Source organism: Curtobacterium sp. MCBD17_019 (assembly GCF_003234555.1).
Lineage (GTDB): Bacteria > Actinomycetota > Actinomycetes > Actinomycetales > Microbacteriaceae > Curtobacterium.
The window spans coordinates 1-57260 of sequence record NZ_QKTT01000017.1 but is presented as its reverse complement, the minus strand read 5'-3'; the positions used below and the strand labels follow the sequence as shown (position 1 = coordinate 57260).

Genomic DNA, 57260 nt, shown 5'->3' with positions numbered 1-57260 from the left:
GACCCCGACCCCGACTCCGACGCCGACCCCCGACCCGCTCGCCGGCCTGACGCTCGAGCAACGCGTCGGGCAGCTGTTCATGGTGGGCACCCCGGCGACCGCGGCGGGTGCCCAGGCGCTCGAGGCGGTGCGGACGCACCACGTCGGCAACGTGTTCCTCTCCGGCCGCTCGACGTCCGGCACGGCCGCGACCGCCGCCGTCGTCCGGCAGGTCACCGGTCTGGTGTCTGACGACACCACCGCGGGACTGCCGATGTTGGTCGCCACGGACCAGGAGGGCGGGCAGGTGCAGGTGCTCCGTGGGCCGGGGTTCTCGGACATCCCGGACGGTCTCGCCCAGGGCGCGATGCCGCCGGCCGCGCTGCACGACGACGCGGTGACGTGGGGGCGGCAGCTCGCGGCTGCGGGGGTGGACCTCGACCTCGGGCCGGTGGTGGACCTCCTGCCCTCGGCGGCGACCGCGGCGGCGAACCCGCCGATCGGGCGGTACCGCCGCGAACTCGGCTTCGACCCGGGCACGATCACGGGCGCGGCCGACGCGTTCCGCGGGGGTCTCCAAGCCGCAGGGGTGCAGAGCGTCGTCAAGCACTTCCCGGGCCTCGGGAACGTGACGGGCAACACGGACTACACGAGTGGTGTCACCGACAGCGTGACGACCGCCGACAGCCCGTCCGTGCAGGTGTTCCGCGCCGAGGTCCATGACGGTGCCCGGTTCGTCATGACCTCGACCGCGTACTACTCACGCATTGATCCCTCGATGCCGGCCGCGTTCTCGCCGACGGTGGTCCAGGGCCTGCTGCGCGGCCAGCTCGGGTTCGACGGCGTCGTGGTCACGGACGACCTCTCGACCGCCGCGCAGGTGCAGCAGTGGACCCCGGCGCAGCGGGCGGTCCTGGCGATCCAGGCGGGGTCGGACATCGTGCTCGCCTCCGCCGACCCGAGCGTGGTCGACCCGATGGTCGACGCGGTCGTCGCGAAGGCCCGGACCGACGCGTCCTTCCGGCAGCAGGTCGACGCGGCCGCGCGGCGCGTCGTCCAGGCCAAGCAGCAGTCGCTCGGCTGACGTCGCGTGCGCTCGCGGCGCGCGATCGTGCGGTCGGCGGGCCAGTCGGGCCTGCGATCTGGTTGCATGAGACGCTTCCTCGACGGCCGGAACCGGAGACCCATGTCCCTCCCTGAACACCACGTGCGACGACCGTGGACCCCGGCGGTGGTCGGCCTGGCCGTCGCCGTCCTCCTGATGGCCGCGGCAGTGTTGATCCCGAGACTGACCGGCTGGCGCGTGCACGTCATCGCGTTCCCTCCCCTGCACGCGCACTGGGACCCGCGGGTCGGGCCGGGGACACTGCCGGCGGTGGCGCTGGCGGTGCTCGGGGTGGTGTTCGCACACCGGGTGGCCGCTCGGGCGCGCTGGGCGGTGCTCGTGCCCGGCGCGTATGCGGTCACGCTGGCGTGGTTCGCGGCGCTCGCACTGGTCGACGGCTCCCACGGCATCGGTCACGTCCTCGACACCCCGTACGAGTACATGGACACGGCGCGGGCCGTGGCTGGGCATCCGTTCGCCCAGACCCTCCACGGGTTCATCCCACGCATCGTGGGCGGCCCGGGCAAGTGGCCGGTCCACATCGCCGGGCACCCGCCCGGGGCGTTGCTCTTCTACGTGGTCCTCGTCCGGCTCGGGTTCACGACCGGCCTGGCGGCGGGCTGGATGACCTTGCTCGTCGCGGCGACGACGCCGGTCGCGGTGCTGCTCACCCTGCGTACCCTCGGCGCCGATTCCGCCGCCCGCCGTGTCGCCCCGTTCCTCGTCCTCGGTCCCGCAGCGGTCTGGTCGGCCGTCTCCGCCGACGCGGTGTTCGCTGCGTGCGGCGCCTGGGCGGCCTGTCTGCTGGCCCGGTCGGCGACGAGCCGGCGCGGCGGGGCCGCCGCCGCGTGGGGTGTCGCAGCGGGACTGCTGTTCGGGTACAGCGTCATGCTCTCCTACGGGCTGCCCTTGCTCGGCGTCCTGGCGGTGGGGGTGCTCGTCGCGGCACGTTCGTGGCGACCACTCGTGTGGGGGCTGCTCGGTGCCGTCGCGGTCGTCGGGGCGTTCGCGCTGTGGGGGTTCGCCTGGTGGGAGGCGTACCCGGTCCTCCGCGAGCGGTACTACAACGGCGTGGCACACAAGCGTCCGTTCGGGTACTGGGTCTGGGGTGACCTGGCCGCGTTCGCCTTCAGCGCGGGACCGGTGATCGGGCCTGCCGTCGCACAGACGCTCGTGCGAGCGCGCGCGGTGCTGCGCGGTCACGGCTGGATCGGTGCGTACCGGCGGCTCCCTCGGGCGGCCGTCGTCCCGGTGGTCCTGGCACTCGCCGGCGCCGCCATGGTGTTCCTCGCCGACGTGTCGGGGATGAGCAAGGCCGAGGTGGAGCGCATCTGGCTGCCCTTCGCGCCGTGGGTGCTCGTCGGGACGGCGTTGCTCTCACCCCGCTGGCGATGGGCTGGCCTGGTCGTCCAGGTCCTGACCGCCCTCCTCGTGCAGCACACGCTCGACACGGGATGGTGAGACGACGCTCCAGACCACGCGATGCGGCCTGCGAGGGGTAGCATCGACCTGTCCGCGGCGTTCCCCCCAACTCCGCGGATCCGCCCCGGCGGGCTTCCCCCGAGTCCGCCGGGGCATTTCCACGTCCCAGCCGGGTCGACCTCCGGCGCCGGTCAGTACTCGACCGCGTGGAACCCGCCGTCGGCGTGGATGATCGACCCGGTCGTGGCCGGCAGCCAGTCGGAGAGCAGCGCGACGACCGTCCTGGCCACGGGGGTCGCGTCGGTGCGGTCCCAGGCGAGCGGCGCACGGTCCTCCCAGAGCCCGTTCACCTGGTCGATGCCCTCGATCGCCCGCATGGTGAACGAGTCGACGGGGCCGGCGGCGACGAGGTTGGTACGGATGCCGCGCGGACCGAGGTGCAGCGCGAGGTACCGGTTCACGGACTCGTACGCCGCCTTGGCGACGCCGGCCCAGCCGTAGACGGGCCAGGCACGGGAGGCGTCGAGCGTGCACCCGACGACGCTCGCGCCCGCGCCGAGCAGCGGGTCCGCGCCGCGGACGAGCGATTGCAGCGAGTACGCGGAGACCCGGAACGAGTGGGCGACGTCGTCCCACTCCGCATCGCTGAACCCGTCGCCGACCACGGACGGCAGGCTCGCCGAGATGCAGTGCACGACGCCGTCGAGTCGGTCGGTGTGCTCGCGGAGCCGGCCGGCCAGGAGGCCCACGTCGGCCGGTTCCTCGGCGTCGAACTCCACGACGGGCGCGGTCGTCGGCAGCCGTCGTGCGACGGCCTCGGTGATGCGACGGCGCCGCCCGAACCCGCTGAGGATCACGGTGGCGCCCTGCTCCTGCGCGATCGCGGCGCTGCGGAACGCGATCGAGGACTCGGTGAACACGCCCGAGACGAGCACGGTCTTGCCGGCGAGGAGGCTCACGAGCGTGCCTCGAACGACAGCAGCAGGTACCGGCTCGCCGCCGCGGTGCGGTCCACCCGCGCCGCACGGACGCGGAACCGGGCGGGGGAGCCGTCGTCGCGGACGAGTCGCACGTCGTGCGTGGCTGCGTCGTGGTCGACGCTCCGACGCGCGGCGGCGACGAACTCCTCGAAGGCGGGACGGTCCTCCGCGAGCGCGAGCGAGGCGATGTCGCCCTCGAACGGCTCGTGGAGCCCGAGCCGCCCCCAGCTCGGCGACGTCATGAACGTCGACGACTGGAGGCAGTCGACGGCGGCGTACGCGACGTCACCCGCGAGCGCGAAGTAGGCGCGGGCGAACTCCGACGCGTCGACGATGTCGAGACCGGTCGTGCGGTACGTGCTCGGCTTCGGGACCTCCCGCGTGAACCCGTAGGCGTAGAGCACGCCCGGCCGCTCGGGCAGGACGGTCGACGTGCCGACGAGAGCCAACTGCTTGCGGCCGGGGTTCGGCGTGTCCGGGCGGGTGACGGCACCGAAGGTGAGGAGCTGGTGCACCCCGTTCGCGGCCGCGAGCCCGGCGTCCACCGTCGTCTTCACGCGAGCACGCTCCTCGTACGGCAGGAGTCGCGTCAACCAGTCGCCGACCGGCCCTCGGCTCGACTGGACCTCGTCCGGCGTGAACTCGTGCAACCGGTACAGGTCGGCGCCCCACTGCGACGACGTCGACCCGACGTTGTTGCCGGACGTGTCCACCGTCCACTGCCACGCACCGATGAGTGGCGGCTCCGGCACCGGTTCGGCGGCCGGGACGAACACGCCGTAGGCGCCCGTCACGTGCGACCGGTCCGGCGTGATCACGGGCCGGGCGTCGACCTGGTACGCATCGCCCCCCAGGTGCACGATGCGTCGCAGGGCCGCGCCCGACCCGATCACCTCGGACAGTGCGGGGAGCAGCACCTCGCGCGCGCGGCGGTCCAGGTTCCGCCGAGGGCTGACCCCGGCGTGCTCCTGGTCACCGACCGCGAGCAGGGTCGTGACGGCACCGAAGTGATCGACGACGACCCACCGGCCGACGGGATCGACCTCGGTGTTCGCCATCCTGTGCCTCCGCGCTCGGGATCCCGGGGCGGGCACGGCAGGGCCGGACCGAGCGCGTCCGCGCCCCAGAACGTCCAGCCTGAGCCGCTGTCCAGCGGCCATGCTCACGAGGCATCCGCCCCGCACGAACAGGACCGTAGCAGATAATCGACCCGTGCAGACCGACGTCGAACCGCTGTCCGTGATCGTGTTCGGGGCATCGCGGGGCATCGGCGCCGCGACGGCCAGGGCGTTCCTCGAGGCCGGCCATCGCGTCGTCGGCACGCACCGTGGTTCGGGCGTCCCGTCCGGTGTCGTCGGGGTCGAGGCCGACATGCGCGACGAGGGATCCGTGGCGGACGCGGTGCGCACGGCGGTGGAGCACGGACGGCTCGACGTCGCGGTGGTCAACGCCGCCGTCGCACCGCAGGAGCTCCTGGTGCGGATGACCGCGGCGTCGATCCGCGAGGTGCTCGAGGTGAACCTGGTCGGGGCGATGCTCGCGACGAAACACGTGGCGAAGGCGATGAACCGGCAGCGGTCGGGCTCGATCGTGCTCGTGTCGTCCGAGAGCGCGCGCGTCGGCATCCCGGGCAGCAGCCACTACACGGCGTCGAAGGCCGCGCTCGAGGGTTTCATGCGGTCGGTCATGTGGGAGTACGGCCCGCGCGGCATCCGGATCAACGCCGTCGCACCGGGTCCGACCGAGACCGACATGCTCGCCCCGATGACGGACGAGCACCGTCGGGCCCTCCTCGAGCGGATCCCGCTGGGGCGGGTGGGGCGTCCCGACGAGATCGCGGACGTCATCCGGTGGGTGGCGCAGAGCACGTTCCTCAACGGAGCGGTCGTGCCCGTGACCGGCGGCGAGGGCTTCGGGGTCTGACCCCGCCCCCGACCACCGGGTGCGTCAGTCCGCCTGCTGGTGGGAAGCGCGATCCGGGTGGTCGTGCGAGGTCTGTCGCCGACCCTGCATCAGCTCCTTCGTCCGGAGCAGCCGGAGTGCCGTGACCAACACCAGGCCGCCGAGCAGGTTGAACAGCAGCGTGTACCCGAACCACCCCAGCCACTGTCCGTAGGTGATGTCGACACCGCTCTGGATCGCGCCGAACACCAGCAGCGAGTCGAGGATCGAGTGGAACAGCTGGAGGCCCGCGAGCAGGAACCCGCCGGCCACGGCGGCGACGAGCTTGGCGGGATCGGAGTCCGTGCCCTGCTGCATCCGGGTCATCAGGGTGATGGTGCTGCCGCCGAGCACGGCCAGCACGACGCTCTGCAGGTCGAACGGGGCGTCGATGTAGTGGTGCGCGGCCTCGCTGAGCGTGGGGTGCCACTGGGGGAACGCCTGGACGACGAGCCACATGAACACCCACCCGCCGACGAGGTTCGCGACGAGGGTGCCGCCCCACAGCTTGAGGAGTTGCAGCAGGCTCCCCTCGCGCGCGACGACGGCCGCGACGGGCATGAGGAAGTTCTCGGTGAACAGCTCGCTGTGCGCGAGGTGCAGGGCGATGAACCCGATGCCGAACGCGAGTCCCGCGAGCAGGTGGCTCCCGGTCTCGGTGAGGACCGCGAGGTAGGCCATCACGCCGAGGCCGACCTCGAGACCACCGAAGAACCCGGTGATGAGCACCGCCCGCACGGTCCGCTGCAGCCGTTCCGCGCCCTCCTCGATCGTCGCCTCGAAGGACTCGAGGAGTTCGTCCTCGACGGGCGCGTCGGTGGAGCCGAGTTCGCGGCGTCGATCGTCGGTCATGCTCCGGAGGGTAGGCGGCCTCCCTGGTCGGACGGGACGGACCCCGGCGGCCACCGTTGAGCGGCCCGCTTGACACCGGATTTTGAGCGCTATAAATTGGCGCGCACGCCGCAATCAAGGGAGATGTCGCGTGTCCCGTCCTGTCTCAGTGAGCCGCCGGTCCTTCCTCGTCGGCTCCACCGCACTCGCTGCGCTCGGTCTCGCCGGCTGTGCCGCGCCCGGTGCCGGCGGCGGCACCACGCACCTCCGGTTCTACGAGCAGAAGCAAGAGGTCATCGCCTACTTCGACACGCTGCTCCGCCAGTTCGAGCGGGAGCGGCCGGGCATCTCGGTGGTGCACGACTCCACCAACGTGATCGCCCCGCAGTTCGTGCGCGGTGCCCCGGCGGACGTCGGCTGTTTCAACGACAACCTCGAGCTCGCCCGGTACATCAAGCGCGGCGTGCTCAGCGACATGTCCGACCTGCCCTCGGCCCGGACCGTCCGCACCGACATCCGCTCCCTGACGGACCAGTACGCGACGTACCCGGGCCGGACGAGCGTGCTACCCTACTCCCTCGCGGCGGCCGGCGTCATCTACAACAAGAAGATCTTCGCCGACCACCACCTGCCGGTGCCCGAGACGTGGTCGCAGTTCGTCGACGTCTGCAAGGAGCTCAAGCAGGCCGGGATCACCCCGATCTACGCGACCGACAAGGACACGTGGACCTTGTGGCAGGGCCTGTTCGACTACTCGGTCGGCAGCCTCGTCGACACGGGGCGGTTCTTCCGGCGGATGAAGGAACTCGGCACGGACGTCGGACCCGACTCCGAGGTCTCGTTCGAGAAGACCCTGGCGGTCCCGATGGAACGCGCCAAGACGATCTCGACGTTCTTCAACCCCGACCACGCCGTCCGCTCGTACGCCGACGGCAACCTGGCGTTCGGCAAGGGCCAGGTGGGGATGTACCTGCAGGGGCCGTGGGCCCTCGGGCAGATCGCGCTCGTCGACAAGCGCCTGTCGGTCGGGACGTTCCCGCTGCCCGTCTCGGAGGACCCGGCGGATCGCAAGGCCCGGGTGAACATCGACCTCGGCCTCTACATCCCGACCGCGACGGCACACCGCGAGGAAGCTCGCGAACTCGTCGAGTTCCTCATGCGTCCGTCGGTCATCGACGCCTACAACCAGGACAACCTGGCGTACTCGACACGGAAGGGCGCGCCCGCGCAGCAGGACGAGCGGGTGGCGGGCCTCCAGCCGTTCGTCGACCGGGCCGCGTTCTACCAGGGCGCGGGGACGTTCATGCCGAACTCGATCCCGCTCGGCAACTACCTGCAGTCCGCCACGCGGAGCGGGAACTTCGACGGCATGCTCCGCCAGCTCGACGCGGACTGGCGGCGCCTCGCCGGACGGGACGCACTCGTATGACCCCCATGACGATGTCCGACCTCGACGAGGAGCGATCGTGACCCTGCAAGCACCCCTGTCGGACCGAACCGCCGATGAACTGCCGCCGAGACCGTCGACCCGGCCCGCTCGGCGGCGGCGCGTCGACCCGATCTACGCCCTGTTCCTGTTCCCGGCGCTCGCGCTGTTCACCGCGTTCGTCGTGGTGCCCGCCGTGATCGGCATCTTCTACAGCTTCACGAACTACGTCGGGTACGGCCGGTGGTCCTTCCTGGGGCTGCGGAACTACACGACGCTGTTCACGGATCCGAACATCATCGCCTCGTACGGCTTCACGCTCGGGTTCGCGGCGGTCACCGTCGTCGTCGCGCAGGTGATCGCCCTGGCGCTGGCCGTGGCGCTGTCGCGGCGGATCCGGTTCGCGGCGCCGCTGCGGAGCGTGTTCGTCATCCCGATGGTGATCTCCGGGATCGTCGTCGCGTACGTGTTCAACTACCTGTTCTCGAACTCGCTGCCGGCCCTCGCCACCGCGGTCGGGTTCCACCCGCTCGAGCAGAGCATCCTCGGCAACCCGGACCTCGCGTGGCTCGCCATCGTGATCGTGTCCGCCTGGCAGACGATCCCCGGAGCCCTGCTCGTGTACACCGCCGGCCTCACGGCGATCTCGGACGACCTGTACGAGGCGAGCGCGCTCGACGGCGCCAGCTCCTGGAAGCAGTTCCGCTCCATCACGCTGCCGCTCATCGCCGGGTTCATCGTCATCAACACGGTGCTCGGCGTGAAGGGCTACCTCGGCGCCTACGACGTCATCGTCGGTCTGACGAACGGTGGCCCGGGCACCGCCACCAGCAGCGTCGCCATGACGATCTTCGGCGGCTTCACGGGCGGCGACTACGCGTACCAGATGGCCAACGCCACGGTGTTCTTCATCGTCACCGTCGTGATCTCCGTCGCCCAGCTCCTCGTCACCCGCGGAAGGACCATCCGACTGTGACCTCTGTCGACCTCCACCACGACCACGTGGCCGGCTCCAGCGCCGGCCGCCCCACCACCACGCGTCGGCGTCGTCGGCTCGGTCGCACGAACTGGCCGCTGACCGTCCTGCTCATCCTGGCGTCGCTGACGGTGCTCGCCCCGCTGTGGGTCACGCTGTCGATGGCGTTCAAGACGAGTGCGCAGTCGGTGGACGGGAACGCGTTCTCGTTCCCGGCGCCGTTCAACCCCGCGAGCTTCGTGCAGGCGTGGCGGCTCACGCACTTCCCGGTGTCGTTCGGCCTGTCGCTCGGCGTCGCCGCGATCACGGTCGTCCTGACGCTGTTCCTCAGCTCGCTCGCCGCGTTCGCGATCGCCCGCAACTGGGACAAGCGGATCTACCGCTGGTCGTTGTACTACCTGCTCGCCGCGCTGTTCCTGCCGTTCCCGGTGGTCGCCCTGCCGCAGATCCAGCTCACGGCACTGACCGGTCTCGACAACCCCGTCGGCGTCGGCATCCTGCACGCGATGTTCCAACTGTCGTTCAGCGTGCTGCTCTACTCGGCGTACCTCCGCTCGCTGCCGATCGAGCTCGAGGAGAGCGCCCGCATCGACGGCGCGACGACGTGGCAGATCTTCTGGCGCATCGTGCTGCCGCTGCTCGGTCCGATGAACGCCACGGTCGGCATCTTCGCGTTCCTGGCGTCGTGGAACGACTTCATGATGCCGTCGCTCATCACCGCGGACCCGAGCCTGCAGACCCTGCCGGTCGTGCAGAACATCTTCCAGAGCCAGTTCGGCACGAACTACAACGTCGCGTTCGCGTCGTACCTCATGGCCATGGCGCCGACGATCGTCGTGTACCTGTTCGCCCAGCGCTGGGTGATCAGCGGCGTGACGCAGGGCGCCGTCAAGCACTGACCGACGGTCGCCGCCCGCGCCGACGACGGGGTCCCGCCCGGGAGGCCCACCCCACCGCACACGGGTACCGTCACGCCCGACCACCCCACCGCACACGGGTACCGTCACGCCCGACTACCCCACCGACCTGGAGGACCATGTCCGACTCCGTCACGCAGCCCACGCCCGACGCCACTCCGACCGCGCTGCCCGTCATCCGGCCGCTGCCCGGTGCCGCGCCGCGGGCGCGCGACGACCAGCAGGTCCACGGCGACGGCTGGCGCATCACGGTGCTCACCGACGGGCTGTTCCGCGTCGAACGGTCGACTGACGGCGGGTTCGAGGACCGGGCCTCCACGTTCGCGATCCGCCGCGACCTGCCGGCGGTGCCGTTCGACGTCGAGCGGTCCGGCCGGGGCGTCGTCCTGACGACGGCCCGGGCACGGCTGCGGTACGACGGCGGCCCGTTCTCGGCGAGCGGGCTGCTCGTCGAGATGATCGGCGCGGACACCGGCCGGTGGCGGTACGGCGAGCCGACGCGGGACCTCGGCGGTACGGCGCGGACGCTCGACGACGTCGACGGCCGGACGGACCTCGAACCGGGCGTCGTCGCTCCCGACGGCATCGCGGTGGTCGACGACGCCGCCTCGTTCCTGTTCGAGGACGACGGCTGGGTCGGCGTGCGTGCCGCCGATCGCGAGGACCTCTACGTGTTCGCGTACGGCCGCGACTACCCGGCCGCCGTCTCGGCGCTGTACGCGGTCTCGGGACCGCCCACGCGCCTCCCGCGATGGGCGCTCGGCAACTGGTGGAGCCGGTACCACCCGTACACGGCCGACAGCTACCTGGCGCTCATGGACCGGTTCGACGACGAGGGCGTCCCGTTCTCCGTCGCCGTGATCGACATGGACTGGCACCGCGTCGACTCCGTGCCGTCGCGGTTCGGGAACGGTTGGACCGGCTACTCGTGGGAGCGCTCGTTGTTCCCCGACCCGGAGGGGTTCCTCACCGCCCTGCACGAGCGCGGCATGCGGACGACCCTCAACCTGCACCCCGCCGACGGCGTGCGGGCGTTCGAGGACGCCTACCCGACGATGGCGCGGGCGCTCGGGGTCGACCCGGAGACGGAGCGCCCGCTACCCTTCGCGCCGACGGACCGCGCGTTCCTCGAGTCGTACTTCCGCGACCTGCACGACCCGCTCGAGGACCAGGGCGTCGACTTCTGGTGGATCGACTGGCAGCAGGGGCGCACCTCCGACCTGCCGGGGGTCGACCCGCTCTGGGTGCTCAACCACTTCCACCACCTCGACGCCGCCCGGAACGGCGGCCCGGGGATGACGTTCTCGCGGTACGCGGGGCCCGGCAGCCACCGGTACGCCGTCGGGTTCTCGGGCGACGCGGTCGTGTCGTGGGCGTCGCTGGCGTTCCAGCCGGAGTTCACGGCGACCGCCGCCAACATCGGGTACGCGTGGTGGAGCCACGACATCGGCGGGCACACCCGGGGCGTGCGCGACGACGAGCTGGCGACGCGCTGGGTGCAGTTCGGGGTGTTCTCGCCGATCATGCGGCTGCACTCCGCCAACAACCCGTTCATCCGCAAGGAGCCGTGGTCGTTCCCGCCGGAGCACCGCGCCGCCATGGACGACGCCCTCCGGTTCCGTCACCGGATGGTGCCCTACCTGCACACGATGAACCACGCGGCGGCGGCCGGCACCCCGCTCGTCCGGCCGATGTACCACCTGGAGCCGCGCCGGAGCGAGGCCTACCGCGTCCCGAACGAGTACGCGTTCGGGTCCGAGCTGCTCGTCGCGCCGATCACCGAGCCGCGCGACCCGGCCTCGCTGCTCGGGAGCGTCCGAGCCTGGCTGCCCGCCGGGACCTGGACCGACGTGTTCACCGGGACGGTCTACCGCGGCGACCGGAGCCTCGCGTTCCACCGGCCGACCGCGTCGATCCCCGTGCTCCTGCGGGCCGGCGGGATCCTGCCGCTCGACGAGGGTCCCGACCTCGACGCGACCCGGAACCCGAGCGAGCTCGAGGTGCTCGTCGCGCCGGCCGCCTCCGGGACGTTCGTGCTGGCGGAGGACGCCGAGGACGACGACGCGGGCGTTGCCGCCGCCGGTCCGGCCGTCCGGACCGAGCTCGCCTGGGACCTCCCGACCCGCACGTTCCGCATCGGACCCGCGGAGGGCCGGGGCGACCTGGTCCCGCCCGTCCGGACGTGGATCCTCACCGTCCTCGCCGCCCTGCCGGACGGACCGGTGACCGTCGACGGCGCCGAGGTCGCGGTCACCGGGGTCGACGGGCGCTGGAGCGTGACCGCGACCGTCCCGTCCGACGTCGGTGCCGTCGTCCGCATCGCGGGGGAGGTCCGGGTCGGCCCCGACCGACGCGCCGCGGCCCGCACCGTGCTCGCCGACGCGCAGATGGGCAACCCCGAGAAGCTCGAGGCGTGGGAGATCGTCGCCGCTGACCGACCCGTCGTGGACCGGCTCGCGGAGCTCGACGCCGTGGCGCTGCCGCAGGCGGTCCGGGCGGCGCTCACCGAGTTGCTCGGGGCGGTGGTCGGGGAGGTGCCGCCGGGCGATGTGTCCTGAGCGAGCTCCGTTGTTCTGGAGGCCAGCCGGCTCGCGGGTCCCGCTGACTTCACTGCGAGAGGTCGCGGAGTCCCTACGTGAGACCGCCTGCGCCCCGGTCGGCGCGGGGAGTCCGGGCCGGCGGGCGGCCCAGCGGGAAGTTCGCTGGACGACCCGCTATCGGCCAGCGGTAGCGGGCCTGAGGCCTCGGGTGGATGACGGTCGCCCGGGCGATGTCGACCGGTAGGTTCAGGTCGTGTCGATCGTGCTTGCGCAGAACCTCTTCGGTATCGCGTTGGCACTCGGAGCAGCCTCGCTGCTGATCGGGCTGATGCACCAATGGCGACGCATCTTGCAGCGTCGGCAGACGGGGGCGACGCAAAAGCTGCGCTCCTCTCCATTCGAAGCGGTGTGTGTCATCGTCGGCGGTGCGCTCGTACTCCTCGCCCTATTCCTCAGCGGGATGGCTTTTCCCTAGGAGCTGCTCGTCGCACCGGCTTCGTAGTCCTCGCCGGCGCCGTCGAATCAGTCACGAGCGTGTGCAGACTGACGAGATCGTCCAGTAGCCGATCGGCTATCGGTCGCCGTGTTCCGTGCTCAAGCGAAGCCCCCCGAGTGTGTCCGGTGAGAGTCGACCCGCAACAGCTCCTCGGCAGACACGGGTTCGAACAAGTCCCATGCCGAACGAAGGTGTTCCGACGTGATCGGCGCGGCCCCGGAGGCACCTTCCTCGTTGCGCTTCTGCAAGCGGGTCCACAGCGTGTCGTAGTCGACGTCGAACACGTGAAGGTCGATGAGTGCGCCGCAGGAGCGGGCGTCGGCGAACTTCTGGGCCCGTTCAGCCTTCATCCACAGGCCGTCTTCGAGGATCACATCGACACCTCGCCGTAGCAGGACGAGGGCGTGTTGGTACAGCGCGGCTTGTAGCCGCTCGTGAAACGCGCTCTCGGAATGCGGGACGCCCAGCCGGTCCTGCCACTCATCCGTAGCGAGGCGCACGCCTTTGCCTTCAGCTTCGAGGCGACGCGCGAGCGTCGTCTTGCCCGAACCTGGCAACCCGGAGAACAAGGTGAGGGTCGCGGCGCGATCCCCGAACCTTCGGCCCTTGCGTTGCATGCCCCGAGCGTGCCACCCCCGGGGATTTACCGCGCAAGGCTCGACCATCAGACATCCGCGTTCACCCAGGCCCTGAGCAGGCTGTCGACCTGCTCCTCCTCGCTCATGTCGGTGACGTCGACGACGAGGTCCACCGCCGGCGGTGAGGCGGCGATCCGATGGAGGAGCTCGAACTCCTCGTCCGTGATGTAGACCGGCCGCGTCGCTGCTCGTGCGCGGGCTGCATCGAGGCTGATCACGAGGTGAACGACGAAGCACCCGGGCAATTCCGCGCGGTACACGGGCAGGGTCTCCTGGGTCACCACGTCGGATGCAGTGACGGCGAAGCCGGCGGCGAGCAGGTTCCTCGCGAGGGCCGCGACGTTGCGGGTGGCGAGAGCGTGCTGGGCACGACCCTCGGAACCGGACCACAGGGTGGCGTCGCCTGCGACGACGAGTTGACGAATGTCGTCACCGTCGATGTATGCGGCGCGCTCGTGGGAGACCGCGAGGGCCCGCCCGCATGTCGTCTTCCCGACTGCCGGGCCGCCCGAGAGGATCAGTGGTCGCATCATCGCGTCCTTCCATCGTGGCCAAAACTACCGAGGTGCAAGCTCGACGTCGGAGCGGGATCTGCTGTAGGACAGGGATGGGGGACGCATCAACCATCCACTACGGCTCCTCGTCATCGATGGGACACTGCTGTCGTGCAGATCGACGAGCTGAGCGACGAGGTCGAGGAGGTCTCGGCCTTCTACGCGGAGCGCCACGGCATCGATCGGTCCGATGACTGGTTCGTGTTGAAGCTCAACGAAGAGGTCGGGGAGCTGACGCAGGCGTACCTCGCCCGTGCTGGGCAGGCACGCGACAAGGGACGCTCCGACGTCGAGCTCGAAGGCGACTTTCGATCAGAGCTGGCGGACGTGCTCGCGCAGGTGCTGTTGATCGCGCGCCGCTTCGACGTCGACTTGGCCGAGGAGGTCGCTCGGAAGTGGCTCGTCTGGAAGCCTTCCCATTAGCCGATCGTTCACCAGAGACCGACGGCGGTCGCGGGCGGGGGACGGAATCGGGAGCACTCCGAGAGCGAGCGACCGGCTCCCGCTTCAAAGCGTTTCGAGGTGCTCTGTCGCGGCGAGAACTCGGTTGCGCCTGTTTGCCTCCACGAGACCCGCAATCGTGACTGCCACGGCTGTAGCGAGTTCGAGAACGAGCAGTGCTGACCCCCACCCACCGACCGTGCGGATCAACGACCCCGCGAAGCCAGCGACACCCAGACCCATGCCGATCAGTGGCGGCAGTGCGGCGCGTGTCGAGCGCCGTTGCGACAGGTGTGTGGCGCGAACGAGCCTCGCAGTCACTGGGGTGACTGTTTCTTTCCCGCGAATCTGCCGTCCGATGGTTCGACGTTGCGCCTTGTCGAGAACCTGGAACGGGCGCTCCGGTGCCTCGATCGTGTAGGGCAGCAGGGTGTGGAGCTGTCGCGCCCGGATCCAGCTGGTGAAAGCGACGCCGGCTCCCGCGACGGTGAGAAGAAACCAGATCAGCGTCGTCGAACGGAACGCGGACGTGACGGTGACGAGAAGCCACAGGCTGCACAGACCTGCCGCGCCCGCCTGCTGCGAGATGCCGACGACGGTGGCTCCGTGCTGGGCAAGGCGCTCGGCGCGCCGACCCGCGATCACGAAGTTGTCGTCCCCGACGAGGTCGTGTGATTCCACAACTGCGAACCAACCACAGATGCCCAGACGGAGACAACCGCCCGATGCCGTGAGAGTGGACTGGTCGGTGTCTCGATGGTCGGGACTTCATCGAACGGGCGCGGCAGGCTGAGCCCGGGTCACGTGGCGGTCACGATTGCAGCGACGTCGTGTTCGGACAGTCCCAGCGGTGTCGTGCCGATGGGCCCGTGCGGTCGTCGGAGGGTGATCGCGCGGGTCAGCGCGGCGTCGCCGGCGCGCTCTCGCGCACGAGGATGCGGTGCCCCACCGTGTGGTGTGCCCCGCCCTGGTGCGCGCCGTCGAGTTCCCGGAGCACGAGGTCGAGCGCGCGCTCCGCGAGCCCGTGCGTGTCGGGCGCGACCGAGGTCAGGCTCGGGTCGGTGCTCGCGCCGAGCTCGATGGCGTCCCACCCGATAACGGCGACGTCGTCGGGGACGGCGATCCCGTGGCGGCGGAGCGAGCGGAGGGCACCGATCGCGGCGAGGTCGTCGCGGCAGAGCAGGGCGTCCATCCGCAGGCCGGCGTCGAGCGCCGCGTCGAGGGCCTCCTCGGCGCCCCGCGCGTCGCCGACCTCGCGGGGGACCAGGAGCGTCGGGTCGTCCGGCAGGCCTGCCCCGGCCAGTGCGCGCCGGTACCCCTCGAGTCGGAGGGTCGAGGTTCGGGACGACTCGCCGACCTCGTGCCCGAGGAACGCGATGCGCCGTCGACCGAGGCCGAGCAGGTGGGCGACGGCGTCCTCGGCGGCGGCGACGTTGTCGATCGCCACCTGGTCCGAGGTGGTGGGTTGCGGGTCCTCGCCGAGGAACACGACCGGCATGCCGCGCCGCATCGCGTCGAGCTCGCCGGCGCTGAGCATCTGGGGGTGCATGACGAGGGCGTCGATCGTGCCGGCCTCACGGTCGGCGAGGACCGCGCGTTCGCCCTCGGCCGTGCCGCCCGTCTCGATGAGCAGCAGCCGGTAGCCGTGCGACTCGGCAACGCGAGCGAACACGTGGGCCAGTTCGGCGAAGTACGGGCGGCGGAGGTCGGGGAACGCGAGACCGAGCATCCGGGATCGTCCGGTGGCCAGGCTCCGGGCGAGTCCGTTCGGTCGGTAGCCGAGTTCGTCGATGGCCGCCTGCACCCGCGCGCGCATCCGCGGACTGACGTGCTGGTACCCGCGCACGACGTTCGAGACCGTCCCGATCGAGATGCCGGCCCGGTCCGCCACGTCCTGCAGGGTGACGCGATCCATGGGGGAAGGGTATCGCCACGCGCATTTGAAGCGGTATAAATTTGACTCGTGCACATCGATGACGCTGTCCCGACGACGCCCGCTTCCTCGTCCCCGGCCGCTCCGCCGGTCGCCGCGCCGACCCTCCCGGTCGCGAGCCGGCAGGACGGCACCCATCCGCGACCGCAGCTCATCCGCGGGCGATGGGCCTCCCTCGACGGCACCTGGTCGTTCCGCCACGACGACGCCGACGCAGGCCTGGTCGCGGGCTGGACCGTGGGCCTCCCGGACGCCGGTGTGATCACCGTGCCGTTCCCGCCGGAGTCGGTCGCGTCGGGTGTGGACGAGCCGGGGTTCCACCCGGTGGTCTGGTACGCGCGGAGCATCTCCGCGGAGGATCTCGAGCGTGCCGGGCGTTCGGCCGATGCGTCGCGGGTGCTGCTGCACTTCGGCGCGGTGGACCACCGCGCGAGCGTCTGGATCGACAGCGCACTCGTCGGGACGCACGAGGGCGGGCACACGCCGTTCACGATCGACGTCACCGCGTCCGTGGACGACGGCCGCACCCACACCCTGGTCGTCCGCGCCGAGGACGACCCCCACGACGTCACGCAGCCCCGCGGCAAGCAGGATTGGCACGAAGAGCCGCACGCGATCTGGTACCGGCGCACCACCGGGATCTGGCAGACCGTCTGGCTCGAGGCCGTACCGCCCGTGTCGGTCGAGGCGCTGCGGTGGGTGCCCGCGGGTCCGACCGCCGTCGCGCTCGGCGTCCGCCTGCGCGGCGCGGCACGGGCGGGCGCACGGGTGCGCGTGGCACTCCGCTGGGAGGACCGTGGCGAGGACCTCGGGACGACCGAGGTCACGGTGCCCACCGCCACCGACACGGTCGACCTCGTCCTGCCGATCGCCCGGCAGGTGAACGGGCAGGCCGAGGACGAGATCCGCTGGAGCCCGGAACACCCCAGGCTCGTCGACGCGACGGTCACCCTGCTCGACCCCGCCGGCGCGGTGCTCGACGCGGTGTCCTCGTACCTCGGGCTCCGGACCGTCGCGGTCGACCGGGGGGCGTTCCTGCTCAACGACCGCCCGTACGACGTCCGGAGCGTCCTCAACCAGGGCTACTGGCCGGACTCGAACCTCACCGCGCCCTCGCCCGAGGCCTTGCGGCGCGAGGTCGAGCTCATCAAGGAGCTCGGGTTCACCGCGACCCGGATCCACCAGAAGATCGAGGACCCCCGGTTCCTGTTCTGGGCGGACCGCCTCGGCCTCCTCGTCTGGGGCGAGGCCCCGGGTGCGTACGCGTTCACCCCGACGGCGGTGCAGCGGCTCATGCGCGAGTGGATGGACGCCGTGGAACGGGATGTGTCGCACCCGTGCATCGTGACGTGGGTGCCGCTCAACGAGAGCTGGGGCATCCAGCACGTGCCGCAGGACCGCGCCCAGCAGGCGTACTCGCGCGCCCTCGCCGACGTGACCCGGGCGCTCGACCCGTCACGGCCGGTCATCTCGAACGACGGCTGGGAGCACACCGCGTCGGACATCCTGACCGTGCACGACTACGAGGGTGACGGTGGCGTCCTCGCCCGCACCTACGCCGACGCGGCCGCCCGGACCGCCGTGCTGTCCGGCATGGGACCCGCCACCCGGCGGATCCTCGTCGACGGCGTGGAGGACCAGGGCCAGCCCGTCATGCTCACCGAGTTCGGCGGCGTGCAGTACCAGCCGGGCGCACGGCGCGAGGACGGCTGGGGCTACACGGCCGCGACCGACGGCGACGACTACCTCGACCGGATCACGGCGCTGTACGACGCCATCCGAGCGAGCACGTTCCTGGCGGGCTCGTGCTACACGCAGCTGACGGACACGCTGCAGGAGACGAACGGGCTGCTCACCGCGGAACGCGAGCCGAAGGTGCCGATCGAGCGGATCCGCCGCGCGGTCACCGGGCGCGGCTGAGCGCCCCCGCCCCCCGGAAACCGCCTGGTTCCGACAGGTCGGCGGTCGGACGACACCGAGGAAGTCGCCCGTTCCCGTTCGGGGGGAGGAGGTCAGAACTCCTCGACGTACTCCTCGGCTGGGCCGAGTTCCGGTCCGTCCCGGAGTTCGAGCACGGTGCCGAGGCGTTCGAGATCGAGCACGGTGACGGTGTTGGCGCCTGGACGGAGGAGCGGGGCGGGGCAGTACAGGGTGACCTGCGGACCGATCTCCCAGTAGCGGCCGAGCAGGAACCCGTTGACCCACACGAAGCCCTTGGTCGAACCAGGCAGGGCGAGGAACGTGTCGGCCGGCTCGTCGACGTCGAGGGTCGCGGTGGCGAAGCCGGAAGCCGGCGCGGTCGTGGCTCGGGTGACGGGAGCGCTCGTCGCGGCGTCGAGCTGGTCCGGGCCGAGGTCCTGGAGTGGTACTGCCACGCTCTCCCAGCCCTGGACCATCCTCCGGTCGACGAGCACCGGCCCGAGCAACCCCTTGCGGCCGCCGAGGAGCGGACCGTAGTTCACCCGTCCCAGGGACTCGACCACGACCTCCAGACGGATCGCGTCACCGGTGCCGGTGACCGTCACGGAACCGCTTGGGCCGTCGACGACGCCGACCGGCGCCCCGTCGACCAGGACCACCGCGCGGTCGCGTACCTCCGTCAGGGTGAGTTCGTGGACGCCTGCGGGGATCCGAGGGAACGCGACGTGGACGACGAGACCCGCGTCGAGTCCGAGGTCCTCGTACGCGGCGGGGAGCGGCCGGAACACCGACCGCTCGCCGACCGCCCGGAGGCCGGGGAGCAGGTCCGCACGGCGCTGCAGCGCGATCGTCCGCGGTGGCAGGTGTGATGGTTGCGCTGCGACGCGGAGCGGCACCGAACCGTCGACACCGAGCTCGGCACGCATGGCGTGGAACTTGGGGGTCAGCGTGCCGTCCTCGGCGATCGGCGCGTCGGAGTCGTAGCTGGTGACGGTGGGCTGCAGGACGCCGTCGAGTTCGTTCGCGCCCGCCCAGAGGCCGAAGTTCGTGCCGCCATGCGCCATGTACACGCTGACGCTGCCGTGGTCGTCGAGGATGCCCGACAGCGTCGACGTGGCGCTCGCGACGGAGCGGACGTGATGTGGCTCGCCCCAGTGGTCGAACCATCCATTCCAGTACTCGGCGACGACGAACGGCTCCTCGGGTCGGCGGTCCGCCTGCAGCCGCCGCGCCGCCGCCGGCCGGGAGCCCATCGTGACGGCGGCGAGGGTCCCCGGGACGCTCCCCCCGTCGAGCATGAGGTCCGTGGGGCCGTCGGCCGTGAAGAGCAACTCGTCGATCCCGCGTGACACGAGGGCCTCGCGGTTCCAGAGCAGGTAGGCATGGTCGTCGCCGTAGCTGCCGAACTCGTTCTCGACCTGGAGTGCGACGACGGGGCCGCCACGGTTCGCCTGCAGGTCCCGCACCCGGGGGACCAGCTCGTCGAACCACGACCCGACCGGGCCCGTGAAACCCGGGTCGGAGCTGCGGAGCGCGACCCCGCGGGCGGTGAGCCAGCTCGGGAGGCCCCCGTTCGACCACTCGGCGCAGATGTACGGTCCGGGGCGGACGACGGCGTCGAGGCCTTCCTCGCCGACGACGGTCAGGAACCGCTCGAGGTCCCGCCAACCGTCGAACCGGGGAGCGCGCTGCTCGTGCGGCTGGTGGAAGTTCCAGGGCACGTACGTGTCCACCGTGTTGAGCCCGAGGTCTGCGAGCCGCCGGACACGGTCCCGCCACAGGTCGGGATGGACACGGAAGTAGTGGAGGGCTCCCGAGAGGATCCGGTGGGGTGCGCCCTCGCGGTACAGGCGGCGGTCCGCCCACGTGAGGGTCGCTCCGGAGTGGATCGTCGTCCCACTGGTCCTCGTCGGATCCGCGTCCGGGATCATCGATCCGGTCGGTTCGAGCAGGGTCGAGCGCACCGGCGCGACGCCGGTTGAGGGCAGATCCGTCACGCCGCGATCGTATGTTATCGATGCCATCTCTGCCAACATCGGCGGGAACGGCTCGCCGAGCAGCGGTCGCGATGGCATCGATGCCGACCGCACTGCCACAGTAGGCACATGACCGAGACCGACATCCACGCCGTCCGCGGTCCGAGCATGACCGATGTCGCGCGGGCCGCCGGGGTGTCCGCGCAGACCGTCTCGCGGACCCTGCGCGACTCCCCGAACGTCAACCCCGAGACGCGTCGACGCGTCCTCCTGGCGGTCGAGCAGCTGGGGTACCGACTGAACAACGCGGCCCGGATGCTGTCGTCCGGCCGGTCCCGCACGCTCGGACTCGTGCTGCTGCAGTCCGGCGGGTACTACTCGCGCTCGGCGGTGACGGCGGGTGTCGAGTCGGCGGCCGAGGCCGCCGGACTCGCCGTGAGCATCGCGACCATCGCGTCCCTCGACACGGGCCAGATGGAGCGGTCCTTGTCGAAGCTCGCCGACCAGGGGGTCGAGGGCATCGTCATCGCGGTCCCGCTCATCTCGGTCACCCGCAAGATGGAGGAGATCACCCGCGAGATCCCGACCGTCACCGTCGACGGTTCCCGCACGGCCGGCGCGGCCGTGGTCGGGATCGACCAGCGCGCCGCCGGGCGGCTCGCGACGGAGCACCTGCTGACACTCGGGCACGGTCAGGTGTGGCACGTGGGCGGACCGGACGAGTGGATCGAGGCCCGACAGCGTCGGCAGGGCTGGGAGGACGCCCTGGTGGCCGTGGGGATCGAACCGCCGCCGCCGCTCGAAGGGGACTGGTCGCCTGCCTCGGGTCACCGGCAGGGGCAGATCCTCGCCATGATCCCCGACGTGTCCGCGGTGTTCGTCGCGAGTGACGAGATGGCCTTCGGGGTCATCCGCGCCCTGCGCGAGCACGGGCGGCGGGTGCCCGACGACGTCTCGATCGTGAGCGTCGACGACATCGCGCTCGCGGCCTACTGCTCGCCGCCGCTCACCACGGTCCGGCAGGACTTCCACCGTGTCGGTGCGGCCGCCGTCGACCTGTTGCTCGCGCCCGGTGCCGGCCGCCCGCTGACCGACGACGGGGCCCCGGAGCTCGTCGTCCGGGCCACGACCGCCGCTCCCGCCGTTCGCTGAGTCGAGGGAGCGGCCGACCGGGCGAGCGCCGTGCCGTTTGTTTCCGGCTCATGAACCTGCTTGCGCGTCCGTGTTATCGATGCCACAGTGTTGACATCCGCGAACCAGGATCACCCCGACCGGCACGCGGACGACGACGACGCCGATCCGTGCCCGGGCTGGCGGACCGGAACCACCACCCCCACTTCGACCCGTCCGGGCAACGCGCCCGCGGAAGGACCCACAACGATGAAGAGACCGCTCGTCATGATCGGGGCCGCCGTCGCGGCGCTCGGACTGCTCGCCGGCTGCTCGACGACGAACTCCGGCTCGTCGTCGAGCAGCTCCACCACGCTGGACTTCGCCGCGCTCCAAGGCGGCTACGGCACCGCGATGTACCACAAGGTCATCGACGCGTACGAGAAGCTCCACCCCAACGTCCACATCAAGCTCACGCTGTCGAAGGACATCGAGGACGAGATCACCCCGCAGATGAAGGCCGGGAACTACCCGGACCTCGTCGAGCTCGGCGAGGGACGCGCGGCCGGCCTCACCGAGACGATGGTCAAGGACAAGGCGCTCGAGGACCTCACCCCGGTGCTCAAGGAGAAGATCCCGGGTCAGGGCGGCACGGTCTCATCACAGTTGACCGGGGGCATCGTCGGCAACCTGGCGACCAACCCGTACGGCACCGACAAGACCTACCTGATGCCCGTCTACTACGCGCCGACCGGCCTGGTGTACGACAAGCACCTGTTCGCCGAGAAGGGCTGGGCGGTCCCGACGACCTGGAAGCAGATGTTCCAGCTCGGCGACGAGGCCAAGGCGCAGGGCATGTCGCTGTTCACCTACCCGACGACCGGCTACCTCGACTCGTTCTTCTACGCGCTCACGGCTGACGTCGGTGGCAAGGCGTTCTACGACGACGTCATGAACTACAAGCCCGGGATCTGGGAGACCGCGAAGGGCAAGAAGGTCCTCGACATCGCGACGAAGCTGCTGAGCTACGCCGCCCCGACCACCGTCGGCTACGCGAACGAGCAGGACTACCTGAAGAACCAGCAGAGCGTCATGGACGACAAGGCACTCTTCATGCCGAACGGGACGTGGGTCTCGACGGAGATGGCGAGCGCACCGCGGGCCTCCGGGTTCGAGTGGGGACTTATGCCGCTGCCGGCCGTCTCCGCCGGTGACGAACGGTACATCGCGACGCAGACCGAGGCCGTGTGGGTGCCGAGCGCGGCGAAGCACAAGGACGCGGCGAAGGACTTCATCGCGTTCATGTACTCGAAGAAGGCCGCCAAGCTGTTCGCCGCCTCCGGGGCGATCCAGCCCATCAAGGGCGTGTCCTCGCTCCTGACCGGCGACAACAAGTCGTTCTACAAGGTCTACGACGAGTCGGGCGTCAAGCCGATCGTCGGCGGCTTCGCCAGTACCGGGACGGTCCAGGGCGTCAGCATCCAGGACACCCTCTTCGGCACCGCAAACAGCATCATCACCGGCGACAAGACCGAGGCCCAGTGGCGGAGCGCCCTGAACGCCGCGAGCAACAAGCTCCACGCGGCGAAGGACTGACCGGAAGCATCGGACACCCGCCCCGGCGGTCCCGCTGATCCCGGGACCGCCGGGCCCCACGAGGGACCACACGAGGAACCAAGCGAAGGACGTCAATCGTGACCTCAACCTCCACACCGCCGGCACCGACCACGGTCGCCGGTACCCCGGCACCGGTCGCGCCCTCCCGTGAGCGCCGGATCCGGCGGATCCAGCCGGGCGTCGCACGCCAAGGGAGCGGTGGCCGTCGCGGCGGTCGGGGCTTCGTCATCGCCTGCCTCGCCCCGGCGCTCGTCCTGTTCGCCGTGTTCATGGTCTGGCCGACGATCAGCGTGTTCCGCATGTCGTTGTTCACCTGGAGCGGTTTCTCGCCGACCGCGCAGTTCGTCGGGCTCCAGAACTTCGAGGCGCTGTTCCAGGACCAGCAGTTCATCCGGGCGTTCGAGAACACGGTCGCGCTGCTCGTCGTCGTCACCGTCGTCACCATGGGGATGGCACTGTTCCTGGCGGCGATCATGACCCGGCAGTCGCTCCGCGCGAAGAACCTCTACCGGTTCATCCTCTACATCCCGAACATCCTGTCGGTCGTCGTGATCGCAGCGATCTTCTCCGCGATCTACGACCAGGACAACGGGCTCATCAACGGCTCGCTCCACCTGCTGTCGCTCGACGGGCTCCGTCAGGTCTGGCTCGGCGACCAGCACATCGTCGTCTACTCCGTCGGCATCGCCATGGTCTGGCAGTCGCTCGGCTACTACATGGTCATGTACATGTCGAGCATGGCGAGCGTCCCCGAGGAGCTCTACGAGGCCTCGTCGCTCGACGGCGCGAGCAACGGTCGCCAGTTCTTCACGATCACGCTGCCGCTCATCTGGCAGAACCTCCGCACCACGCTGACCTTCTTCATCATGAGCGCGGTCAACCTCAGCTTCGTCCTCGTGCACGCGATGACCGGCGGTGGGCCCGACGGCTCGAGCGAGGTGCTCCTGTCCTACATGTACAAGCAGGCCTACACGAACGGGTCATACGGCTACGGGATGGCGATCGGGGTCGTCATCTTCGCGTTCTCGTTCCTCGTCTCGCTCCTGGTGAGCCGGGCCACCAAGCGCGAGCCGCTGCAGTTCTGAGGAGTCGACCATGACCACCATCACCACTCGCCGCCCCCGCGTCGGCCGCACCCTCACCTACGTCCTCGTCATCATCGCCTCGCTCGCCACCGCGGTCCCGGTCGCGTGGGTGATCTTCGCGTCCGTCAAGAAGAAGAGCGAGTTCTACGGCAGCCCATGGGCGCTGCCGCAGGGTTTCCACTGGCAGAACTACGTCGCCGCGTTCGTCGACGCCCAGATGGGCCAGTACTTCCTGACGAGCGTGCTCGTGACGCTGCTCGGGCTCGCTTTCGTCCTCGCGGTCTCGATTCCCGCCGCCTACGTCATCGCGCGCTACGAGTTCCCGGGCAAGCGGATGATCGAACTCGCGCTGCTCGCGGGCCTGTTCGTCAACGTCAACTACATCGTCGTGCCGATCTTCCTCATGCTCGTCGGCTGGGACCGGGCGATCAGCTCGATCGCGCCGAACGGGCTGTTCCTCAACGACCCCGTGATGCTCTCCCTCGTCTACGCGGCGACGAGCATCCCGTTCACGATCTACCTGCTCACCGCGTTCTTCCGCACGATCCCGGTGGACTACGAGGAGGCCGCGTCGCTCGACGGCGCGAGCCGGTTCGGCGTGATGACCCGGATCATGCTCCCGATGGCGCGCCCCGCGGTGACCACCGTGATCCTGTTCAACTTCCTCGCCTACTGGAACGACTTCATCATCTCGATGACCCTGCTGACCGGGTCGCACAAGACGGTCCAGGTCGGTCTCCTCAACCTGATGACCGCCGAGAAGGCCGCCGCCGATTACGGACGTCTCTACGCCGGCATGGTCATCGTCATCGTCCCCGTGCTCATCGTGTACGCGCTCATCCAACGTCGGCTCATCGAGGGCATGGCGTCCGGCGGGGTCAAGGGATGAGCGCGGCAGTGTTCGACGTCATGGAGGGATCCGGACAGTGAAGGAATCGACCGCAGCGGCACTCGTGATCGTGGCCCGCGTCGTGGCGGTGCTCGTCTGCGTCGTCCTCGTCGTGGTCGCGCGGACCCACGTCGGCTGGCCGAGCCTGCTGCTCATGCTCGTCGGGCTCGCCGGACTCATCGCCGTGCTCTGGAGCTACAACCGGCGGTTCCGGTGAGCGGAGCAGCGGCCGGGAGTCCCGGCGCGGCCGCCACGAGTGCCGTCACCCCACTGGATCCCGCGTTGGCGGCGATGGTCGCAGTACGCCCCTCCCAGCGGCAGTTGGCGTGGCAGGCGATGGAGTTCACCGCGTTCGTCCACTTCGGCATGAACACGATGACCGACCGTGAATGGGGTGCGGGACACGAGGACCCGGCGCTCTTCGATCCCGAGGACGTCGACACGGACCAGTGGATGGCGGCGGTCGCGAGCGCCGGCATGACCGGGGTGATCCTGACCGCCAAGCACCACGACGGCTTCTGTCTGTGGCCGAGCGCCGTGACCCGCCACTCCGTGGCCGCGTCGCCCTGGCGCGGCGGGCACGGCAACCTGGTCGGCGAGGTCGCGGACGCCGCCCGGCGCCACGGTCTCCGGTTCGGCGTCTACCTGTCGCCGTGGGACCGGACCGAGGCGTCCTACGGTTCGGGCCGCGCGTACGACGACTTCTACGTGGCCCAGCTCACGGAGCTGCTCACCGGGTACGGCGACGTGTTCTCGGTGTGGTTCGACGGTGCCAACGGCGAGGGACCGAACGGTCGACGCCAGGTGTACGACTGGGACCGCTACTACGCCGTCATCCGCGAACTCCAACCGGGCGCGGTCATCAACGTCTGCGGCCCGGACGTCCGCTGGTGTGGGAACGAGGCCGGGCACACCCGCGCCGACGAGTGGAGCGTCGTGCCGCGCGCCCTGCAGGACGCCGAGCGCATCGCCGAACGATCCCAGCAGGTCGACGACGGCACCTTCACCACGCTGGTGCGGAGCGACGAGGAGGATCTGGGCAGCCGAGCCGCCCTCGCCGGGCACGAGGACGACCTGGTCTGGTACCCGGCCGAGGTGAACACGTCGATCCGCCCCGGTTGGTTCCACCACCCGGCCGAGGACGACGCGGTCCGCAGCGTCGACGAGCTGTTCGCGATCCACCGGTCGGCGGTGGGCGGCAACGCGGGGTTCCTGCTGAACGTCCCGCCGACACGAGCCGGTCGGATCGCGGAGCCCGACGTCGCGGTGCTCGCCGAGCTCGGCGAACGGATCGCGGACCAGCGTCGGCGCGTCGTCGAGGCGGACGTCGAGCCGTCGAGCGGTGTGGTCCGGACTGGCGGCGATGGCTGGCCGCGCCCCGACATCGGCTCGCCCGCGGACCCGGCGCTCGACCTCGCCAACGGCACCGGTCGGTGGGAGCCCGAGCCGGGCGATGCGTCGCCGCACCTCACCCTGCGACTGGCCGAGCCGACGGTCGTCGAGGCCGTCGTCATCAAGGAGGAGATCGCCGTCGGGCAGCGCATCGAGCGCGCTGTCGTGACGGCGGCCCTTCGGGGTGCACTCGTCCTGCGCGCTGAGTTCGGTGCGGTCGGCTACCAGCGCATCGTCCCGCTCGCCCCCGAACTCGTCGACACCGTGACGATCGAGATCCGGCTCTCCCGCGCCGTCCCGGTGATCGCGGGCGTCGCAGTGGTCAGGGCGGCGGTGGCACCCGGCGGATGATCGGGGGGCGTGTGCCCGCGAGGGTGGTGTCCAGCGCCCCGGGTCCTGAGGCGGCTGGCAGGCAGCGCGGAGTGCGATGAGCAGGAGTTCCGAGCCCGAGGAGATGCATCGTGCCCCTGAATCCAGCTGTCGCGAACCGCTCGACCGGTGTCGTGCCTCCCGGCCGGCCCGGCGGGTTCGAACTCGCCCTGCTCGACCGCGGCGCCGACGTCCTGCAGACCACCGCACCATTGGCCGGGTTCGACGTCTACGTCGTCGGCTTCCACTGCGCCAAGGGGGAGCCGGACCTGCAGATGGAGGCGCACCATTTCTGCAAGGTGGTGAACGCGGACATGCTCCAGTGCGTCCTCTTCGACGGCAACACGCGCGACGCGAACCTGATCGGCATCGAGTACATCGTCTCCGAGGCGTTGTACGGAACGCTCCCCGAGGAGGAACGGGCCGCGTGGCACCCGCACAACCACGAGGTGTTCTCCGGGGAACTCGTCGCGCCCGGACTGCCGGTCGCCATCGAGACGGAGCTGATGGGGCACCTCGTGAACTCGTACGGCAAGACCTGGCACACCTGGCACAGCACGCCGATGGGGGAGCACCCGGCGCAGCCGTTGCCCCTCGGCGACCCGATGCTCATGTGGTCGTTCAACCGCGAGGGCGAGGTCGACGAGGCCCTGCGTCGGGACCGCAACGCCGCGATGCACACGGACCCCGAGCCGCGGAAGGCATCCCGGGCGAAGTACCTCGACCGGGCGCATCCGCAGCAGGGGGTCGGGACGATGCGCGACGCCTTCAGCGGGACGAGTCCGACTCCCGGCGTGGTCGACGCGCAGGACGGGCGTCCCTGACCCGCCGGCCGCGCTGCCCCTGCTGCGCCGGTGTGGCGAGGAGCAACGACGTCACCGACCGCGGCATGTCCGCCTGCGTGCCCTGGCTCACCGACGTGTCGTTCTCCGGGCCACACCCACGGACCTCATCACCGGCGGGAGCGCCCGGCGCAGAACCGGACCATCGTGTCGTCCACGCGACTGGTGACGATGACCGTCGGGGGCAACGACGTCGGCGAGGTGGCCGGGCTCATGATGTGCCGGAGCGCGTCGCCCGCTGGGGCCGGGGCGCGTTCGTCGGGGTGGCCCTGCTCGGTGCCCGTCACTCGTCGCGCAGCACCCCGGCCCCGCGGTAGTTCCCGAGTCCGAGGAACGTTTCGACCCGCTGCACGCCGGGGATCTGCCAGATCCGAACGAGGAGGACCTCCTGCAGGTGGGCGTGGTCACGCAGGCGGAACTTGGCGATGAGGTCCCACTGGCCCGTGACGATGTCGAGGTCCTCGAGCTCCGGCATCTCGACGAGGTGCTCGATGATCGCACCGAGGTCGGCACCGGCGGCGGCGGTCATCGGGATGTGCACTGACATGGAGTAGCCGAGGGTCGCCCAGTCGATGTCGAGCGTGTAGGCGCGGATGACGCCGAGGCGTTCCAGTCGGGCGATCCGCTCGCCGATCGCGGGGGCGGAGAGCGCGACCTCGCGGGACAGGGCGCGCTGGGAGCGCCGCGAGTCGTCGGCGAGCGCCCGGAGGAGGGCGTGGTCGAGCTCGTCGAGCGGGACCTTCGCCGTCGGGCGCTGGATGAGCTGCGCGAGCTTCGAGCCGGCGGGGGCCTCGTCGTCGTCCGGGCCGGTCGCTTCGGTGCTCGAGGTGCTCATCCGCTCTCTTCTCCTCGCGTCCCCCGGCAGCCTAACCGGGGAGACCGGCAGCCTAGCCGGGGCGCACTGCGGCCCGGCCGGGGACCCTCGCAGCCCGACCGGTGCGCCCGAAGTCCCGTCCGGCCCCGGACCCCGATCCCCACGGTCACCGCGCGGTGACCGACCGGGCGTCGATGGCGGCCCCGATCCGGTCGATCGCCTCGACGACCGCGTCGACGCCGTTGGCGATCGAGATCCGGACGTGCCCCTCGCCACCGCTGCCGAAGGCGGTGCCGGGGGCGACGGCGACGCCCGCGTCCGCGACGAGTGCGCGCGCGAACGCGTCACTCCGGAGGCCGGACGCCGACACGTCGACCCAGAGGTAGAACGCCCCCTCCGGCCGGAACGCGGGGATGCCGCGTTCCTCGAGCGCGGCGAGCGCGGTGTCCCGTCGCATCCGGTAGGCGGCGCGCATCGTCGTGACCACGTCCTGCGGACCGGTCACGGCCTCCAGGGCGGCGTACTGCGTCGGCATCGCGACGCACGACAGCATCGCCTCGTGCGCGTTCGACAGCGTCGAGACGACCGCCTGCGGCAAGGCGAGGTACCCGATGCGCCATCCGGTCATCGCGTACGTCTTCGAGAAGCTGTAGACCGATATCACGGAGTCGGTCTCGTCGAACACCGCGGTGGAGACGTGCGGGCGGTCGAAGGTGAGCTCGTCGTAGCACTCATCCGAGACGATCCAGAGACCGTGGCCGTTCGCCCAGGCGACCACCTCGGCGAGCCGATCGGCGTCGAACACGGAGCCGAGCGGGTTCGAGGGTGCGTTCAGCACGATCGCCCTGGTCCGCGGCGTGACCCGCGCCTCCAGGTCGGCGACGGTGGGCAGGTAGTCGTCCTCGGCGCGCAGCCGGTAGCCGACGCTCGTCGCGCGGAGGAGCCGGCACATCATCTGGTAGTTCGGCCACCCGGGGCTCGGGACGAGGACCTCGTCGCCCGGGTCGACCAGCCCGACGAGTGCCACGTAGATGCCCTGCACCGCGCCGGACGTGACGAGCACCTGCTCGGCGCGGGTCTCGAATCCGTTCCGCGTCCGGATCTTCTCGGCGAGCGCCTCGCGCAGCTGCGGGATCCCCGGCGTGACCGAGTACTTGGTGGCACCGGCGGCGGCGGCGCGGGCGGCGGCCTCCACGACGTTCGGTGGTGTGGGGAAGTCGGGCTCGCCGAGCTCGAGTCGGATGGTGTCCGGTCGGGCGAGCGCGAGGTCCATGATCTCGCGGATCCCCGATCTGGGCATGGTGCTGGTGCTGGCTGGGATCTGCATGGGCGGAGCGCTGTTCCTTCGGTCGGTTCGTCGCGGGGAGCGAGTCAGGAGGCCGACCCGACCGGGCGGGCCGCACGGCGTGCTCGTGCCTTCGCCAGGGCCGTGTCGGTGGTCGGTGCGGCGGCGAGCAGTTCCTTCGTGTACTCGTGCTGGGGCGCCCGGTAGATGGACGTCTTGTCGGCGACCTCCACGATCTCACCGTGCCGCATGACGACGACCGTGTCGCTCATGTACCGCACGACGTGGAGGTCGTGGCTGATGAACAGGTACGCCAGCCCGTGCTCAGCCTGCAGACGCTTCAGCAGTTCGAGGATCTGCGCGCGGATCGAGACGTCGAGGGCGCTCGTCGGCTCGTCGGCGATGATCAGCTGCGGCGAGCTGGCGAGGGCGCGTGCGATGTTCACGCGTTGGCGCTGCCCGCCGGAGAGCTGCATCGGCCGACGCCGGGCGTGGGACGCGGGCAGCCCGACGTCCTCGAGGAGCTCGGACACGCGGTCGGCGATCCGGGCGCGCGGGACGATGCCGTGGACGACCAGCGGTTCCGCGAGGATCGCACCGATCGTCCGCCTCGGGTTCAGGGAACTGAGCGAGTCCTGGAACACCATCTGCACGCTGCGGCGGAGTTCCGCGAGCGACTCCGCGCTCTGGTCCACGGTCCTGCCGCCCAGGACGATGCGGCCGGACGTCGGTCGTTCCAGGCCGACGATCGTCCGCGCCACGGTGGACTTCCCGCTGCCCGACTGGCCGACGATGCCCACCGTGGTCCCGGCCTCCACGGACAGTGAGACGCCCCGGACCGCCTGCACCCCCTCGCCGCGCCGGAACAGGCCGCGTGGCGTGAAGGTGACGACGAGGTCGTCGACCCGGAGCAGTGGGTCGCTCATCAGGCGTCCTCTCGTTCGAGTGCCCGCACCGTGTCGAGCAGTGCGCGGGTGTACGGGTGCTGCGGCCTCGAGAACACGTCGTCGACCTCGCCCTGTTCGACGATCTCGCCGTACCGCATCACCGCGGTGACGTCGGACAGGCCGGCGACGACGCTGAGGTCGTGGCTGACGAGCATGAGTGCGAGGCCGAGTTCCGCGCTGAGGTCCTGGAGGAGTTCCAGCACCTGGGCCTGCACACTCACGTCGAGCGCCGTGGTCGGTTCGTCCGCCAGGAGCAGCACGGGGTTGCAGGAGATCGCCATCGCGATCACGACCCGCTGGCGCATCCCGCCGGAGAACTCGTGCGGGTACGCGGTCAGCTTCGCCCGCGCCGACTGGATCCCGACCCGCTCGAGCAGGTCGACCGCACGGTCGTCCGCTGCTGCCCCGGAGAGTCCGAGGTGCAGCCGGAGCGACTCGCGGAGCTGCGAGCCGATCGTCCGCGTCGGGTTCAGGGCGCCGAGCGGGTCCTGGTAGACGAGACCGATCTCCCGCCCGCGGATCGGCCGCATGGCCCGGTCGCCGAGCGTGACGAGGTCGCGACCGCGGAACAGGATCTGCCCGGTGACCCGGGTGCCGCGGGGGAGCAGGCCCAGGATCGCGAGGCACACCGTGCTCTTGCCGGAACCCGACTCGCCGACGAGTCCGAGCGTCTGGCCCGGGAACAGGTCGAAGTCGATCCCCGCCACCGCTGCGTTCCCCTCGGCGGTCCCGGGGAACACGACGCGCAGGTCGCGGACGGACAGCAGGGGCTCGGTGTCGCTCATGCGCGCACGGAGTCGAGCGCGAGCTCGTCACGGACCACTGCGCCGGCCTTGGCGACGAGCAGCACGTCCCGGATCGCCCCGATGTCCGCCGTGGGGTCGCCCTCGACGAGGAGCAGGTCGGCGGTCTTGCCGACCTCGATGGTGCCGAGGGTGTCGAGCACGTCGAAGTTCTCGGCAGAGGTCAGGGTCGCGGCGACGAGCGCCTGCACGGGGGTCATCCCGTACTCCACCATGAGCCCGAGCTCGACCGGCACCTCGGTGTGCGGGTTGTGGGGCGTCCCCGCGTCGGTCCCGCACGCGACTCGGACACCGGCCTCGACCATCGCCCGGAACCCCGCGACGGATGCGTCGGACTCCATCCGTGCTTTCCGGTACACCGATGCGGAGACGGTCTCGGGGTTCGTGACGATCCGGTTCACGGCCACCAGGGTCGGGACGATGATCGTGCCGCGCTCCAGGGCGAGCTCGATCGCCTCGTCGTCGAAGAAGCAGGCGTGTTCGATCGAGTCGAGTCCCGCCCGGATCGCGTTCTTGACGCCGGGGCCGCCGATCGCGTGGCTCGTGATCCGCTTGCCGGCGTTGTGCGCCTCGTCCACCGCCGCACGCAGCTCGTCGACGTGGAGTGCCGTCTGCAGCGGCGTGACGCCCTCGGTGAGCACCCCACCGGTGGCCATGATCTTGATGAAGTCGGCTCCGGCGTGCAGCTCGGCCCGCGTCGCCTGCGCGACACCCCACGGGCCGTCAGCCTGACGTCCGATGGAGTGCCCGTGGCCACCGGTCATCGTGATCACCCGGCCCGCGGCCTTCACCCGCGGCCCCGGAACGTAGCCCGACGCCACGATGTCGCGCAGCTCGATCGCGATCCCGTCGATGGACCCGCAGTCGCGCACGTTGGTGACGCCGGTCTGCAGCGTCTCGGCGAGGTTCACCACCGCCTGGACCGTGCCGTACGTCGAGGAGCCGGTCAGGGTGCCCCCGTCGTGGACGCCGTCGCCCATGAGGTGCACGTGGCCGTTGAACAGGCCCGGGAGGAGCGTGCGTCCCCGCCCGTCACGCACCACCCACCCGTCGCCGGGGGCGGGCGCCTGGTCGGCGGGGCCGACCCAGTCGATCGTGTCGTCCCGCACGAGGACGGATTGGTGCTCGACGACGCCGGCGGCGCGCGGGTCGAAGACGGTGACGTCGGAGACGAGGAGGTGGCTGGTCATGGCGGGTCCTTGCGGTCGAGGGCGGGTGGCGGTCACCGGTGCCGGTACGGGGCACGCGGGAAGTCGGCGACCTGGTCGGGGTCGTGTCCGTACAGGAGGCGCGCACCGCCGGCCTCCAGGTCGCGGAGGCGCGCGGCGCTGGCACGCGCCTGGTCCGGGTCGGCCATGGCCTCCCAGTTGTCGAGGTCGAGGTTGTCCTGCAGGTAGATCGCGTCACCGCAGATGACGAGGTCGCCCTCCTCGGGCAGGTGCACGATCACCGACTGGTGGCCGGGCGCGTGGCCGGACGTCACCACGATCTCGACGCCCGGCAGGACCTCGCCGCCGCCGTCCAGCAGCTCGTAGTGGAGCTCCGGGAGGTTCCAGTACTGGTTCGGGAAGCTCGGGTTGTCGAGGGCGTACGCGTGGTGCTCGCGCTGGGCGAGGAACGTCGCGTTGCGGAACTGGTGGTTGTTGCCGGCGTGGTCGAAGTGCAGGTGCGTGTTGATCACGACGTCGATCTGCTCCGGCTCGATGCCGAGCGCCCGGAGTCGCGCGCCGATGTCGTCCTCGGGCGCCATGACCGGCGTCAGCATGCGCGCGAAATCGGTTCCCGCCCAGGTGAGGTCCGGGTCGGTGACGTGGTCGCGGCTCATGCCGGTGTCGATGAGGAGCAGCCGTCCGTCGTCGAGTTCGACGAGGTACGACGACACCGGGATCGAGAACTTCTCGTCGTGCAGGTGGCCCGGTGTCACGACGCCGTGGGCGCACCAGCAGGTCCCGAGGGGGAGGATCACGAGGTTCATGCGACGGGCTCCGTGCTCGGCTGCAGGTCGGCCCGGGGCGCGGACAGGCGCTTGGCGAAGAAGTCCCCGAGGAAGTTGGCGATGAGGATCGTCAGCGTGATCGCGAGGCCCGGTGCTGCAGAGATCCACCACGCCTGGTCGAGGTACTGGGTGCCGGCCCCCAGGTCGGCTCCCCACTCCGGCGTCGGCGGGGCGACCCCGAACCCGAGGAAGTTGAGGGCGGCGGTGAGGAGGGTCGTCCACCCGATCGCGCTCGAGACGAGCACGACGACCTCGACCAGCACGACCGGGAGCACGTTGCGCATCATGACCCGCAGCGGCGACGCGCCGACGACGATCGACGCCGCGATGTACTCCTCGGACCGGATCCGCTGCGTCGAGCCGTACACGACACGGGCGAACACGGGGATGAACGAGACCCCGACCGCGAGGATCGTGCTCGGGACGCCCGTGCCGCCGATCGTGATGATGATGAGCGCGAGGAGCAGGCCCGGGAACGCGAGCAACACGTCCATGACCCGCATCGAGATCCCGCCCCGGATCCCCCCGACGTATCCCGCGAAGAGACCGATGGGGACCCCGACGACCGCGGCGAGCAGGGTGGAGAGCGCGGCCATCAGCAGGGTCAGCCGTCCGCCCCACAGCGTGCGCGACAGGACGTCGCGACCGAGGTGGTCGATGCCGAACGGATGCGCCAGGGTCGGTGCGCTCCGCGCCAGCCCCACCGCGGTCGTCGGGGACGCCGCCGCGAGGACCGGGGCGAGGAGCACGAGGAGCACGAGCAGCGCCGCCGCTCCGCAGACGACCGCGCCGCCGACGTCGACCCGTCGTGGCCGGGGCCGACCCGAGGTCGGGGTTGCCGCTTCCGTGACGTTCTCCACTGCTGACGTCGTCATGCCGTCCACGCCTTCCGGACACGCGGGTCGAGGAGGCCGTGGCTCACGTCGACGAGGATGTTGATCACGATGTAGCAGACGGCGATGAACAGGACGATGCCCTGGATGCTCGGGATGTCCTTGAGCTGGATCTGCGAGACGAGGTAGTTCCCGATCCCCGGCCGACCGAAGATCACCTCGGTGGCCACGGCGCCCGCGAGCAGGTTGCCGATCTGCAGGCCGATGATGGTGGTCACCGCCGAGATCGCGTTGCGGAACGCGTGCCGTGAGAGCAGCTGCCAGCTCGAGAGCCCCTTGCTCCGCGCCACGATGACGTAGGGCTGCTGGTACACGTCGATGAGCGCGCTCCGCAGCATCCGCGTGATGATCGCGGCGAACCCGAGTCCGAGCGACAGCGCGGGCAGGACGAGGGCCTGCGGACCGCCGACCCCGAGTGCGGGGAGCCACTGCAGCCGCACGGCGAACAGCAGGATGAGCAGCTGGGCCAACCAGAAGTACGGGACCGCGAGACCGAGCACCGAGAACCCGGTCGCCAGCCGGTCGCCGATCGACCCGGGCCAGAGGCCGCCGACGACGCCCGTCGGGATCCCGACCACGAGCGCGACGGCGAGCGCCGAGCCCGCGAGGACGAGCGTCGACGGGAGGCGGCTGCCGATCTGCGCCGCCACCGTGCCGTGCGACACGTAGGAGTACCCGAGGTCACCACGGAGGAGGCCACCGACGTAGATCCCGAACTGTGCGATCCACGACCGGTCGAGGCCCATCTGGTGCCGCACCTGCGCCACCCGGGCGGGCGAGGCGTTCGTCCCCATGAGCACGATCTGCGCCGGGTCACCCGGGATCAGTCGCAGGATGAGGAACACCAGGACGACGACGCCGAAGAGCACCGGGATCGCGACGAGGACCCGTCGTCCGAGGAACCGCGCCATGTCAGCCCCGATCCCTCGCGTCCGGCGCGACGGACGCGACCGCCGCGGCGCTCACTTGCCGACTCCGGCGTAGTAGGCGTCGCCGTCGGGCGTGGACGCCAGCCCCGTGATCCCGTTGGTGACGTAGATCGCCTTGAGGTCGTACACCGGGATGAAGGCGGCCTGCTTGTTGATCTTCCTGAAGACGGAGGCGAATGCGGCGTTCCGGGCGGTCGTGCTCGTCGTCGCGTCGGCCGCGTCGATCTGCTTGTCGAGCGACGCACTGCAGGAGTGGGACCAGTTGAACCCGCTCTTCACCTGCGCGCAGGTGAACACCGACTTGATCATGTTCGGGTCGAGGGACCAGAAGAACCAGCTGGCGGTGTTCGAGCCGCCGTTGTTGTACGTCTGTCCCACGGTCGGGAACGCCTGGTCGCTCAGCTTGGCCGTGATGCCCACCGACGCGAGCTGGGACTGGACGAGCGTCGACATGTCGTCGAAGCCGAAGTTCGCGATGTTGATCATCGAGATCGTCAGGGTCTTGCCGTGCTTCTGGCGCTTCCCGTCGACCATCTTCCAGCCGGCGCGGTCGAGCAGCTTGCCGGCCTCCTTCTGGTTGTACGAGAACGCGCTGCCCGCACTCGCGTACCCCGGGGTGGCGCGGGTGACCACGCTCGTCGCGAGCTTGAACTCGCCGGCGAACAGCGTCGAGATGATCGACTTCCGGTCGATGGCGTGGGCGATCGCCCGGCGGACGAGCGGGTCGTTCGTCGGTGCCTTGTCGACGTTGAGGAGCCACCCGTAGGGCATCCCGGCCGCGGCGACGGTGGTGGTCCGCTTGCCGGCCTTCTTCGCGCTCGCCACGTCCTGCGGATCCAGTCCGTCGGCGACCTGCACCTCGCCCGTCTTCAGTGCGTTGTTCTGCGACGTCGGGCTCGTCAGGATGCGGAACGTCAGCGAGGACAGCTTCGCCGCCCCGGAGCCGAACCGCTTGGGACCCCAGTCGTACTTCGCGTTCCGCGTGAGCTTGACCGACGACCCGCTGGTGAAGCTCTGGAACGTGAAGGGCCCGGTGCCGACCGGGTGCTGCCCGTAGTCCGCCCCGTACTTCTTCAGCGCCGTCGGGGAGTCGATGCCGAACTGCTCACTCGCGACGAGCGTGTTGAACGCCGGGTAGGAGCTGGTGAAGTCGACCTTCACGGTGTACGGGTCGACGACCGTCGTGCCCTTGTACGGGCCGAGCGAGGTGACCGCGCTGGCCGACTTCGTCGCGGGGTCCGCGATGTGGTCGAAGGTGGCCTTGACGGCGTTCGCGTCGAACCGGGTGCCGTCCTGGAACGTCACGCCGTGCCGGAGGTGGAACGTGTACTCCGTGGCATCGGCGTTCGCCGTGTACGAGGTCGCCAGCCCGGGCTCGTACTTCTTCGAACCCGAGAACCGCCAGATCAGCGGGTCGAAGATCTGCGCGTCCACCTTGACCGAACCGACGAGGCCCGTCTGCCCGGGGTCGAGCGTGTCCGGGTTCTGGCTGAGCGCGACGGTGAGCGCCTTCGGCGTCTTCGACGAGGTGCTCGCGTTCGCGACGGCGGTGCCGCCCGCCGTCCAGCCGGCGAGCAGGGCACCGACGCCGAGGGCTGTGACGCCCACGCTCGCGATTCGCGCACCGCGTCGTTTCGAGGGGTGGGAGGACATGGGTGCTCCTTGAGGTCGGGTGGTGCTCAGCGGGAGGTGACGTTTCGTAAGCGAGTCAAGTGGGAGTAGTTGTGTTCGGCAAGTAGCAGCGCGTTTCGCTTTTCGAACGTTTTGTTTCCGGCGAATTACGCATTGCGATTGCTCAAGGCTGCACGCCCACGGACGCGAGCGGGATCCGGTAGACGCGGGAGGCGGTGCCGCAGAACAGCGCGAACTGCTCGTCGGCGCTCAGGTGCGCGGCTGCGCGGCGGTACTGGTCGAAGGCCTCGGCGTAGGTGATCCCGCGGATCCCACCGACCGGGAAGTCGCTCGCGATCATGCTGCGGCCCGCGCCGAACCGGTCGAGGACGTGGCGGATCAGCGGTTCGGCGTGCGCGTAGGTCGGTTCAGGGAGGTAGCCGTGCACCGACGAGACCTTGATCACCACGTTCGCGGCGGTCGCGAGCAGGGCGACGTCGTCCCGCCACCGCGCGAGGCCATCGGGGCTCTGGTCGATCGGGCTCGCGATGTGGTTGACCACGATCGTCAACGACGGGTACGCGGCCGCGAGCTCGACGACCTCGTCCGCCTGCCACGGGTAGATGAGGAGGTCGAGCGCCAGACCGAGTTCCGCGATCACCGGAAGGGCTGCCCGCCACGAGGGGCGTCGACTGATCTCCGCCTCCGCCATCATCGTGTTCTCCGGGTCGGGGTTCCACGCGATCGTCTGCCGGATCGACACGACCCGTTCGAACGCGGCCTGCTCCCGGATGAGCTGCTCGGTGTCGGGTCGTTCGAACGGCACGGCGGCGACGTACCGGATCGCCAGGTTGTCGGACTTGTCGAGGGACTCCAGCCACCGCGTCTCGTTCACCGGGCTGTCCTCGGCGTCCCAGAGCGCCTCGATGTGCACCGACGCCACGACGTTCTGTCCGTCGATGTCGCGGCGGTAGTCGTCGAGCACGTAGTCGTGCTTGAGCGAGTCGAAGAGGCCCTTCGGACCGAAGCTCCCGCCGGGCATCAGCCACGGGTAGTGGTCCCCGGCGAGGTCCCACATGTGGAAGTGCGCGTCGATGACCGGACCGTCGTAGAGCGCCTGAGCGTCAGGCGTCACCGCGTTCTGCATTCTCATGGGGCAAGTATCGGGGCGGTACCGGATTCCAGCCGCAAGTCTTCACGCGCTGGAAACATGCCATCTGGAAAGCTGATGGCGTGACAGCGAGGACGATGCACAGCGCCGCGACGACGTCGGACGATCCGCTCTGGGGTCTGTGGTCGAACTACGCGAGCCCCCGGGTGGTCGGTTCGCTCGCGGCCTCCGGGGCCCCGTGGATCTGCGTCGACGAGCAGCACGGGTACCCGCCGGACGACCTCGCCGCGACGATCGGCGCCGGGCTCGCACGTGACGTCACGATGGTCGTCCGTGTCGCCTGGAACCGGCCGGAGCTGATCGGCCGCGCGCTCGACGCAGGCGCGAGCGGGATCATCGTCCCGATGGTGGAGGACCCGTCCCAGGCGCAGGGCGCGGCCCGTGCATGCCATTACCCGCCGCTCGGCGCCAGGAGCTTCGGGCCCGCCCGCCGTGCGTTCGGCGTGGACGCGGCGTACGGCGGACACGCACCCGAGGACGAGCCGCAGTGTCTCGTCATGGTGGAGTCCGCCGCCGCATTGACCCACGTCGAGGAGATCGCCCAGACGGAGGGCGTCGACGGGATCTTCGTCGGGCCGTTCGACCTCGCGCTGGCCCTCGGCGTCGCGCTCGACGACCTCCTCGCCGACCACTCGTCGTCCGCGCCGCTCGTCCGGATCGCCGCGGCCTGCCGTCGAGCGGGGATCCTCGCCGCGGCGTACGGCGGCACGCCCGAGCGGGCGCGGGTCCTCGCGGCCCACGGGTTCGGGCTCGTCGTCGCCGGGACGGACGACGGGATCCTCCGCGACGGCTGGGCCGGCATCCGCGCCGGACTCGCGGCCGGTGCGGAGGAGCGCGGAGCGACCGGCGCCCGCTGACGGTCCACACGGCCCCGACGCCCGGTGACCGCGTGCCGGGCGCTGGATGGTGCCGCCGCAGCCCGCTCGGTCGCCGCGTTCCACGTCACCCGTCGGCGGGCTGGGTCCCCGTCGGCCCGCGGTCGGTAGCCTCGCGCGAGGACCACATCCGCCACCACGAGGAGCCCACCATGCCGAGCACCACCACGCTGTCCATCCCGGCCCGGGCACTGCTGCTCGGCGTGTTCACGGGCGCCCGGTCCGCCACGCCCCTCGCGGTCCTCGCGCTGCAGCACGATCGCCCCTCGCTCCACGGTGCCTGGCAGCAGTGGCCCGTGTTCCGCTCGCCCGTCGGCCGAGGCGCCCTCGTCGCCTCGGCGGCCGGGGAACTCGTCGCCGACAAGCTCCCCGTCACGCCCAGTCGGCTGAAGCCCGGGGCGCTCCTCGGACGTGTCGCCGCCGGTGCGATCGCCGGGCTCGTCATCGGGAGCGTGGGCGGCAGCAGTGTGTCGCGCCTCCAGACCGCGGTGCTCGGTGGCGTCGGCGCGGTGATCGGGAGCTACGCGGGCTACCTCGGCCGCACGGCCCTCGGCTGGGTCAGCGGCCTGCCGGACCCGGTCGTCGCGCTCGTCGGGGACGCGATCACGGTCGCGGGGGCGACCGCGGTGGTCACCGCCGACTGACCGACGGACGGGAGGGGCGGGGCCAGCGGCTGCGCCCCTCCCGTCCGGCTCCGGTCGGCCGTGTCAGCGCGTGCGATCGCCGCCGACCGCCAGCGCCGCGACCCGCGCGACACCCGGCTCCGCTACGGTTCGCCCATGGCAGCAACGGCGCCCCCGCAGCGCACCGACCGGCGTGGCCTCGTCGCGTGGGCGCTCTGGGACTGGGGATCGGCCGCCTTCAACGCCGTCGTCACGACGTTCGTCTTCAGCACCTACCTGGCCAGCCGCGCGTTCGTCGACCCCGCCCTCGTCGCGCACGAGCACGGTGCAGCCGGGCGGCGGGCGGTCGAGGCAGCCCTCGCCCACAACGCGACCGTGGTGTCGGTCGCGCTGACGATCGCCGGCGTCGTCGTCGCGCTCATCGCACCGGCGATCGGCCGGTTCGCCGACGCGTCCGGGCACCGGAAGCGGTCCGTGCTGCTCGCGACGATCGGCATCGTGCTGAGCATCGGGTGCATGGTGTTCGTCGCGCCCGCCCAGCCGTACCTCGTGCTCGGGGCGTCCCTCCTCGGCATCGGCACGGTCGCGTACGAGATCGCCAGCGTCGGCTACAACGCGATGCTCGGGCAGGTCGCCCCCGAGGGCCGGACCGGCCGGGTGTCCGGCATCGGCTGGGCCGCCGGGTACTTCGGGGGCATCGTGCTGCTCGTCGTCCTGCTCGTGCTGTGCATCCAGGACTTCGACTCGCCCGACCGCGCGGGACTGCTCGGCCTGCCGTCGACCGTGGCGGGTGGGGAGTGGAGCGTCGCGGGTCGCGATCGGCATCGCCGCGCTGTGGCTCGCGGCCTCGTCGGTGCCGCTGTTCGTCGTCGTGCCCGAGGCCACCCGCGGACCGGCGCGGCGCAGCGGCGTCCTCACCGCCTACGCCGACCTCGGCCGCGACGTCGCCCGACTGTGGCGCGAGCGGCGCGACCTCCTCATGTTCCTCGTCGCGAGCGCCGTGTTCCGCGACGGCCTCGCCGCCGTGTTCACGTTCGGGGCGATCATCGCCGCGCAGGTGTTCGGGTTCTCGTCGTCCGAGGTCATCCTGTTCGCGATCGCGGCGAACGTCGTCGCGGGCATCGCCACCGTCGTGTCCGGACGGATCGACGACCGCTTCGGCTCGCGCGCGCTCATCCTCGCCGCGCTCGTCGGACTCGTCGCGTGCGGCACGGGCGTCCTGTTCATCGGCACCGCGCAGCAGGGATTCTGGGTGCTCGGCCTCGCGCTGTGTCTGTTCGTCGGCCCGGTGCAGTCGTCGAGCCGCGCCTACCTCGCGCGCCTCGCGACCCCCGGGCGCGAGGGCGAGCTCTTCGGTCTGTACGCCACCACGGGCCGGGCGGCGAGCTTCCTGGCACCCGCGCTGTTCGGACTCGCCGTGACGATCGGCGGATCCACGCGGTTCGGCATCCTCGGCATCGTCGCGGTGCTGCTCGCCGGGCTCGTGCTCATGCTCTTCGTCCGGGTGCAGCGCGCGCAGCCGGCATCCCTCGGGCGGGCCTGAGCCGCAGTCGGGTGGGAGGGGGCAGCACGCGTCCCCCTCCTCGCCGTCGCCTGAACGGCACGTACCCCGACCCGCACCTCTCCGGCGTAGCGTCGCGCTGTCCTGAGCCACGACGACGAGGAGTCGACCGGTGTCCGATGCGTTCCGGCCTCGCAACCCGACGGGCACCGCGCTCCGTGCCGTCGCCGAGGCGGTCGGCGCGACCACGCCGACCGCCGTCCCCGACGACCTGCGCGTGACCGGCGTCGCCGTCGAGGACGGCGAGGTCCGCCCCGGGGACCTGTTCGTCGCGATGCCCGGTGCCCACACGCACGGCGTCCGGTTCGTCCCGGCCGCGTTGTCGGCGGGGGCCGTCGCGGTCCTCACCGACGCGGCGGGTGCCGAGGCGCTCGCGGCGTCGACCGTGCCGGTCCTCGTCGTGCCGTCACCCCGCGCCGTGCTCGGTCGGACGGCGGCGGTCGTGTTCGGGACGTCCGCGCCGTCCGCGACGCTGTTCGGCGTCACCGGCACGAACGGCAAGACGTCGAGCGTGTACCTGCTCGACGCGGTCATGCGCCGACTCGGGTGGCGGACCGCGCTGACCTCCACCGCCGAGCGCCACGTGGGCGACCGGGTCATCGCGAGCCGGCTGACGACCCCCGAGGCGAGCGAGCTCCACGGGTTCCTCGCCGCGGCCCTGGAGCACGGTGCCGACGGCGTCGCCCTCGAGATCAGCGCGCAGGCCCTGTCCCGGCACCGGGTGGACGGGGTCGTCGTCGACGTCGCCGGGTTCACGAACCTCAGCCACGACCACCTCGACGAGTACGCCGACCTCGACGCGTACCTGGCGGCCAAGGCGCTCCTGTTCCGCCCCGACCGATCGCGGTGCGCGGTCGTGTCGCTCGACTCGGCCGCCGGTGCGCGCATCGCGGCGTCCGCCGAGGTCCCCCTGACGACGATCACCTCGCGCCCGGACACGGCCGCCGACTGGCACGTCACCGTCCTCGAGCAGCGCCCGGACGCCACACGGTTCCGGCTCGACGGCCCCGGGGGAGCGACCGTCACCACCGAGGTGCCCCTGCTCGGCGTGCACATGGCGGCGAACACGGGGCTCGCGATCGTCATGCTCGCCGCCTCGGGCGTGCCGTTCCCGGACCTCGTGCGCGCGGTCGGCGCTCGGCTCGACGTCGACGTCCCCGGGCGCATGGCGGACGCGTCCGCGGCCACCGGGCCCCGGGTCTTCGTCGACTTCGCGCACACCCCCGACGCGTTCGAGAAGAGCCTCATCGCGATGCGGGCGTTCACGGCCGGGCCGCTCGTCATGGTCGTCGGCGCCGACGGGGACAAGGACCCGACCAAGCGCGCGGGCATGGGCGAGGTCGGGGCCCGGCACGCCGACGTCGTCATCGTCGCGGACCACCACCCCCGGCACGAGGACCCGGACGCCATCCGCGCGGCGATCCTCGCCGGCGCGCGCGGGGCGGGCACCGACACGACCATCCTCGAGATCGCCGATCCGCCCACCGCGATCCGCGCCGCCCTCCGCCACGCGGGAGCGGACGGGGCCGTGTACTGGGCCGGCCCCGGGCTGACCGACTACCGCATCATCGGCGACGCGCACGTCCCCTACTCGTCGTACGAGGACGCCGGGGTGGCGCTCGCCGAGGCCGGATGGGGCGTCGGCGTCGGGGCCTGAGGCGGCGGCGCGGCCCGCGCGCGGCCAGGACCGGGTCCGCGAGGCCCGGCAGCGGGTCCGGGAGGGGTGGAACTGACGCTCGTCGGCTGACCGACGGCGTGTCGGCCGGGAGGCGCGGCACCGGACCCGACGCCGGGCCCGTGTGTCGTCCCTCCCGGCCGCGAACCGGGCCAGGATGGGAGCATGACCGACCAGCCGATCGCCGTGGTCGTCCTCGCCGCCGGGCAGGGCACCCGCATGAAGTCCGCGACCCCCAAGGTGCTCCACCGGCTCGCCGGACTCCCGCTCATCGCCCACGTGCTCCGCACCGCAGAGTCCCTCGCACCGGCGCACGTGGCGGTCGTCGTCCGGCACGAGCGCGAGCGCGTCGCGGCCGAGGTGACCGAGCGCATGCCGGACGCCCTCGTCGTCGACCAGGACGACCTTCCCGGCACCGGCCGTGCCGTCGAGGTGGCGGTCGCCGCGCTCCCGGCCGACTTCGACGGCGTCGTCGTCGTGCTCAGCGCGGACGTGCCGCTGCTCGACGCGGCGAGCGTCCGGGCCCTCGTGCAGCAACACACCACCGCGGGCGACGCCGTGACCTTCGTCAGCGCGATCGCGCCCGACCCGACCGGGCTCGGACGGATCCTCCGCGACGAGCGGGGTGCGTTCACGGGGGTCGTCGAGCACAAGGACGCCACCGACGAGCAGCGCATGATCACCGAGGCGAACGCGGGCATCTACGCGTTCGACGTCGCGCAGCTCCGCGCCGTCCTGCCGTCGATCGGCACCGACAACGCGCAGGGCGAGAAGTACATCACCGACGCGCCCGCCCTCATCGCCGCCCGGGGTGGTCGCATCGACGTCCTCACCTTGTCCGACCCGTGGCTGGTCGCCGGCGTGAACGACCGCGCTCAGCTCGCCGACGCGGGGCGCGAGCTCAACGCCCGGATCGTCCGCGCGCACCAGCTCGCCGGCGTCACGATCAAGGACCCGGCGACGACGTGGATCGACCTCGACGTCACGATCGAGCCCGACGCCGAGATCCTGCCGGGCACGCAACTCGAGGGGGCCACGGCGATCGCGGCCGGCGCGGTCGTCGGGCCGGACACGACGCTCCGCGACACCGAGGTCGGGCCCGGGGCGACCGTCGTCCGGACCGACGCGACGCTCGCGGTCGTCGGTGCGGGGGCGACCGTCGGGCCGTTCGCGTACCTCCGGGCCGGGACGTACCTCGGCGACGACGGCAAGATCGGCACCTTCGTCGAGACGAAGAACGCCCGCATCGGCCGCGGCAGCAAGGTGCCGCACCTGTCGTACATCGGGGACGCCGAGGTGGGCGAGGGCTCGAACATCGGCGCGAACACGATCACCGCGAACTACGACGGCGTGCACAAGCACCGCACCGAGGTGGGCTCCCACGTCCGCACCGGCTCGCACAACGTCTTCGTCGCCCCGGTTAGGATTGGGGACGGGGCGTACACGGGAGCGGGAACGACGGTCCGCAAGGACGTCCCCGCCGGCTCGCTCGCCATCAGCTACGCCCCGCAGCGCATCACCGAGGGCTGGGTCGAGGAACATCGGCCCGGAACCCCTGCTGCCGAGGCCGCTGCGGCCGCGGGGGCACGACGCGCGTCCGCCCCATCCCCCCAGAGCGCGACCCCGCGGGTCGAGGAGTGAGCACACAGGTGTCCGGAATCAAGATGACCGGCCAGAAGCGACTCGTGCTGGTGTCGGGCCGAGCGCATCCGGAGCTCGCCGAGTCGATCGCGGACGAACTCGGGCTCGACCTCGTCCCGACGGACGCCCGGACCTTCGCGAACGGCGAGCTCTACGCGCGGTTCGACGAGTCGGTCCGCGGCTGCGACGCGTTCGTCATCCAGTCGCACACCGCGCCCATCAACGAGTGGCTCATGGAGCAGCTCATCATCGTGGACGCGCTCAAGCGGGCCTCGGCCAAGCGGATCACGGTCGTCGCGCCGTTCTACCCGTACGCCCGTCAGGACAAGAAGGGCCGCGGGCGTGAGCCGATCTCGGCCCGCCTCGTCGCCGACCTGTTCAAGGCCGCCGGCGCCCACCGGATCATGAGCGTCGACCTGCACGCACCGCAGATCCAGGGCTTCTTCGACGGTCCGGTCGACCACCTGTTCGCGATGCCCGTGCTGCTCGAGCACTTCCGGCAGCTGCTCGACCCGGCGACGCTCACGGTCGTCTCGCCCGACATGGGCCGCGTCCGCGTCGCCGACATCTGGAGCGAGAAGCTCGGCGCGCCGCTGGCGATCATCCACAAGCGCCGTGACCCGCTCGTGCCGAACCAGGTCACGGTCCACGAGATCGTCGGGGACGTCTCGGGCCGCTGGTGCCTGCTCGTCGACGACCTCATCGACACCGGCCGGACGATCGCCAAGGCGGCCGAGGCCCTCAAGGCGAACGGGGCGGTCGGCGTCGTGGTCGCGGCCACGCACGCGGTGTTCTCCGACCCGGCGACCGAGCTGTTGCAGAGCGAGTTCATCGACCAGGTCGTCGTCACCGACACCCTCCCGCTCGCGCCCGACAAGCGCTGGGACCGCCTGACGATCCTGCCGATCGCGCCGCTCATCGCCCGCGCCATCCACGAGGTCTTCGACGACGGCTCCGTGACCTCGATGTTCGACGGCGCAGCGTAGCGGCGCATGGCCGACCACGACCCGGCCGCGCACCGCGCCCTGACCGCCCGACTCCGCGCGGCCGGCAGCGTGTTCGCCGAGGACGAGGCCACGGTCATCCTCGACGAGGCGGACGGCGACGCGGTCCGGCTGCGGACCCTGCTGCAACGGCGCCTCGCGGGCGAACCGCTCGAGGTCGTCGTCGGGTGGGCGTCGTTCTGCGGGCACCGGGTCCGGGTGGTGCCCGGCGTGTTCGTGCCCCGTCGGCGGACCGAGCTCGTCGTCGAGGAGGCCGCCCCGTTCCTCCAGGTCGGCGACAGCGTCGTGGACCTGTGCTGCGGCGTCGGCGCGATCAGCGTCGGCCTCATCGTGACGGTGGGGCTGCTGGACCTCGTCGCGGTGGACATCGACCCGGACGCGGTCGAGGTCGCGGCCGAGAACCTGGCCGGCCGTGCCGTGGCCGTCGTCGGCGACCTGTTCGAGCCGCTGCCGGACCGCCTCCGCGGCGCCGTCACGGTCGTGGCGGTGAACGCGCCCTACGTGCCGACGGACGCCATCGCGCTGATGCCGCCGGAGGCGCGTGAGCACGAGCGCCGCGTCGCGCTCGACGGCGGCGCCGACGGGCTGGACGTGCACCGGCGGATCGCCGCGGGCGTCGGCGAGTGGCTCCGCCCCGGCGGCGCCGTCGTCATCGAGGTGAGCGCAGAACAGGCAGACGCATCCGCCGCGCTCTTCACGGCCGCCGGCCTGGAGGCGCGGATCGCTCGAGACGAGGACCGTGACGCCACGGTCGTCGTCGCCGTCCGCCCCGCCTGACCCCACCCCCGCGAGATCGCAGTCGATGCCGTTCTCAGGGTGGCCTGAGCGGCAACGACTGCGATCTCGCGGGATGGGCCCGGGTCAGAAGAACGTCGGCTGCCGGGCCACGTAGTGCTCCTCGAGCGCCGCTGCCTCGTCGTCGGTCAAGTGGACGTCGAGGGCAGCCGCGGCGTCCTCGATGTGGTGCACCTTGGTGGCGCCGACGATGGGCGCGTCCACGACCGGGTTGCGCAGCACCCACGCGAGCGCGACCTGCGCCATGCTGACCCCGCGCTCGTCGGCGATCCGCGCCACCGCGTCGACGATGCCCTCGTCCGAGTCGAGTCGGACGGGGTTCCCCTTCGGGTCGCGTTCCGGCTCGTCACCGGCACGGGCGGTGTTCTGCTCGCTCCACGGGCGTGCCAGCTTGCCGGCCTGCAGGGGACCCCACGGGATCGACCCGACGCCCTGGTCCGCGAGGAGCCCGAACATCTCGCGCTCCTCCTCGCGCTGCACGAGGCTGTACTGGTTCTGCATGGACACGAATCGCGTCCACCCACCGAGGTCCGCTGCGGCCTGCAGCTTGGCGAACTGCCACGCCCACATGCTCGACGCACCGATGTAGCGCACCTTGCCCGCCTGGATGACGTCGTGCAGGGCCTCCATCGTCTCCTCGACGGGGGTCTCCGGGTCGAACCGGTGGATCTGGTACAGGTCGATCCAGTCGGTGCCGAGTCGCTGCAGGGACTTGTCGACCTGCTCCAGGATCGCCCGACGGCTCAGTCCGGACTCGCCGGGGCCCGGGCCCATCTCACCGAACACCTTCGTGGCCAGGACGACGTCCTCGCGGCGGGTGTACTCGCGGATCGCCGCGCCGGTGACCTCTTCCGAACTGCCGCGCCCGTAGACGTTCGCGGTGTCCCAGAAGTCGATGCCGAGCTCCACCGCCCTCCGGAAGATCGGCTCCGCCGCGGCGGCGTCGAGCGTCCAGGTCTGCTGCTCGTTGCCGTTGCCGAAGCTCATGCAACCGAGCGTGATGCGGCTGACCCGCAGGCCGGTCGGTCCGAGGTGGGTGTACTCCATGCGGTCGTCTCCTGACGTCGTCGTCGTGCTCCCCTGTGTACACGCCGCACCCCTCCGCGAGATCGCAGTCGTCGCCGTTCTGCGGGCCTCCAGAGCGACGACGACTGCGATCTCGCGCAACGGGGCACGCCGCCCGCTCGTCGGGGCTGCGAGGATTGGCGCATGCGCGCAGTCCGGTACGACGCCTTCGGTGCCCAGCCCTCCGTCGTCGAGGTCGACGCCCCCGCCTGTCCGCCCGACGGCGTGGTCGTCCGGGTGGCGGCGACGGGCGTGTGTCGCAGCGACTGGCACGCATGGCGCGGACACGACGACTCGGTGCACCTGCCGCACGTCCCCGGGCACGAGTTCGCGGGCGTCGTGGCCCAGGTCGGTCCGGACGTCCACGAGCACCGCGTCGGTGACCGGGTGACCGCGCCGTTCGTGTTCGCCTGTGGCACGTGCGACGAGTGCCGCGCCGGGGCGACGCAGGTGTGCACACGGCAGGAGCAGCCGGGGTTCACGCTGCCCGGGTCGTTCGCCGAGCAGGTCGTGGTGCCGCACGCCGACCTCAACCTCGTGCCGCTGCCCGACGCGATCGGGTTCGTCGAGGCCGCGGGGCTCGGTTGCCGGTTCGGCACGGCCTACCACGCCGTCCACGCGCGCGGGCGGGTCCAGACGGGGGAGTGGGTCGCCGTGTACGGCTGCGGCGGGGTCGGGCTCTCGACGATCGTCGTTGCGCTCGCGGCGGGGGCCCAGGCGATCGCGGTCGACGTCGCTCCCGCGGCGCTCGAACGGGCCCAGGCGCTCGGCGCCGTGACCGTGCCGAGCGGACCCGACGCCGTCGAGCGGGTGCGCGCGCTCGCCGGGGGCGGGGTCCACGTTTCCTTCGACGCGTTCGGCAGCCGGAGCACGTCGAACGCGGCGATCGAGAGCCTCCGCCCACGGGGGCGTCACGTCCAGGTCGGGCTGCTGCTCGGCGCCGAGGCCGAGCCCGCCGTCGCGATGGGCCGCGTCATCGCCCAGGAGCTCGAGCTGCTCGGGAGCCACGGGATCGCCGTCGCGGAGTACGCGGCCATGCTCGCCGCGATCGTGTCGGGGCACCTGCGGCCGGACACCACGGTCGGCCGGACCATCGGGTTCGAGGAGCTGCCCGCCGCGCTCACCGGACTCGACGGACCCGCCGCGGTGCCGGGGATGACCGTGGCGGTGCTCTGACCCTGGCGGCCGGTGTCGTCGACACCCCGCTCACGCAGGCGCGTCGACGACGACGCCGCCAGCGGCGACCGCCAGGTCGGCGCCGAACACCACGCCGGGCGTCGCAGCGCCCGGTCGGCCTTCGCCCTGGAGGAGCCGTGTCGCGACCTCGACGGCGGCTGCGGTCGTGAACACGGACGCGTCACCGAGCCGCAGCCAGCCCTCGCGCACGCGGCCGTCCGGCCACTCGACCCGTGCGTGGCCCCACGACGACGCCCGAGGGCGAGGTCGGTCCTCGAAGCGGATCGCGGACAGGCGCCCGACGACGAAGCGCCGCACGGGGGCGATCCGGAACAGGGTGGTCGCGAGCGGGAGGACGGCGCGCACCGCGGGGTTCGCGGGGACGAGGGCCGAGGCCGCGACCACGTCGTCCGCGTCGCTCGCGAGCCAGGCCGCGAGCAGTTCACCGCTCGCGCCGCTGCCGGCGCCGACACGGTCCCCGTCCGGCGTCGTGATGGTCCGGTAGTCCGTGACGACCCGTCGCGTGCGGACGAGTCGACCGTCCTGGACCTGCGCTCCGCCGAAGGCAGCGACGTCCGCGATGGACTCCGCCAGGGCGCTGCCGAGGGTCCCGGCTTCGGTCGCCACCGAGGCGATCGCGTCGACCCGGACGCGCCGCGGCCGGGGCTCGCCGTCGCACAGGCGCACGACGACGCTCTCGACCGCGACCACCCCGAACCCGGCGCCGGGCACGAGGACCTGTCCCGCGACTGCCGCGCGACGGTCCTGCCGCAGGACGTCGTCGACCGCGGCGTACTCGTTCGACAGGTCGAGGTAGTGCGTGCCGTGTGGGAGCGCCCGGACGACCGGGAGCGCGGTCCGCGTGAAGGGGCCCACGGTGTTGACGACGACCCCGGGTCGTTCCCGTCCGATCGCCGCGAGGAGGTCGCTGAACCCGCCGACGACCATCCGGGGACTGCTCGCGGCCGGGCCGTGTCGCTCGGAGGCGACGGCGGACAGGGCGTCCCGGACCTCCTCGAGCCGCGCTCGGTCCCGCGCTGCGAGCACCACGGGGACACCGCGGGCGTGGAGCTCCGCCGCGATCGCCCGTCCGGTGCGCCCGGTGGCCCCGAGGACCATGACCTCGTCGTGCATGTCGTGCTCCGCCCGTCCCGCGTGCCTCGATGACACGTCGTGTCGTCACGATACACGTGATGACACGACGTGTCGTGAGTAGGATCGACGGGTGGCTCGATGGGATCCGGATGCACGAGCGCGCCTCGAGCAGGCCGCGCTCGAGCTGTTCCGTGAGCAGGGGTTCGCCGCGACCACCGTCCCGCAGATCACCGCGCACGCCGGCCTCACCACCCGGACGTTCTTCCGGCACTTCGCCGACAAGCGCGAGGTCCTGTTCGGGTTCGAGGACCAGTTCCCCGCGGTGGTGGCCGAGCTGCTCGCCCAGGCGCCGCCGGACCTCGCGCCGATCGCCCTCATCGCGGCGGGGCTGGAGACCCTGGCCGAGACCCGGTTCCAACCCCTGCGCGAGTACCTGCTCACCCACCGTGCGGTGGTCCGGAGCGACGAGCGCCTGCGCGAACGCGAGCTGACGAAGCATGCGGCGCTCGCCCGGGCCGTCCGTGCCGGGTTCGTCGAGCGCGGCGAGGACGACCTGTCCGCCACGCTCGCCGCCGAGGTCAGCGGTGCCGTGTGGTGGGTGTCGCTCGACCGCTGGCTCGACGAGGACGGTGACCGCGCGTTGGTCGCGGTCGTCCGCGAGACCATGGCGCGGTTCCTCGCGATCACGGGCGGCGGCGACCTCAGCTCGCGGTGACGCCCACCGAGTGCCAGCCGCTCGCCCCGTTCGGTGCCGGCGCCCGCTCGACGCTCGTCTGCACCGTGCCGTCCGCGCTGATCGCCCGGACCGTCAGGGTGTGCGGCCCGTGCGTCGGCGTCCAGTCGCGGAGCACCCACTGCCGCCAGGTGTCCGCGGACACCGAGTCCGCGAGCTCGGCGTCGCGCCATGCTCCGTCGTCGACGCGGACCTGCACGCCCCGCACGCCGGTGTGCGGCTGCCACGCCACCCCGGCGACGGCGACCCGCTCGCCCGCGCGCACCGTGCCTCCAGACCGTGGCGTGTCGATCCGCGACTCGAGCTTGACCGGCCCGTGCGCGCTCCACCCGCGGGGTGTCCAGTAGCCCTCGGCGTCGGCGAACCGCGTGACGGTGAGCTCGGTCACCCACTTCGTGGCGGACACGTAGCCGTACAGGCCGGGGACCACCATGCGGACCGGGAACCCGTGTTCGGCGGGCAGCGGCTCGCCGTTCATGCCGACCGCCAGGATCGCGTCCGTGCCGGCGTCCTGCAGCACGTCGAGGGGTGTGCCCGCGGTGAACCCGTCGACGCTCCGCGAGAGCACCATGTCCGCCGACGCGTGCGGGCCGGCCTCGGCGAGCAGGTGCCGGATCGGGTACCCGAGCCAGAGCGCGTTGCCGATGAGGTCGCCGCCGACCTCGTTCGAGACGCAGCTCATGGTGGCCATGTGCTCTTCGAGCGGCCGGGCGAGCAGGTCGGCGAACGAGATCTCGACGTCGTGGTCGACCATGCCGGTGATCCGGAGCTTCCAGGTGTCGGGATCGACCGACGGCACGCGCAGCGCGGTGTCGATCCGGTAGAACTCGGCGTTGGGGGTGACGTACGGCGTGATCCCGTGCACGCCGAGACTCGCGCCGGCCGGGACCGCGCGCTCGTGCACGGCCGGTGTCGGCAGGTGGACGGCGCGCTTGACGGCCGCTGCGGCGGAGCTCGCCGCGTCGACGACGCGCGCGCCGGCCCCGACGACGAGCGCGGTGACGCCGAGGGTCAGCGTCCACCCGAGGAACGCCCGGCGTTGCACCGCGGGGGAGCCCGTCATCGTGCTCGCTGCGGTCGGGGTCGCGTCCTGCTCGGCGGCGGCGTCCCACCGCCGGAACCGCTGCATGCCCAGGCGGAGCGTGACGACCGCCGCGAGGACCCCGACGACCGAGGGCGCACCGTCGAGGCTCCCGCTGCCGGAACGGGTCATCACCGCGACGAGTGCGATCACCCCGCCGACGCCGAACACGACGGTGCCGAACGGCGGACGACGGCGCTCGAGGACGCCCGCCGCCGCGGTGATCAGGGCGAGGAGCACTGCCATGAGGACGAACAACGCCGCCTTGTCGCCCGTGCCGAACAGCGTCACCATGAGGTCCTTCACCCACCGCGGCGCGAGGTCGATCGCGGCCGAGCCGACCGCGACGAGCGGACTGCCGGCACCGTTGAGCAGGAGCGCGACGATCTCGGCGACGGCGAGGAACACGATCCCGGCCACGAGCCCCACGGCCGCGGCGGCGATCGTCCGTGTGCGGTCGGGCAGGTGCAGCGGGCGGTCGACGGGTTCCGCGGCAAGGGGCGCCGCGATGGCAGTGCCGGACGCGCGGCGGTCGGCACCGGGCGCGGGGCGGTCGGCACCGGGCGCCGGGCGGTGGTGTCGAGCGGCGTCGCGCTGGTCCGGGTCCTCGGTGCTCACGGGGCGATCGTAGGCGGGTCCTCTGGCGGTTCCCCGGGTCGCCGGACCCCCCGAACTCGGCGCTTCGCCGGGGACCGCTGCGTGCGAGGATCGGACGGTGACCACCCACCTCGGCCCGGACCGCCGCATCGCGCGCGGCGTCGACCGCTGGGCGATCGTGCGGTGGGGCGTCGTCGTGCTGTGGGTGGCGCTGCTCGTCGTGCGGGTGACGGTGGTGAGCACGGATCCCGCCGCGGACCTCCGTGTGCTCGGGGTCGTGCAGTTCCTCGCGACGCTCGTGGGGGTGCTCATCGTGGCGCTCGGCGTCGGCATGTCATGGTCGAAGCGCGTCCGGACGACCGACCTGTCGCTCGGACGGGCGATCCGCAGCATCGACCCGACCGTGCGGCTCGTGCCGGCGGTGCCGACGAGCGAACTCCGCGACCTCGTCGGGCGCGCGCATCCCGAGGTCGCCCTCGGGCGCCACGTCGTCTGGGGGTTCGGCGCGACCGAGGCGTCCCTGTGGCAACTCGACGGGCGGCAGGCCCTGCGGGTGCTCGTGGTCCGGTGGACGCGGGTCGTGCACGTCGGTGTCGAGGACCTCCCCGACGGCTCCTCGTCCCCCCACCGCGCGGTCATCGCCATCCACTTCCACCGTCCGGACGGCACGCCCGCGGTCGCGACGTTCGCGGTGCGCCGCGCGCTCGGGTCGCTGCGGCTGCTCGGCCGTGGGCCGGCGCTCGACCGGCTCAGCGCCGACCTCGCCGCCGAGCGCGTCATCCTGTAGGCAGGGTCGGCCAACCGCTGCTCGCGAGATCGCACAACGCGCCGCTCACTGCTCGCGAGATCGCACAACGCGCCGCTCAGCTCATGACGTGAGCGGCATGTCCTGCGCGCTCGCGCTCGCGCTCGCGCCGCGCCCCGCCACGGCCGATCCCATTGCCTCTCGCCGCCGCGAGCGCGAGCCTCCGGACGCCCTGGGAGCGGCGCACGCACCGGTTCGTACTGTGGGCCCATGACCGATCCGATCGTCGTCGTCGCGACCTTCCGTCCGAAGCCCGAGTCCGTCGCGGACCTGACCGCCGCCGTGCAGGAGTACGTGCCGGTCGCACAGCAGGACGAGGGCAACCTCCGCTACGCGCTGCACGAGGCCGGCGAGGGCGTCCTCGTGCTCATCGAGCAGTGGAGCGACCAGCAGACCCTCGAGCAGCACGGCGCCGCGCCCGAGTTCACCGCCTTCACGCAGCGCGTGCAGCCGTTGCTCGCGAGTCCGCTCGAGGTGCGGGTCCTCCGCCCGGTGCCGCTCGGCGACGACGCCAAGGGCGCGCTGTGACCGGTCATCGCCCCGTCGTCGTCATGGGGGTGTCCGGTTCGGGCAAGACGACCATCGGCTCCGCCCTCGCGCGCCACTGGGAGGGCACCCAGTTCGTCGACGCCGACGACCTGCACCCCCAGGCGAACAAGGAGAAGATGCGGTCCGGGCATCCCCTGACCGACGAGGACCGCTGGCCGTGGCTCGACATCTGCGCGGCCCGCATCGCCGCGATCGAGGCCCAGGGGCAGCGCTGCGTCATGGCGAACTCCGCGCTGAAGCGGGTCTACCGGGACCGCCTCCGTTCGACGAACCCCGACCTGTTCTTCGTGTTCCTCACCGGCGACGAGGACGTCATCGCCGAACGGCAGCGCCGTCGGCACCACGAGTACATGCCCGACTCGCTGCTCGGCTCGCAGCTCGCGACGCTCGAGCCGTTGCAGGCCGACGAGGCCGGGCTCGTCGTCCGGATCGACCAGACCCTCGAGTCCGTGATCCAGAGCATCGACAGCGCCCTCGTCACCCGCTGACCGGCCAGCCGGAGCCGGCTGGAGCCAGCGAGGCCCGAGGGCCCCGGCACCGGCCAGGCCCGAGGGGGCCGGCGCTGGCGAGGCCCGAGGCGGCCGGCACCGGGGCCACAGCGCCGGTCAGGCGGCCGGGTCGGCCCAGGACCGGCGGACGCGCTCGACCAGGTCCAGGACGTGCGCGCGGTCGTCGTCGCGTCGGCGGACCATGGCGACGGTGACCGCCGGGAGGCCCACCATCCGCACGAACGCGAGTCCCGTGCCCCCGGCGTTCTCGGCCACCGTCGTGCTCGTGAACGCCATGCCCCGCCCGGCCGCCACCTGCGCGAGCATCTCCTCGACCGTCCGCGCCGGGGGTCCGACGACGACGGGAGCCCGCCCGTCCGGCCGTGCCGCCGCGATCCAGAAGTCCCGGTCCGAGGCGGCGTCGACGATCGGCTCGTCGTCGAGGTCCGCGAGCGCCAGTGCCGTGCGTCCGGCGAGCGGGTGGTCGGCGCGGAACACGGCGACGAGGTCGCGCGTGCCGAGGACCGTGGCGACCCAGTCGGCCTCCGCGAACCCGGGGGAGAGCTGCGCCACGAGCACGTCGACCTCACCCGCCGCGAGCCGCTGGTGCTCGCTGCCCCACGGGACGTGCTCGAGCACGACCTCGACGTCGGCGGCCTCGCCCTCGCGCACGGCGAGACCGGTCAGGGCCCGTGGCGCGCTCGTGCCGAACCCGACGACGACGCGCGGCCGGGCGGCGACCCGACGAGCCCGGGCCACCGCGCGCTCCGCGGCGGCCAGCACGGCGACGGCGTCGACGTGGAACGCGTGCCCCGCCGGGGTGAGCCGCACACCGCTCCCGGGCGTCCGGCCCCGGCGGTCGACGAGTTCGACCCCGAGGACGTCCTCCAGTCGTCGGATGGCTTGACTCAGGGCCGGCTGCGACACCCCGGTCACGGCGGCAGCGGCGGTGAACCCCTGCTCGGCGACGAGCACGACGAACGCGCGGAGGAGCCGGAGGTCGAGGTCGACGGGCACGGCGTGGTCCTCCTCGCTCGCGCGCTCCGCGCGTTTCCGGCGTGTAACGGATCCGGGCCCGGGTGCGGCGCCGCACCGCGCCGATCCCCGTGTCGGCGGGCACATCAGCGCTGCTTATGGCCCCAGTGGCGCATCCTATGCGACAGCCGTGGTGCCCTCGCCCTACGCTGCCGGACGTGCAGATGCCGGTCCACACCACCGCCGACGACCGGCTCCGCGCCCTGCCGAAGACCCACCTCCACGCGCACCTCGACGGCAGCTACCCGGTCGACGCGGTCCGCGCCCTCGCGACGCGACGCGGCCTCCCGTTCCACCGGCCGGAGCGGTTCGCCGACGTCTGGGCGTTCTTCGACGCGTACGGCACCGTCCCGGCCCTCGTCGCGACGCACGAGGACCTCGCCGCACTCTGCCGGGCACTCGTGCACGCCGAGGCCGCCGAGGGCGTCCGGTACCTCGAGCCCGCCGTCGAGCCGCAGCTGTACGCCGAGCGTCTCGGCGGGAACGAGCAGGTCCTGCGCACCGTCCTCGCGGCCTTCGCCGAGGCGGCCGCCGACGCCGCCGCCGCGGGCACGCCCGTCGAGGTCGGTGCCGACCTGACGCTCAACACCGACGCCGACGCGGACCTCGCCGACGAGCTCGGTGCGCTCGCCGCCCGCTTCGCCGGCAGCGGCGTCACCGCGCTCGGCACCGCCTGCTTCGACGAGGACGGCGACCTGGCCCCGTTCGTCGGTGCGGCGCGCGCCGCACGGGCGGCGGGCCTCCCGGTCGTGAGCCACGCGGGCCAGACCGGCGGGCCGGACCGCGTGACGGCCGTGCTCGACGTGCTCGGTGCCTCCCGGATCTCGCACGGGTTCCGAGCGGTCGAGGACGCCCGCGTCACCGATCGGCTGGCGGCCGAGGGGATCGTCTGCGACGTCTGCCCGGTGTCGAACGTGCGGCTCGGCGTCGTCGCCGACCTCGCGTCGCACCCCGCCCCGGTCCTCGTCGAGCGCGGGGTCCCGGTGACCCTGAACGCGGACGACCCGCTCTGGTTCGGGGCCACCGTGTCCGACCAGTACGCGATCGCCCGCACGACGTGGGGGTTCGACGACCAGGCCCTGGCCGACCTCGCGCGCACCGGCACGCGGGCCACCGGGATGTCCGCGGACACCCGCGACCGATTCGACCGTGAGCTCACCGCGTGGCTCACAGGAGGGCGAGCATGACGAAGGAACTGTTCCTCGGCGCGTTCGAGATCAACGGCGTGAACCTCACGAGCCAGGGGCTCTGGGCGCACCCGGACAACACGACGTGGCGCTACAAGGAGCTCGAGCACTGGACCGACCTGGCCCGCATGCTCGACGACGGCGGGTTCGACTTCATGTTCCTCGCCGACTCGTACGGGTACCCGGTGATCGACGGCGTCGTGCCCGACGTGGCCTTCGAGCAGGGCGTCGAGATCCCGAAGAACGACCCGATGCTCCTCGTCCCCGCCATGGCCGCGGCCGCCCCACGCCTGTGCTTCGGCGTGACGTCGTCGACGAGCTTCGAGCCGCCGTTCGCGAACGCACGCCGCTTCGCCACGCTCGACCACCTGACCCGCGGCCGCATCGCCTGGAACGTCGTCACGACGTCGAGCGCGGTCGTCACGGAGCTGTTCGGCAAGGACCGCTACGTGCCGCACGACGAGCGGTACGCGATCGCGCAGGAGTACCTCGAGCTGAGCTACGCGCTCCTCGAGGGCTCGTGGGAGGACGACGCCGTCCTCGCCGACAAGGGCGCACGTCGGTACGCGGACGCGAGCAAGGTGCACAAGGTGGTGCACCACGGCCGGTACTTCGACGTCGAGGGCTACGCCAACACCGAGCCCGGGCCGCAGCGCACGCCCGTGCTGTTCCAGGCCGGCGCGTCGTCATCGGGTCGCGCCTTCGCCGCGGGCAACGCGGAGCTCGTGTTCCTGCAGGGCAAGGACGCGTCCTCGTTGGCCGCGCAGGTCACCGACATCCGCACCCGCGCCGAGCAGGCCGGGAGGGCCGGGACCGACATCCGCACCGTCTCCGGTCTGTCGGTCATCACCGCACCGTCCACGGCACAGGCGGAGGACCAGCTCGAGGAGTACCTCTCCTACGTCGACCCGGACGCCGCACGCGTCTACTACGCGAGCATGACCGGCATCGACCTCGCCGCGCTCGACCCCGAGGGCTCGTTCTCGGACGTCACCACCGAGGGCGGCCGGACCCAGGTCGAGCGGTACAAGGGCACGTCCGTGCGCGAGGCCACCGCGGACTTCATCCGGAACGGCATGCGCGAGTTCGTCCTGACCGGCACGCCGACCGAGGTCGTCGACCGCATCGAGGCCCTGGTGACCGACACCGACCTCGACGGCTTCAACTACACGCCCTACGTCACGCCGGGTTCGTACCGGTCGTTCATCGCCGACGTCGTGCCCGAACTCCGTCGTCGTGGCATGCTGCCCGAGACGCCCCGCACGGGCACGTTCCGCGAACGGCTCTCGGGACGCGGCCCGCACCTCCCCGCCAGCCACCGGGCGGCACGGTTCCGGCACCAGCCGGCCACCGCCTGACCAGCCGGGAGGTGCGGGGCCGGACCCCACACCCTCCGCACCTCCCTCTCCACCCAGCACCGCGCCCCACCCGTCCGGTCCCGCCGGCC

General features: G+C 71.7%; 53 protein-coding genes and 1 pseudogene. 32 read left to right on the top strand and 22 right to left on the bottom strand.

The annotated features are described in order from the left end of the window. The coding region (locus DEI82_RS14185; RefSeq protein WP_111037350.1) for a glycoside hydrolase family 3 N-terminal domain-containing protein at positions 1 to 1063 on the top strand (1063 nt) is incomplete at its 5' end. Positions 1064 to 1165: 102 nt separating this feature from the next. Further along, entirely contained in the window at positions 1166 to 2545 is a 1380-nt protein-coding gene (locus DEI82_RS16280) for a hypothetical protein (RefSeq protein ID WP_181435225.1), read from the top strand. Between the two features lie 152 nt (positions 2546 to 2697). Here the strand turns inward: DEI82_RS16280 and fabI are convergent, their stop codons facing one another. Together fabI and DEI82_RS14170 are read right to left on the bottom strand one after the other, a co-directional pair. Next, positions 2698 to 3465, bottom strand: coding sequence for an enoyl-ACP reductase FabI (fabI, locus tag DEI82_RS14175; protein WP_111037349.1), 768 nt, complete (start codon positions 3463 to 3465; stop codon positions 2698 to 2700). Further along, complete coding sequence (locus DEI82_RS14170; protein WP_111037348.1) at positions 3462 to 4544, bottom strand: hypothetical protein; 1083 nt, start codon at positions 4542 to 4544, stop codon at positions 3462 to 3464. The genes fabI and DEI82_RS14170 overlap by 4 nt, the downstream gene beginning before the upstream one ends. A 154-nt stretch (positions 4545 to 4698) precedes the next feature. On the opposite strand from DEI82_RS14170, the gene DEI82_RS14165 reads away from it, so the two are divergent. Further along, the gene (locus DEI82_RS14165) at positions 4699 to 5409 is read left to right on the top strand and encodes an SDR family NAD(P)-dependent oxidoreductase (RefSeq protein ID WP_181435224.1); all 711 of its coding nucleotides are present in this window, start codon (positions 4699 to 4701) and stop codon (positions 5407 to 5409) included. Between the two features lie 24 nt (positions 5410 to 5433). Here the strand turns inward: DEI82_RS14165 and DEI82_RS14160 are convergent, their stop codons facing one another. Continuing rightward, on the bottom strand, positions 5434 to 6279 hold the full coding sequence (locus DEI82_RS14160) for a formate/nitrite transporter family protein (protein WP_111010955.1): 846 nt from the start codon (positions 6277 to 6279) through the stop codon (positions 5434 to 5436). A 148-nt stretch (positions 6280 to 6427) separates the two neighbouring features. On the opposite strand from DEI82_RS14160, the gene DEI82_RS14155 reads away from it, so the two are divergent. The 5 genes from DEI82_RS14155 to DEI82_RS14135 all read left to right on the top strand — a co-directional run bounded on the left by DEI82_RS14155 (position 6428) and on the right by DEI82_RS14135 (position 12592). Then, positions 6428 to 7687, top strand: a complete 1260-nt coding sequence (locus DEI82_RS14155) for an ABC transporter substrate-binding protein (protein WP_111037346.1) — start codon at positions 6428 to 6430, stop codon at positions 7685 to 7687. Between the two features lie 37 nt (positions 7688 to 7724). Continuing rightward, entirely contained in the window at positions 7725 to 8660 is a 936-nt protein-coding gene (locus tag DEI82_RS14150; RefSeq protein WP_375334635.1) for a carbohydrate ABC transporter permease, read from the top strand. Positions 8661 to 8686: 26 nt separating this feature from the next. Further along, positions 8687 to 9559, top strand: coding sequence for a carbohydrate ABC transporter permease (locus tag DEI82_RS14145; RefSeq protein ID WP_111011000.1), 873 nt, complete (start codon positions 8687 to 8689; stop codon positions 9557 to 9559). 137 nt (positions 9560 to 9696) lie between these two features. Further along, on the top strand, positions 9697 to 12135 hold the full coding sequence (locus DEI82_RS14140) for a glycoside hydrolase family 31 protein (RefSeq protein ID WP_111037345.1): 2439 nt from the start codon (positions 9697 to 9699) through the stop codon (positions 12133 to 12135). A gap of 235 nt (positions 12136 to 12370) precedes the next feature. Continuing rightward, positions 12371 to 12592 carry a hypothetical protein gene (locus DEI82_RS14135; RefSeq protein ID WP_111037344.1) on the top strand — a complete coding sequence of 74 codons (222 nt, stop codon included), beginning with the start codon at positions 12371 to 12373 and terminating at the stop codon, positions 12590 to 12592. 119 nt (positions 12593 to 12711) lie between these two features. Here DEI82_RS14135 and DEI82_RS14130 read toward each other — a convergent pair whose 3' ends face one another. Further along, entirely contained in the window at positions 12712 to 13230 is a 519-nt protein-coding gene (locus tag DEI82_RS14130) for an ATP-binding protein (protein ID WP_181435223.1), read from the bottom strand. 47 nt (positions 13231 to 13277) lie between these two features. Next, entirely contained in the window at positions 13278 to 13781 is a 504-nt protein-coding gene (locus DEI82_RS14125; RefSeq protein WP_146242926.1) for a hypothetical protein, read from the bottom strand. 135 nt (positions 13782 to 13916) lie between these two features. Between DEI82_RS14125 and DEI82_RS14120 the strand changes: the two genes are divergently transcribed. Further along, positions 13917 to 14228, top strand: coding sequence for a pyrophosphatase (locus tag DEI82_RS14120; RefSeq protein WP_111037341.1), 312 nt, complete (start codon positions 13917 to 13919; stop codon positions 14226 to 14228). An 84-nt stretch (positions 14229 to 14312) separates the two neighbouring features. Here DEI82_RS14120 and DEI82_RS14115 read toward each other — a convergent pair whose 3' ends face one another. Together DEI82_RS14115 and DEI82_RS14110 are read right to left on the bottom strand one after the other, a co-directional pair. Further along, positions 14313 to 14927, bottom strand: a complete 615-nt coding sequence (locus DEI82_RS14115) for a hypothetical protein (protein ID WP_111037340.1) — start codon at positions 14925 to 14927, stop codon at positions 14313 to 14315. Positions 14928 to 15144: 217 nt separating this feature from the next. Then, positions 15145 to 16161: a LacI family DNA-binding transcriptional regulator gene (locus tag DEI82_RS14110; protein WP_111037339.1), complete on the bottom strand. Its 1017-nt coding sequence runs from the start codon at positions 16159 to 16161 to the stop codon at positions 15145 to 15147. A gap of 48 nt (positions 16162 to 16209) precedes the next feature. Here DEI82_RS14110 and DEI82_RS14105 point away from each other — a divergent pair, with 48 nt between their 5' ends. After that, positions 16210 to 18099, top strand: coding sequence for a glycoside hydrolase family 2 protein (locus DEI82_RS14105; RefSeq protein WP_258372075.1), 1890 nt, complete (start codon positions 16210 to 16212; stop codon positions 18097 to 18099). Positions 18100 to 18191: 92 nt separating this feature from the next. On the opposite strand, the gene DEI82_RS14100 is transcribed toward DEI82_RS14105, so the two are convergent. After that, a complete protein-coding gene (locus DEI82_RS14100; protein ID WP_258372074.1) occupies positions 18192 to 20096 on the bottom strand; it encodes a beta-galactosidase in 1905 nt (634 codons plus the stop codon). Between the two features lie 108 nt (positions 20097 to 20204). On the opposite strand from DEI82_RS14100, the gene DEI82_RS14095 reads away from it, so the two are divergent. The 7 genes from DEI82_RS14095 (at position 20205) to DEI82_RS14065 (ending at position 27361) form a co-directional block, all read left to right on the top strand. Continuing rightward, positions 20205 to 21227, top strand: a complete 1023-nt coding sequence (locus tag DEI82_RS14095) for a LacI family DNA-binding transcriptional regulator (protein ID WP_111010967.1) — start codon at positions 20205 to 20207, stop codon at positions 21225 to 21227. A 228-nt stretch (positions 21228 to 21455) separates the two neighbouring features. Continuing rightward, the gene (locus DEI82_RS14090) at positions 21456 to 22781 is read left to right on the top strand and encodes a carbohydrate ABC transporter substrate-binding protein (RefSeq protein WP_111037338.1); all 1326 of its coding nucleotides are present in this window, start codon (positions 21456 to 21458) and stop codon (positions 22779 to 22781) included. 98 nt (positions 22782 to 22879) lie between these two features. Next, a complete protein-coding gene (locus tag DEI82_RS14085) occupies positions 22880 to 23887 on the top strand; it encodes a carbohydrate ABC transporter permease (protein WP_258368691.1) in 1008 nt (335 codons plus the stop codon). Between the two features lie 10 nt (positions 23888 to 23897). Next, a complete protein-coding gene (locus tag DEI82_RS14080) occupies positions 23898 to 24776 on the top strand; it encodes a carbohydrate ABC transporter permease (RefSeq protein WP_111037337.1) in 879 nt (292 codons plus the stop codon). A 37-nt stretch (positions 24777 to 24813) separates the two neighbouring features. Further along, complete coding sequence (locus DEI82_RS14075; RefSeq protein ID WP_111010970.1) at positions 24814 to 24993, top strand: DUF6903 family protein; 180 nt, start codon at positions 24814 to 24816, stop codon at positions 24991 to 24993. Further along, positions 24990 to 26519, top strand: coding sequence for an alpha-L-fucosidase (locus tag DEI82_RS14070; RefSeq protein ID WP_258372073.1), 1530 nt, complete (start codon positions 24990 to 24992; stop codon positions 26517 to 26519). Before DEI82_RS14075 ends, DEI82_RS14070 begins: the two co-directional genes overlap by 4 nt. Positions 26520 to 26629: 110 nt before the next feature. Continuing rightward, positions 26630 to 27361 (top strand): OBAP family protein, encoded by a 732-nt coding sequence (locus DEI82_RS14065; RefSeq protein ID WP_258372072.1) that lies wholly within the window; start codon positions 26630 to 26632, stop codon positions 27359 to 27361. A gap of 301 nt (positions 27362 to 27662) precedes the next feature. Here the strand turns inward: DEI82_RS14065 and DEI82_RS14060 are convergent, their stop codons facing one another. From DEI82_RS14060 to DEI82_RS14015, 10 genes are all read right to left on the bottom strand, one after another. Continuing rightward, positions 27663 to 28214, bottom strand: coding sequence for an Lrp/AsnC family transcriptional regulator (locus DEI82_RS14060; protein ID WP_111037335.1), 552 nt, complete (start codon positions 28212 to 28214; stop codon positions 27663 to 27665). Positions 28215 to 28359: 145 nt separating this feature from the next. Then, positions 28360 to 29493, bottom strand: a complete 1134-nt coding sequence (locus DEI82_RS14055; RefSeq protein WP_181435222.1) for a pyridoxal phosphate-dependent aminotransferase — start codon at positions 29491 to 29493, stop codon at positions 28360 to 28362. Positions 29494 to 29564: 71 nt separating this feature from the next. After that, entirely contained in the window at positions 29565 to 30404 is an 840-nt protein-coding gene (locus DEI82_RS14050) for an ATP-binding cassette domain-containing protein (protein WP_111037333.1), read from the bottom strand. After that, on the bottom strand, positions 30404 to 31210 hold the full coding sequence (locus DEI82_RS14045) for an ABC transporter ATP-binding protein (protein WP_111011006.1): 807 nt from the start codon (positions 31208 to 31210) through the stop codon (positions 30404 to 30406). Before DEI82_RS14045 ends, DEI82_RS14050 begins: the two co-directional genes overlap by 1 nt. Next, a complete protein-coding gene (locus DEI82_RS14040; protein ID WP_111010975.1) occupies positions 31207 to 32418 on the bottom strand; it encodes an amidohydrolase family protein in 1212 nt (403 codons plus the stop codon). Before DEI82_RS14040 ends, DEI82_RS14045 begins: the two co-directional genes overlap by 4 nt. A 32-nt stretch (positions 32419 to 32450) precedes the next feature. Further along, positions 32451 to 33203, bottom strand: coding sequence for an N-acyl homoserine lactonase family protein (locus tag DEI82_RS14035; protein ID WP_111010976.1), 753 nt, complete (start codon positions 33201 to 33203; stop codon positions 32451 to 32453). Continuing rightward, entirely contained in the window at positions 33200 to 34099 is a 900-nt protein-coding gene (locus tag DEI82_RS14030) for an ABC transporter permease (RefSeq protein WP_146242925.1), read from the bottom strand. Before DEI82_RS14030 ends, DEI82_RS14035 begins: the two co-directional genes overlap by 4 nt. Then, complete coding sequence (locus tag DEI82_RS14025) at positions 34096 to 35028, bottom strand: ABC transporter permease (protein ID WP_111010978.1); 933 nt, start codon at positions 35026 to 35028, stop codon at positions 34096 to 34098. The genes DEI82_RS14030 and DEI82_RS14025 overlap by 4 nt, the downstream gene beginning before the upstream one ends. A gap of 51 nt (positions 35029 to 35079) precedes the next feature. Beyond that, complete coding sequence (locus tag DEI82_RS14020; protein ID WP_111037331.1) at positions 35080 to 36699, bottom strand: ABC transporter substrate-binding protein; 1620 nt, start codon at positions 36697 to 36699, stop codon at positions 35080 to 35082. A 142-nt stretch (positions 36700 to 36841) separates the two neighbouring features. Beyond that, entirely contained in the window at positions 36842 to 37810 is a 969-nt protein-coding gene (locus DEI82_RS14015) for an amidohydrolase (RefSeq protein ID WP_111037330.1), read from the bottom strand. 80 nt (positions 37811 to 37890) lie between these two features. Between DEI82_RS14015 and DEI82_RS14010 the strand changes: the two genes are divergently transcribed. From DEI82_RS14010 to DEI82_RS13980, 8 genes and pseudogenes are all read left to right on the top strand, one after another. Continuing rightward, positions 37891 to 38685: an HpcH/HpaI aldolase/citrate lyase family protein gene (locus tag DEI82_RS14010; protein WP_146242924.1), complete on the top strand. Its 795-nt coding sequence runs from the start codon at positions 37891 to 37893 to the stop codon at positions 38683 to 38685. A gap of 170 nt (positions 38686 to 38855) precedes the next feature. Continuing rightward, complete coding sequence (locus DEI82_RS14005) at positions 38856 to 39347, top strand: DUF4126 domain-containing protein (RefSeq protein WP_111037328.1); 492 nt, start codon at positions 38856 to 38858, stop codon at positions 39345 to 39347. A 135-nt stretch (positions 39348 to 39482) separates the two neighbouring features. Then, positions 39483 to 40001, top strand: a pseudogene (locus DEI82_RS16575) (MFS transporter); the annotation flags it as partial. Positions 40002 to 40116: 115 nt separating this feature from the next. Then, positions 40117 to 40869: an MFS transporter gene (locus DEI82_RS16570; protein WP_258372071.1), complete on the top strand. Its 753-nt coding sequence runs from the start codon at positions 40117 to 40119 to the stop codon at positions 40867 to 40869. Between the two features lie 130 nt (positions 40870 to 40999). After that, a complete protein-coding gene (locus tag DEI82_RS13995) occupies positions 41000 to 42544 on the top strand; it encodes a Mur ligase family protein (protein WP_111037327.1) in 1545 nt (514 codons plus the stop codon). Between the two features lie 183 nt (positions 42545 to 42727). Next, positions 42728 to 44203: a bifunctional UDP-N-acetylglucosamine diphosphorylase/glucosamine-1-phosphate N-acetyltransferase GlmU gene (gene glmU / locus DEI82_RS13990; protein ID WP_111037326.1), complete on the top strand. Its 1476-nt coding sequence runs from the start codon at positions 42728 to 42730 to the stop codon at positions 44201 to 44203. A gap of 8 nt (positions 44204 to 44211) precedes the next feature. Then, on the top strand, positions 44212 to 45189 hold the full coding sequence (locus tag DEI82_RS13985; protein WP_111037352.1) for a ribose-phosphate diphosphokinase: 978 nt from the start codon (positions 44212 to 44214) through the stop codon (positions 45187 to 45189). 6 nt (positions 45190 to 45195) lie between these two features. Continuing rightward, positions 45196 to 45984 carry a putative protein N(5)-glutamine methyltransferase gene (locus tag DEI82_RS13980; RefSeq protein ID WP_111037325.1) on the top strand — a complete coding sequence of 263 codons (789 nt, stop codon included), beginning with the start codon at positions 45196 to 45198 and terminating at the stop codon, positions 45982 to 45984. An 84-nt stretch (positions 45985 to 46068) separates the two neighbouring features. Here the strand turns inward: DEI82_RS13980 and DEI82_RS13975 are convergent, their stop codons facing one another. Continuing rightward, complete coding sequence (locus tag DEI82_RS13975) at positions 46069 to 47049, bottom strand: aldo/keto reductase (RefSeq protein ID WP_111037324.1); 981 nt, start codon at positions 47047 to 47049, stop codon at positions 46069 to 46071. Positions 47050 to 47211: 162 nt separating this feature from the next. Between DEI82_RS13975 and DEI82_RS13970 the strand changes: the two genes are divergently transcribed. After that, positions 47212 to 48243, top strand: coding sequence for an alcohol dehydrogenase catalytic domain-containing protein (locus tag DEI82_RS13970; RefSeq protein ID WP_111037323.1), 1032 nt, complete (start codon positions 47212 to 47214; stop codon positions 48241 to 48243). A gap of 30 nt (positions 48244 to 48273) precedes the next feature. Here DEI82_RS13970 and DEI82_RS13965 read toward each other — a convergent pair whose 3' ends face one another. Next, entirely contained in the window at positions 48274 to 49377 is a 1104-nt protein-coding gene (locus DEI82_RS13965; RefSeq protein ID WP_111037322.1) for a hypothetical protein, read from the bottom strand. A gap of 91 nt (positions 49378 to 49468) precedes the next feature. On the opposite strand from DEI82_RS13965, the gene DEI82_RS13960 reads away from it, so the two are divergent. After that, entirely contained in the window at positions 49469 to 50053 is a 585-nt protein-coding gene (locus tag DEI82_RS13960; RefSeq protein WP_111037321.1) for a TetR/AcrR family transcriptional regulator, read from the top strand. Here DEI82_RS13960 and DEI82_RS13955 read toward each other — a convergent pair. Further along, positions 50040 to 51770, bottom strand: a complete 1731-nt coding sequence (locus tag DEI82_RS13955; protein WP_309146653.1) for a molybdopterin-dependent oxidoreductase — start codon at positions 51768 to 51770, stop codon at positions 50040 to 50042. The genes DEI82_RS13960 and DEI82_RS13955 overlap by 14 nt on opposite strands. 97 nt (positions 51771 to 51867) lie before the next feature. Between DEI82_RS13955 and DEI82_RS13950 the strand changes: the two genes are divergently transcribed. From DEI82_RS13950 to DEI82_RS13940, 3 genes are all read left to right on the top strand, one after another. Further along, positions 51868 to 52536 (top strand): hypothetical protein, encoded by a 669-nt coding sequence (locus DEI82_RS13950; RefSeq protein ID WP_111037320.1) that lies wholly within the window; start codon positions 51868 to 51870, stop codon positions 52534 to 52536. A 228-nt stretch (positions 52537 to 52764) separates the two neighbouring features. Next, complete coding sequence (locus DEI82_RS13945; RefSeq protein ID WP_111037319.1) at positions 52765 to 53082, top strand: putative quinol monooxygenase; 318 nt, start codon at positions 52765 to 52767, stop codon at positions 53080 to 53082. Then, on the top strand, positions 53079 to 53591 hold the full coding sequence (locus DEI82_RS13940; protein WP_258368699.1) for a gluconokinase: 513 nt from the start codon (positions 53079 to 53081) through the stop codon (positions 53589 to 53591). Before DEI82_RS13945 ends, DEI82_RS13940 begins: the two co-directional genes overlap by 4 nt. Before the next feature lie 117 nt (positions 53592 to 53708). On the opposite strand, the gene DEI82_RS13935 is transcribed toward DEI82_RS13940, so the two are convergent. Continuing rightward, positions 53709 to 54608, bottom strand: a complete 900-nt coding sequence (locus DEI82_RS13935; protein WP_181435221.1) for a LysR family transcriptional regulator — start codon at positions 54606 to 54608, stop codon at positions 53709 to 53711. A gap of 182 nt (positions 54609 to 54790) precedes the next feature. Here DEI82_RS13935 and DEI82_RS13930 point away from each other — a divergent pair, with 182 nt between their 5' ends. Next, the gene (locus tag DEI82_RS13930) at positions 54791 to 55813 is read left to right on the top strand and encodes a hypothetical protein (protein ID WP_258372076.1); all 1023 of its coding nucleotides are present in this window, start codon (positions 54791 to 54793) and stop codon (positions 55811 to 55813) included. Continuing rightward, entirely contained in the window at positions 55810 to 57171 is a 1362-nt protein-coding gene (locus DEI82_RS13925; RefSeq protein WP_111037316.1) for an NtaA/DmoA family FMN-dependent monooxygenase, read from the top strand. Before DEI82_RS13930 ends, DEI82_RS13925 begins: the two co-directional genes overlap by 4 nt. The last annotated feature ends 89 nt before the right edge of the window (positions 57172 to 57260 follow it).

What these genes read in the sequence shown, in the direction of transcription:
- DEI82_RS16280 (WP_181435225.1), top strand. Translation starts at nt 1,166, where the DNA reads ATGTCCCTCCCTGAACACCACGTGCGACGACCGTGGACCCCGGCGGTG.
- DEI82_RS14170 (WP_111037348.1), bottom strand. Translation starts at nt 4,544, where the DNA reads ATGGCGAACACCGAGGTCGATCCCGTCGGCCGGTGGGTCGTCGTCGAT.
- DEI82_RS14160 (WP_111010955.1), bottom strand. Translation starts at nt 6,279, where the DNA reads ATGACCGACGATCGACGCCGCGAACTCGGCTCCACCGACGCGCCCGTC.
- DEI82_RS14140 (WP_111037345.1), top strand. Translation starts at nt 9,697, where the DNA reads ATGTCCGACTCCGTCACGCAGCCCACGCCCGACGCCACTCCGACCGCG.
- DEI82_RS14130 (WP_181435223.1), bottom strand. Translation starts at nt 13,230, where the DNA reads ATGCAACGCAAGGGCCGAAGGTTCGGGGATCGCGCCGCGACCCTCACC.
- DEI82_RS14125 (WP_146242926.1), bottom strand. Translation starts at nt 13,781, where the DNA reads ATGCGACCACTGATCCTCTCGGGCGGCCCGGCAGTCGGGAAGACGACA.
- DEI82_RS14110 (WP_111037339.1), bottom strand. Translation starts at nt 16,161, where the DNA reads ATGGATCGCGTCACCCTGCAGGACGTGGCGGACCGGGCCGGCATCTCG.
- DEI82_RS14095 (WP_111010967.1), top strand. Translation starts at nt 20,205, where the DNA reads ATGACCGAGACCGACATCCACGCCGTCCGCGGTCCGAGCATGACCGAT.
- DEI82_RS14090 (WP_111037338.1), top strand. Translation starts at nt 21,456, where the DNA reads ATGAAGAGACCGCTCGTCATGATCGGGGCCGCCGTCGCGGCGCTCGGA.
- DEI82_RS14080 (WP_111037337.1), top strand. Translation starts at nt 23,898, where the DNA reads ATGACCACCATCACCACTCGCCGCCCCCGCGTCGGCCGCACCCTCACC.
- DEI82_RS14060 (WP_111037335.1), bottom strand. Translation starts at nt 28,214, where the DNA reads ATGAGCACCTCGAGCACCGAAGCGACCGGCCCGGACGACGACGAGGCC.
- DEI82_RS14055 (WP_181435222.1), bottom strand. Translation starts at nt 29,493, where the DNA reads ATGCCCAGATCGGGGATCCGCGAGATCATGGACCTCGCGCTCGCCCGA.
- DEI82_RS14050 (WP_111037333.1), bottom strand. Translation starts at nt 30,404, where the DNA reads ATGAGCGACCCACTGCTCCGGGTCGACGACCTCGTCGTCACCTTCACG.
- DEI82_RS14045 (WP_111011006.1), bottom strand. Translation starts at nt 31,210, where the DNA reads ATGAGCGACACCGAGCCCCTGCTGTCCGTCCGCGACCTGCGCGTCGTG.
- DEI82_RS14040 (WP_111010975.1), bottom strand. Translation starts at nt 32,418, where the DNA reads ATGACCAGCCACCTCCTCGTCTCCGACGTCACCGTCTTCGACCCGCGC.
- DEI82_RS14035 (WP_111010976.1), bottom strand. Translation starts at nt 33,203, where the DNA reads ATGAACCTCGTGATCCTCCCCCTCGGGACCTGCTGGTGCGCCCACGGC.
- DEI82_RS14030 (WP_146242925.1), bottom strand. Translation starts at nt 34,099, where the DNA reads ATGACGACGTCAGCAGTGGAGAACGTCACGGAAGCGGCAACCCCGACC.
- DEI82_RS14025 (WP_111010978.1), bottom strand. Translation starts at nt 35,028, where the DNA reads ATGGCGCGGTTCCTCGGACGACGGGTCCTCGTCGCGATCCCGGTGCTC.
- DEI82_RS14020 (WP_111037331.1), bottom strand. Translation starts at nt 36,699, where the DNA reads ATGTCCTCCCACCCCTCGAAACGACGCGGTGCGCGAATCGCGAGCGTG.
- DEI82_RS14015 (WP_111037330.1), bottom strand. Translation starts at nt 37,810, where the DNA reads ATGAGAATGCAGAACGCGGTGACGCCTGACGCTCAGGCGCTCTACGAC.
- DEI82_RS14005 (WP_111037328.1), top strand. Translation starts at nt 38,856, where the DNA reads ATGCCGAGCACCACCACGCTGTCCATCCCGGCCCGGGCACTGCTGCTC.
- glmU (WP_111037326.1), top strand. Translation starts at nt 42,728, where the DNA reads ATGACCGACCAGCCGATCGCCGTGGTCGTCCTCGCCGCCGGGCAGGGC.
- DEI82_RS13980 (WP_111037325.1), top strand. Translation starts at nt 45,196, where the DNA reads ATGGCCGACCACGACCCGGCCGCGCACCGCGCCCTGACCGCCCGACTC.
- DEI82_RS13975 (WP_111037324.1), bottom strand. Translation starts at nt 47,049, where the DNA reads ATGGAGTACACCCACCTCGGACCGACCGGCCTGCGGGTCAGCCGCATC.
- DEI82_RS13970 (WP_111037323.1), top strand. Translation starts at nt 47,212, where the DNA reads ATGCGCGCAGTCCGGTACGACGCCTTCGGTGCCCAGCCCTCCGTCGTC.
- DEI82_RS13965 (WP_111037322.1), bottom strand. Translation starts at nt 49,377, where the DNA reads ATGCACGACGAGGTCATGGTCCTCGGGGCCACCGGGCGCACCGGACGG.
- DEI82_RS13945 (WP_111037319.1), top strand. Translation starts at nt 52,765, where the DNA reads ATGACCGATCCGATCGTCGTCGTCGCGACCTTCCGTCCGAAGCCCGAG.
- DEI82_RS13930 (WP_258372076.1), top strand. Translation starts at nt 54,791, where the DNA reads ATGCCGGTCCACACCACCGCCGACGACCGGCTCCGCGCCCTGCCGAAG.
- DEI82_RS13925 (WP_111037316.1), top strand. Translation starts at nt 55,810, where the DNA reads ATGACGAAGGAACTGTTCCTCGGCGCGTTCGAGATCAACGGCGTGAAC.